Source organism: Protofrankia sp. BMG5.30 (genome assembly GCF_001983005.1).
GTDB classification, from domain to species: domain Bacteria; phylum Actinomycetota; class Actinomycetes; order Frankiales; family Frankiaceae; genus Protofrankia; species Protofrankia coriariae.
Genome location: NZ_MOME01000003.1, coordinates 1 through 57,671 on the forward strand (window position 1 = coordinate 1; position 57,671 = coordinate 57,671).

48 protein-coding genes are annotated in these 57,671 nt (G+C 71.6%); 19 read left to right on the top strand and 29 right to left on the bottom strand.

Annotated elements, in window-relative coordinates; genetic code table 11:
* On the bottom strand, positions 1-1,964 hold a 1,964-nt coding region (fxsT, locus tag BL254_RS00395), incomplete at its 3' end, for an FxSxx-COOH system tetratricopeptide repeat protein (protein ID WP_139342103.1).
* A 443-nt stretch (positions 1,965-2,407) separates the two neighbouring features.
* A complete protein-coding gene (locus BL254_RS00400) occupies positions 2,408-2,683 on the bottom strand; it encodes an SCO4848 family membrane protein (RefSeq protein WP_076842198.1) in 276 nt (91 codons plus the stop codon).
* A 348-nt stretch (positions 2,684-3,031) separates the two neighbouring features.
* On the opposite strand from BL254_RS00400, the gene BL254_RS00405 reads away from it, so the two are divergent.
* A complete protein-coding gene (locus tag BL254_RS00405) occupies positions 3,032-3,505 on the top strand; it encodes a hypothetical protein (RefSeq protein WP_047221121.1) in 474 nt (157 codons plus the stop codon).
* A 398-nt stretch (positions 3,506-3,903) separates the two neighbouring features.
* Positions 3,904-4,182 carry a hypothetical protein gene (locus BL254_RS00415; protein ID WP_076842199.1) on the top strand — a complete coding sequence of 93 codons (279 nt, stop codon included), beginning with the start codon at positions 3,904-3,906 and terminating at the stop codon, positions 4,180-4,182.
* 291 nt (positions 4,183-4,473) lie between these two features.
* Here BL254_RS00415 and BL254_RS00420 read toward each other — a convergent pair whose 3' ends face one another.
* The gene (locus BL254_RS00420) at positions 4,474-5,043 is read right to left on the bottom strand and encodes a hypothetical protein (protein WP_047221123.1); all 570 of its coding nucleotides are present in this window, start codon (positions 5,041-5,043) and stop codon (positions 4,474-4,476) included.
* Positions 5,036-5,599: a type II toxin-antitoxin system HicA family toxin gene (locus tag BL254_RS29175; RefSeq protein WP_371389693.1), complete on the bottom strand. Its 564-nt coding sequence runs from the start codon at positions 5,597-5,599 to the stop codon at positions 5,036-5,038. The genes BL254_RS00420 and BL254_RS29175 overlap by 8 nt, the downstream gene beginning before the upstream one ends.
* Here BL254_RS29175 and BL254_RS00430 point away from each other — a divergent pair.
* Positions 5,515-6,228, top strand: coding sequence for a hypothetical protein (locus BL254_RS00430; RefSeq protein ID WP_076842200.1), 714 nt, complete (start codon positions 5,515-5,517; stop codon positions 6,226-6,228). The genes BL254_RS29175 and BL254_RS00430 overlap by 85 nt on opposite strands.
* Before the next feature lie 30 nt (positions 6,229-6,258).
* Here BL254_RS00430 and BL254_RS00435 read toward each other — a convergent pair whose 3' ends face one another.
* The 5 genes from BL254_RS00435 to BL254_RS00455 all read right to left on the bottom strand — a co-directional run bounded on the left by BL254_RS00435 (position 6,259) and on the right by BL254_RS00455 (position 11,978).
* Positions 6,259-8,142 carry an alkaline phosphatase family protein gene (locus BL254_RS00435; protein WP_076842201.1) on the bottom strand — a complete coding sequence of 628 codons (1,884 nt, stop codon included), beginning with the start codon at positions 8,140-8,142 and terminating at the stop codon, positions 6,259-6,261.
* 125 nt (positions 8,143-8,267) lie between these two features.
* Positions 8,268-8,531: a type II toxin-antitoxin system prevent-host-death family antitoxin gene (locus BL254_RS29180; protein ID WP_076842202.1), complete on the bottom strand. Its 264-nt coding sequence runs from the start codon at positions 8,529-8,531 to the stop codon at positions 8,268-8,270.
* A 163-nt stretch (positions 8,532-8,694) separates the two neighbouring features.
* Positions 8,695-8,970, bottom strand: a complete 276-nt coding sequence (locus BL254_RS00445) for a WhiB family transcriptional regulator (RefSeq protein ID WP_200902287.1) — start codon at positions 8,968-8,970, stop codon at positions 8,695-8,697.
* 254 nt (positions 8,971-9,224) lie between these two features.
* The gene (locus tag BL254_RS00450) at positions 9,225-9,494 is read right to left on the bottom strand and encodes a hypothetical protein (RefSeq protein WP_139342104.1); all 270 of its coding nucleotides are present in this window, start codon (positions 9,492-9,494) and stop codon (positions 9,225-9,227) included.
* 231 nt (positions 9,495-9,725) lie between these two features.
* Positions 9,726-11,978, bottom strand: a complete 2,253-nt coding sequence (locus BL254_RS00455; protein ID WP_076842204.1) for an ATP-dependent DNA helicase UvrD2 — start codon at positions 11,976-11,978, stop codon at positions 9,726-9,728.
* Between the two features lie 94 nt (positions 11,979-12,072).
* On the opposite strand from BL254_RS00455, the gene BL254_RS00460 reads away from it, so the two are divergent.
* Positions 12,073-12,312: a mycoredoxin gene (locus BL254_RS00460; RefSeq protein ID WP_047221128.1), complete on the top strand. Its 240-nt coding sequence runs from the start codon at positions 12,073-12,075 to the stop codon at positions 12,310-12,312.
* 198 nt (positions 12,313-12,510) lie between these two features.
* Positions 12,511-13,515 (top strand): GAF and ANTAR domain-containing protein, encoded by a 1,005-nt coding sequence (locus BL254_RS00465; RefSeq protein WP_371389697.1) that lies wholly within the window; start codon positions 12,511-12,513, stop codon positions 13,513-13,515.
* Positions 13,516-13,751: 236 nt separating this feature from the next.
* On the opposite strand, the gene BL254_RS00470 is transcribed toward BL254_RS00465, so the two are convergent.
* Genes BL254_RS00470 through BL254_RS00480 form a run of 3 tightly spaced genes read right to left on the bottom strand, consistent with a single transcriptional unit; the run spans position 13,752 to position 16,752 of the window.
* On the bottom strand, positions 13,752-15,188 hold the full coding sequence (locus tag BL254_RS00470) for a pitrilysin family protein (RefSeq protein WP_047221129.1): 1,437 nt from the start codon (positions 15,186-15,188) through the stop codon (positions 13,752-13,754).
* Positions 15,185-15,394 (bottom strand): hypothetical protein, encoded by a 210-nt coding sequence (locus BL254_RS00475; RefSeq protein WP_047221130.1) that lies wholly within the window; start codon positions 15,392-15,394, stop codon positions 15,185-15,187. The genes BL254_RS00470 and BL254_RS00475 overlap by 4 nt, the downstream gene beginning before the upstream one ends.
* On the bottom strand, positions 15,391-16,752 hold the full coding sequence (locus tag BL254_RS00480) for a pitrilysin family protein (protein ID WP_254857654.1): 1,362 nt from the start codon (positions 16,750-16,752) through the stop codon (positions 15,391-15,393). The genes BL254_RS00475 and BL254_RS00480 overlap by 4 nt, the downstream gene beginning before the upstream one ends.
* Positions 16,753-17,026: 274 nt before the next feature.
* On the opposite strand from BL254_RS00480, the gene BL254_RS00485 reads away from it, so the two are divergent.
* The gene (locus BL254_RS00485; protein ID WP_076842207.1) at positions 17,027-18,532 is read left to right on the top strand and encodes a helix-turn-helix domain-containing protein; all 1,506 of its coding nucleotides are present in this window, start codon (positions 17,027-17,029) and stop codon (positions 18,530-18,532) included.
* A gap of 242 nt (positions 18,533-18,774) precedes the next feature.
* On the opposite strand, the gene BL254_RS00490 is transcribed toward BL254_RS00485, so the two are convergent.
* Positions 18,775-19,983 (bottom strand): hypothetical protein, encoded by a 1,209-nt coding sequence (locus tag BL254_RS00490; RefSeq protein ID WP_076842208.1) that lies wholly within the window; start codon positions 19,981-19,983, stop codon positions 18,775-18,777.
* 440 nt (positions 19,984-20,423) lie between these two features.
* On the opposite strand from BL254_RS00490, the gene BL254_RS00495 reads away from it, so the two are divergent.
* Entirely contained in the window at positions 20,424-21,443 is a 1,020-nt protein-coding gene (locus BL254_RS00495) for a tryptophan--tRNA ligase (protein ID WP_047221132.1), read from the top strand.
* Between the two features lie 256 nt (positions 21,444-21,699).
* Here BL254_RS00495 and BL254_RS26690 read toward each other — a convergent pair whose 3' ends face one another.
* Positions 21,700-22,206, bottom strand: coding sequence for a toll/interleukin-1 receptor domain-containing protein (locus BL254_RS26690; RefSeq protein ID WP_047221255.1), 507 nt, complete (start codon positions 22,204-22,206; stop codon positions 21,700-21,702).
* A 343-nt stretch (positions 22,207-22,549) separates the two neighbouring features.
* On the opposite strand from BL254_RS26690, the gene BL254_RS26695 reads away from it, so the two are divergent.
* A complete protein-coding gene (locus tag BL254_RS26695; protein ID WP_157180331.1) occupies positions 22,550-22,747 on the top strand; it encodes a hypothetical protein in 198 nt (65 codons plus the stop codon).
* Between the two features lie 210 nt (positions 22,748-22,957).
* Here BL254_RS26695 and BL254_RS00505 read toward each other — a convergent pair whose 3' ends face one another.
* The 6 genes from BL254_RS00505 to BL254_RS00530 all read right to left on the bottom strand — a co-directional run bounded on the left by BL254_RS00505 (position 22,958) and on the right by BL254_RS00530 (position 35,934).
* Positions 22,958-24,721, bottom strand: a complete 1,764-nt coding sequence (locus BL254_RS00505; protein ID WP_162233146.1) for a substrate-binding and VWA domain-containing protein — start codon at positions 24,719-24,721, stop codon at positions 22,958-22,960.
* Positions 24,722-25,247: 526 nt separating this feature from the next.
* Positions 25,248-28,955 carry an ATP-dependent DNA helicase gene (locus BL254_RS00510; RefSeq protein WP_076842209.1) on the bottom strand — a complete coding sequence of 1,236 codons (3,708 nt, stop codon included), beginning with the start codon at positions 28,953-28,955 and terminating at the stop codon, positions 25,248-25,250.
* Positions 28,952-32,416, bottom strand: coding sequence for an ATP-dependent DNA helicase (locus BL254_RS00515; protein WP_076842226.1), 3,465 nt, complete (start codon positions 32,414-32,416; stop codon positions 28,952-28,954). Before BL254_RS00515 ends, BL254_RS00510 begins: the two co-directional genes overlap by 4 nt.
* Before the next feature lie 364 nt (positions 32,417-32,780).
* Entirely contained in the window at positions 32,781-33,182 is a 402-nt protein-coding gene (locus tag BL254_RS00520; RefSeq protein ID WP_076842210.1) for an MGMT family protein, read from the bottom strand.
* Between the two features lie 238 nt (positions 33,183-33,420).
* On the bottom strand, positions 33,421-34,593 hold the full coding sequence (moeZ, locus tag BL254_RS00525) for an adenylyltransferase/sulfurtransferase MoeZ (RefSeq protein WP_076842211.1): 1,173 nt from the start codon (positions 34,591-34,593) through the stop codon (positions 33,421-33,423).
* 351 nt (positions 34,594-34,944) lie between these two features.
* On the bottom strand, positions 34,945-35,934 hold the full coding sequence (locus tag BL254_RS00530; protein ID WP_047221136.1) for a Ku protein: 990 nt from the start codon (positions 35,932-35,934) through the stop codon (positions 34,945-34,947).
* Positions 35,935-36,656: 722 nt separating this feature from the next.
* On the opposite strand from BL254_RS00530, the gene BL254_RS00535 reads away from it, so the two are divergent.
* The 3 genes from BL254_RS00535 to BL254_RS00545 all read left to right on the top strand — a co-directional run bounded on the left by BL254_RS00535 (position 36,657) and on the right by BL254_RS00545 (position 38,513).
* On the top strand, positions 36,657-36,869 hold the full coding sequence (locus BL254_RS00535) for a hypothetical protein (protein ID WP_047221137.1): 213 nt from the start codon (positions 36,657-36,659) through the stop codon (positions 36,867-36,869).
* A gap of 522 nt (positions 36,870-37,391) precedes the next feature.
* Entirely contained in the window at positions 37,392-38,087 is a 696-nt protein-coding gene (locus BL254_RS00540; RefSeq protein ID WP_047221138.1) for a TetR/AcrR family transcriptional regulator, read from the top strand.
* Between the two features lie 198 nt (positions 38,088-38,285).
* Entirely contained in the window at positions 38,286-38,513 is a 228-nt protein-coding gene (locus tag BL254_RS00545; RefSeq protein ID WP_013872385.1) for a DUF3107 domain-containing protein, read from the top strand.
* 140 nt (positions 38,514-38,653) lie between these two features.
* Here BL254_RS00545 and BL254_RS00550 read toward each other — a convergent pair whose 3' ends face one another.
* On the bottom strand, positions 38,654-39,385 hold the full coding sequence (locus BL254_RS00550) for a ferritin-like fold-containing protein (protein ID WP_371389715.1): 732 nt from the start codon (positions 39,383-39,385) through the stop codon (positions 38,654-38,656).
* 695 nt (positions 39,386-40,080) lie between these two features.
* Here BL254_RS00550 and BL254_RS00555 point away from each other — a divergent pair.
* Positions 40,081-42,033 carry a DEAD/DEAH box helicase gene (locus BL254_RS00555; RefSeq protein ID WP_254857666.1) on the top strand — a complete coding sequence of 651 codons (1,953 nt, stop codon included), beginning with the start codon at positions 40,081-40,083 and terminating at the stop codon, positions 42,031-42,033.
* A gap of 179 nt (positions 42,034-42,212) precedes the next feature.
* Here BL254_RS00555 and BL254_RS00560 read toward each other — a convergent pair whose 3' ends face one another.
* Both BL254_RS00560 and BL254_RS00565 read right to left on the bottom strand, forming a co-directional pair.
* Positions 42,213-42,599, bottom strand: coding sequence for a hypothetical protein (locus BL254_RS00560; protein ID WP_254857656.1), 387 nt, complete (start codon positions 42,597-42,599; stop codon positions 42,213-42,215).
* Positions 42,596-43,612, bottom strand: a complete 1,017-nt coding sequence (locus tag BL254_RS00565) for a ParA family protein (RefSeq protein ID WP_076842213.1) — start codon at positions 43,610-43,612, stop codon at positions 42,596-42,598. Before BL254_RS00565 ends, BL254_RS00560 begins: the two co-directional genes overlap by 4 nt.
* A gap of 348 nt (positions 43,613-43,960) precedes the next feature.
* Between BL254_RS00565 and BL254_RS00570 the strand changes: the two genes are divergently transcribed.
* On the top strand, positions 43,961-45,544 hold the full coding sequence (locus BL254_RS00570) for a hemolysin family protein (RefSeq protein ID WP_047221140.1): 1,584 nt from the start codon (positions 43,961-43,963) through the stop codon (positions 45,542-45,544).
* On the top strand, positions 45,541-46,659 hold the full coding sequence (locus BL254_RS00575; protein WP_047221141.1) for a hemolysin family protein: 1,119 nt from the start codon (positions 45,541-45,543) through the stop codon (positions 46,657-46,659). The genes BL254_RS00570 and BL254_RS00575 overlap by 4 nt, the downstream gene beginning before the upstream one ends.
* A 68-nt stretch (positions 46,660-46,727) precedes the next feature.
* Here the strand turns inward: BL254_RS00575 and BL254_RS00580 are convergent, their stop codons facing one another.
* Entirely contained in the window at positions 46,728-47,201 is a 474-nt protein-coding gene (locus BL254_RS00580) for an antibiotic biosynthesis monooxygenase (RefSeq protein ID WP_047221142.1), read from the bottom strand.
* A gap of 242 nt (positions 47,202-47,443) precedes the next feature.
* Here BL254_RS00580 and BL254_RS00585 point away from each other — a divergent pair, with 242 nt between their 5' ends.
* A complete protein-coding gene (locus tag BL254_RS00585; protein WP_254857658.1) occupies positions 47,444-48,550 on the top strand; it encodes an oxygenase MpaB family protein in 1,107 nt (368 codons plus the stop codon).
* Positions 48,551-48,650: 100 nt separating this feature from the next.
* Positions 48,651-49,496: a hypothetical protein gene (locus tag BL254_RS00590; RefSeq protein ID WP_139342105.1), complete on the top strand. Its 846-nt coding sequence runs from the start codon at positions 48,651-48,653 to the stop codon at positions 49,494-49,496.
* Positions 49,497-49,619: 123 nt separating this feature from the next.
* Here the strand turns inward: BL254_RS00590 and BL254_RS00595 are convergent, their stop codons facing one another.
* Entirely contained in the window at positions 49,620-50,837 is a 1,218-nt protein-coding gene (locus BL254_RS00595) for a pyridoxal phosphate-dependent aminotransferase (protein WP_076842227.1), read from the bottom strand.
* Between the two features lie 412 nt (positions 50,838-51,249).
* Positions 51,250-52,095, bottom strand: coding sequence for a PD-(D/E)XK nuclease family protein (locus tag BL254_RS00600; RefSeq protein WP_047221144.1), 846 nt, complete (start codon positions 52,093-52,095; stop codon positions 51,250-51,252).
* A 426-nt stretch (positions 52,096-52,521) separates the two neighbouring features.
* On the opposite strand from BL254_RS00600, the gene BL254_RS00605 reads away from it, so the two are divergent.
* Positions 52,522-52,806 carry a chorismate mutase gene (locus BL254_RS00605; protein ID WP_052914179.1) on the top strand — a complete coding sequence of 95 codons (285 nt, stop codon included), beginning with the start codon at positions 52,522-52,524 and terminating at the stop codon, positions 52,804-52,806.
* A gap of 132 nt (positions 52,807-52,938) precedes the next feature.
* Here BL254_RS00605 and BL254_RS00610 read toward each other — a convergent pair whose 3' ends face one another.
* The gene (locus BL254_RS00610; RefSeq protein WP_076842215.1) at positions 52,939-53,604 is read right to left on the bottom strand and encodes a DUF1003 domain-containing protein; all 666 of its coding nucleotides are present in this window, start codon (positions 53,602-53,604) and stop codon (positions 52,939-52,941) included.
* Positions 53,601-54,989, bottom strand: coding sequence for a magnesium transporter MgtE N-terminal domain-containing protein (locus BL254_RS00615; protein ID WP_076842228.1), 1,389 nt, complete (start codon positions 54,987-54,989; stop codon positions 53,601-53,603). Before BL254_RS00615 ends, BL254_RS00610 begins: the two co-directional genes overlap by 4 nt.
* A gap of 552 nt (positions 54,990-55,541) precedes the next feature.
* On the opposite strand from BL254_RS00615, the gene BL254_RS00620 reads away from it, so the two are divergent.
* Positions 55,542-55,733, top strand: a complete 192-nt coding sequence (locus tag BL254_RS00620) for a hypothetical protein (protein WP_047221147.1) — start codon at positions 55,542-55,544, stop codon at positions 55,731-55,733.
* Positions 55,734-55,896: 163 nt separating this feature from the next.
* On the top strand, positions 55,897-56,085 hold the full coding sequence (locus BL254_RS00625) for a hypothetical protein (protein WP_047221148.1): 189 nt from the start codon (positions 55,897-55,899) through the stop codon (positions 56,083-56,085).
* 132 nt (positions 56,086-56,217) lie between these two features.
* On the opposite strand, the gene BL254_RS00630 is transcribed toward BL254_RS00625, so the two are convergent.
* The gene (locus BL254_RS00630; protein ID WP_083730737.1) at positions 56,218-57,327 is read right to left on the bottom strand and encodes a glycoside hydrolase family 6 protein; all 1,110 of its coding nucleotides are present in this window, start codon (positions 57,325-57,327) and stop codon (positions 56,218-56,220) included.
* Positions 57,328-57,671 lie beyond the last annotated feature (344 nt).

Genomic DNA, 57,671 nt, shown 5'->3' on the forward strand with positions numbered 1-57,671 from the left:
CGCAGCCGGTCGGTGAGGGTCTGCTCGAACAGGCCGATGGCGGGGTCGAGTTGTCCGATTTCGGCCAGGTAAGTCGCCGCTCTGTCGGCCAGCCATGATGTGGTGTCGGCTTCTGTCGTTGTGCCGGTCGCCACGGTGAGGGATCCGCGGTGGGGGTCGAGGACGGCCAGGACGTGCGGGAGGAGCTGGTGCCACCGCGGCCATCCGTCCGGGTTCCCCTGGATGTCCCCGGGCAGGGCGGCGGTGAGCATCTGACAGGCGGTGGTGTGGACGGTGGGTCGCTGCTCGGGTGGGGTGTGGTCGCGCAGGACGGCCTGCACGAGCCGGTGCAGTGTGATCGTGCTGGGGCCGGTCCCGCTACCGGGGTCGATGGTGGCGAGTCCCAGGCCACGGATCCGGCGGATCACATCCCCGAACGCGACAGGTGCCGCGGCGATCGCGGTGAGCGCGGCCAGCGGCCGCGGGTCGGCCGGGCCGTCCGCCTCGTCCGGTGGGAGCGGGTCGGCCAGGCCGGCCAGGCTGGGAAAGACATCGACCGGGATCGGTTCCGGGCCGAGGAATCCACACAGGTGGAGCAGGTCGACAACGGCGAGTTCGTCCGGGCCGATCGCGTCCAGCGCCAGGTTCCAGGCCGCGGCGACCAYCGTCGGGTAGCGGTCCGGAACCCCACGGCTGAGGATGTCGCGGACCTGGGTCCCTAACACGGTGAGGTAGTCGTCGACGCCCGTGCCGGTCGAGGCCAGCCAGGTTCCGGCCTGCTCCAGGGCAAGAGGAAGATCTCCGAGGGCGTGGGCGAGCCGGTCGGCGTCGGTGTCGCCCAGGCCAGGGATGTGGCTGCGCAGGAGGGTGATCGCGTCGGGGCGGGGCAGCACGTCCACCGCGACGGTTCCGGTCCGCCCCGCCCAGTCGGGGTGTCGGGAAGTGATCAGGAGGTGGCCGTCGGTGGCCTGTTCGGCCGCGCCGATCAGCCCGTGCAGGTCCGAGGGCGCGGTGGCGTTGTCGACCACGACCAGCCAGCGGGCGTGYGGCCGGCCGGTCCGCAACGCCTCCACGACCGCTCGTATCGAGCCTTCGCTGTCCCCGGCCGACCCGACACCGAGGCGGGCGGCGAGATCGGCCAGGGCCGTGGCGGCCAGCGCGGGCTGCTCCCCGTCGACCCACCACACCAGGTCGTAGGACGAGCGGAACCGCCAGGCGTATTCCACCGCGAGTTCGGTTTTCCCGACCCCGCCAAGGCCGTGCAACGCCTGCGCCCGCCCCGCCGCCGGCTCGGCCGGCGGGGTCCTGCCGGCCGGGAGGTGGGGGACGACCGCGGCCTGCCCGGAACGGGTCAGCCGCTCCCGGAGCTCCGCCAGCTCATCCTCCCGGCCGGTGAACCGCGGGTTACGCGGCAGATGCGCGGGCAGCCCCCAGACCGCCGGTGGCCGGCCCGGATACCGTGCCCCTCGCCCGGCCGTACCGTTCTCTCCCGCGCTCTCCCTGTCCCTGTCACCGTCACCGTCACCGTCCCGGGCCGGGAAGGGCAATGGGCCGGTGGGGCGGGCTCGCCCCTTCCACGCCGCCCGGACCCCGTCGAGCAGCCGGGTACGCGCCGTGGCCTCGCCCTCCGGCCCGGACAGGTCGGTCAGATCGATCCAGCCACGGGTCCCCACCAGCCCCAGCCGCTTCGGATCACACGGCGCGATCCGGACCGGGATCAGCCGCCGGTCGTCTCCGGCCGGGTCCGCCGCCCACATCGCCTGCCATTCCGCGCTGCCCCAGACCGAGTCCAGATAAGCCGGGCTGAGTACCGCGAGCAGACGACCACCTCGTGTCACACCCGCCTGTACCAGCGCCGGCCAGTCCGACCCCGGGACGAAATCCCACGCCTGCACCAGCACCCGGTGCCCGTCGGATTCCAGCGCCTCGGCGATCCACTCCGCCCACGGCTGATCCGTCCGCGCGACAACACGAAGAAATCCCACACCGTGGCGGTACTGTCACGGCCCCCGTCGCCCACCGCGCGAGTATCCCACCGGACATCCGGCATGCGGCATTCTGTCACCGCTCGGACAAACCACCCCGGCCCGCCCCGGTGGGGATGGAGCCCGCCCGAACCGGCCAAGAACGAGTACGGGTCCGACACCACCAGCGGACGCCGATCAGTCCCTGTCGGCCACGKGACTCGGCGGAACCCTCAGCCGAGCAGGCCCTCCAGCATCGCGGCAGGCCRCCAGCCGATCATGCGGCTCGCCGAACATTCTGATCCAGTGTCCCGCGATTCCGGATGACTAAAGTCACGCTGAGCCATCTTCACTGGTCACAGGCATGATCATGACCTCGACCGCGTAAACGGGACAGCATCACGAGACACTGGAAGAGTCTCGGACGACGCGAGCGTTTCAGGACAGCGGCCGTCTTCGGTGTGTCAACGACCCGAATTGATCAGCTGTTTGGACGGGGCGGCGTCACCGTTGCCGCRCTGGCGGGCCGCGCGAACGCCGCGGATGCCGAGCCAGCCGACCACCGAGCCGATCGCGAGGGAGACGACGGTCAGGACCAGGTGGACGGTGAAGAAGCCGGTCGGGCCGTCGTCCCAGGAACGATCATCCTTCCATATGTTCCGAAGGAAGTTCGGCCAGATCGCCCACGTCCACACACCCACCGCGATCAGGAACCAGGATGCCCGCTTCGAGAGAGTCACCCCACCAGCCTGGCATCCGCGGAGAGCTGTGGTCTCTCCGCGAGGGCACGAGTTCGGACACGCTGATCGTCATAGGCTTTGACAACAGACATAACCCCGGCGGCTTGCCACCTGAACGGTAGAGGCCATCCGGGGTCTCCGTCAGCCAGTTCAGAAGGCAGCGCACCGATGCCCGGCCCTCCGCCCCTGTCCCGCACCGCTTGGCTCCGCCGCAGGTTGAGTTCCGGGCGGCTCAGCCCCTACGAGCGTTGGCCGGCACTCCCCCGCCGGTCAGCGGCCGAGGGGCCGAGGGCGCTGCGGTCCGCCTCGGCGCAGCCAGATCTGAAGTAGTTCAGATATGATCGAGCCATGGTCGCCTCCAGCGCGCGAGTCTCCTTTCCGTACAGCGACCTCCTTCGCGAGCCCAAGCGCGTCCTCGCCTTCATCGATCAAGGAGAGGTCGTCGAACTCGCCCGGCGCGACGGCCCGAACCTGCGCATCGAACTGGCGGACAGAGCCGCCGACGTCGAAGAGGCCCTGGCAATCACCGCCCGTATCCTGCGCGCCACACTGCATGAACCCGCCGCCAGGGAGGTGCTCGAAGGCATCCTCACCGAGGTCTTCCCCTGGATCGACCTGCTTCCCGACGACGAGCAGACCGAATGCGTCACCACCCTGCTGCGCAGACTCCAGGCCAGCGCGGAAGCGGGAGTACTCGGGCCTTTTACTCAACTTGTCCACGAGTGGCGCCAGACCGCCGCGATCCACGCCGACCCCCATCTGGTGGCCGAACTGTCCAGGCCGCTCCCGGGGGATGGCCCGGAGTTGATGCCACCACTATGACCCGCCGCGGAGACCGTGTCCCTCGTCCCGCCGATCCCGACAAGTGGGACCTGTACGCCGCCGACAACAACGCGGGCCGCGGGTGGGATGGGCTGTGTCGCAGTCATCCGGCCGCTGCTCGTGCCGCCTTCGATGCCATCCAACGCGATCCTCATCATCACAGCCAACGACAACATCCGCTCAAAGGCTCACTTGGCACCCGCGTGATCGGAGGCCGGCCGCTGCCACAGTGGCAGTATGAGGCCACCGGCGGTGGCCGGATCTGGTATTGCATCGACGACGAGCGGCGCCGTGTGTGGATTACCTATGCTGGAGCCGCGCATCCCAAGGCCACCGAGTAGATCAACAGATCTAATACGCACCCTCGGCCATAGGTGCTCCATAGTTATGATGTTGTTATGGCGGAGATGCCACCCCCCGGTGACCAGCCTGCCGCGRCTGCCCGGGAGGCCGCCGCGTCCGGCCAGGTCATCTACCTGACGGATCGAGGCCGACGGTTGGCCGCGATCGTGCCGGCGGGCCTTGCCGAACTGCTCGAACACGGCAAGGCACTACTCGAACGCGGCGAGGCAGCCCRCAGCCGACGTGTACTCGGTGCTCGCGGCGCCGGCCACAGCGGTCGGCAGGACATCTCCGAACGCATGGAGGAGATCCTCGCCAGCGAGGTGACGTCATAGCCCCTTGTTGTCGACGCAGGTCCGCTCTATGTCTATGTCGCCGTCTATGTCGCCGCCGATGACCGACATCATGAAACCCGTGCGGATCTTCTGGAGCGCCGCTCAAGTAGCGCGGATCCCATCCACGAATCACCCACGCAGGCCATGATCTAGGTTATTTTGTCGCTGTGTACACTTTTGCGGCCAAAAAGCGTACACAACGACAAAATAGCGCCGATCTTCTCCGGTAGCCGGCGCCCATCGAAGCGGGCTGCCGTTCGGGGGAATACGTATGGTTACCTGATCGGCGTTCTAGGCGCTGAGCCTCAGCCAAGGTCCAGTGAAAGTCGTCACGAGCTCGCCGAATGTCGTCTCCGGCCGGTAGACGACGCCGACCGGCTCCTCACCGCGGCGGTTCCCAGCGCCGAACCGCAGTGTCCACAACATCGACTCGGCCGCTGGCAACGCCACCGCGACCGGGTCGGCCGCTTCGTCCAGTTGAGCCGTCAGCCAGGAGACCGGATCCGTCGGCAGGGCACAGACATAGACGATCTCACCCGCGGAGTTCGGCTCCGCCGTACGCAGTTGCTCCGCCTGGCTCTCGACGCCGAGCGCGGCCCCCACCCGCTCCGCGACCATCTGTCGTTCCCAGCCGAACCTGTCCTGAGCGGTCCGGACGACGACTCCCCGCAGCTCCTGCTCAAGATGGATCAGAGTGTCGAAGTCGGAGTCCCCGTCGAAGTACCAGGTAAGCGCCTCGGGCAGAGCCTTGCGCAGTTCCGCCTCGGTCGGCTCCGCGACCGCCAGGCCAGGGCACTGCGGGGACCACGCCGACCAGGACTCCCCATCCCGCCGGACGATCGCTGCGATCGTCCTAGTCATTGGAGATCACCTCCAGCGCCTCCTCCACCGTAAGGCCAACCTGCTTGACCAGTATCTGACGAACGAGCCCTGGGCCGACAGTAGTCCGATCATGAAAGGCCAGTCGGAGCCGCGGACGTCCCTCCGCCTCCAGCCACCGGTGGGATGAACCGTCCTGCCTCGTCACCTGATATCCCAGACGCCCGAGCACACGCAGAAGCTGACGAGCCTTCAGCGACGGAAACTCCCCGCTCACGACAGCCACGTCCACGGGCAGCCGTGGTCTCTCAGTAAGGGGCGCAAGTTCGGACACGCTGACCGCCATAGGGTGTGACCGACAGATATCACTATCCACAGCCACCTGCGAGCGTGTGCCGCGCTGTTCACCAGAACAGACAGAACACCAGAACAGACAGAACCCCGGTGGCGTGCCGCCTGTGCGGTAGAGGTCATCCGGGGTCTCTGCTAGGAGCATAGAAGATCGGTACGTCGATGTCCAATCCCTTGTCCCCGTCCCAGGCCTCCCGGCTTCGCCGCGGGCTGAGCCCCGAACGTCTCGGCCCATACGAGCGGGCATGCGGCGATGACATCGTCAGCGCAATCGCCCTCTACGAGTGGAACGGCGCCGTCAGCGCCGGCTTCCACGAGGACCTGGGAGTGCTCGAGGTCGTGCTGCGCAACGCGCTTCACGACCAGCTCATGGCATGGCACCTGCACCGGCACGGTGCCAGCGAGTGGTGGGACGATCCGGCCGGGATCCTCGAAGCTCGGGGACATCAGGACGTCGTGGACGCCGGGTTCAGGATCCGACGTGACGGCAGGATCATCACCCCTGGTCGGGTCGTCGCCGAGCTGACCTTCGGCTTCTGGCGCTACCTCCTGTCCCGGCGTTACGAGACCTCCCTCTGGACACCCACGCTCCGCCATGCCTTCCCGGGCCTTCGTCCTGCCCGACGCGCGACCGTCTACGACCCGGTCAACAGACTTGTCCGGCTCCGCAACCRCATCGCGCACCACGAACCGATCCACAACCGGCCGCTGGAACGGATGCACGCCGACCTGCTGCGCGTGGCCGGCTACCTGGATTCCGACGTCCGGGCATGGATTCAGGAGCGCAGCCGCGTACCCCGCCTCCTGCTCAGCCGGCCGGTCACGGGAGTACCCGTGCCACGGGAGCCGCCCGAGTCATCCGCCCGGCCTCGCTGACCAGCGCGTGTGAGCGCGAACCCGTTCGGGTCAGGTGTCCGTGGCGGCGGAGGGGGTGAGGTAGAGGAAGCCGTAGGCCTCGTCGCGGAAGGGAATGCCGGCGGCGCGCAGGGCGGCGTCCCAGTCGCCGGTGCGGGACGGGTCGGCGCCCTCGCTGCCGTGGTCCGCGGTCAGCAGGATGACGGTGTCGTCGGCGAGGCCACGGGCTTCCAACAGGTCGAGGAAGACGCCGAGGCGCCGGTCGGCGTCGGCCATCGACGCCCGGGCCTGCGGCGAATAGGGCCCGCCGCCGTGATGCCCGGTGTCGGTCACCGTGGTGTTCCACCAGGTGAACGCGGGTGGCTCGGCGGCCTGTTCGCCCCACAGCTGGCGGATCTGCGCCAGGCCGAGCGCGTCCACCTGCGTCGACCAGGCGTAGTCGGGGTTGGCTGCGACCCACTCCTGGGTCGCGTGCGGGTCGTCCGCGGCGGACGGCAGGTGCTCGCCCAGCCCGCCGGCGCCGGCAGTGCTGTTCATCGCCCGGACCAGCCCGAACGTCGAATACGTCGCGCCCCGGTCGATCGGCTCGTTGACGCAGGCCGTCGACACCCCGGGCCGGGCCGCGGCGATCGCCTCGAACACGGTGCGCACCCCCGGCCGCAGCTGCTCGCAGGCCCGATGCCAGGTGGACGCGTCGTTGGCGACGATCCGCCGCCCGGTCTCCCGGTCGAAGTAGGCGTTGTTGAGGATGCCGTGCCGCCCCGGGCCGACGCCGGTGAGCGCGCTGGTGTGGTTCGCCAGGGTCACGCTGGGGAACTCCGCGACCGCGCCGCCGGTGAGGGCGATGCCGCGGGCCAGCAGGCGGGCGACCGCCGGCAGCTCGCCGGCGCCGGCCATGGCCAGCAGGTCGTTGCAGTTCACGCCGTCCCAGAGCAGGCCGACGACATGCCGGGCGCCGGGCACGCACAGTTCCGTCAGGGCCCGGCCGTCGATGCCGAGGTCAGCCGAACCGGGCCGGCCAGCCGAACCGTTCCGGCCAGCCGGCCCGCCCGAGCCGGCCAGATCGTTCGCGCCGGCCAGATCGTTCGCGCCGGCCAGGCGGGCCAGATCGTTCAAGCCGGTCAGATCGTTCAAGCTGGCGGGGCGGGCCGGGTCTGTCATGGACGCCCCGGCCAGGTAGGCCAGGGTCGGCGCGACGTCGACGACGCGGGCATGCCGGTCGAGCGGCCCTCGTCCGTGGACGCCGGCGCCGGACAGCAGCAGCGGCGCCCGGGACTGGCCGGCGTCCAGCGAACCGTGCTCGCCGAGATGCCCGCCGCGTTCCGGCCAGTGATGTGCCGCGCTGTGCACGACGACGACGTCCGGCGAGCGGGCCGGATCGGCGAAGACGGACGCGAGCCGCACCCCGGCGAGCGGGTAGGAGTTGCGGGCGTTCGGCGGCGAGGGGTCCCTGAGCGCCTGCTCCAACGGAACGCCGTGCATCGGGTCCCGCACGGCCACCGGGTCGCGCCCGCGCAGCACCTCCCAGGGGCCGTCGAGGCCGATGGTCAGCGACAGCCGCGAAGCGCCGTCCGCGTTCGCGACGTGGAGCCATCCGTCGTCGACCCAGGCGACGAGGTCCACGATCCCGGCGAGCTCCGGCGCGGTGAGGACCGCGACCGCCGCGGCCACCTCACCACCGCCGGCCCGGCGAAAGGGCACGCCACCGGGACGCCCGGCTGCCTGCCCGGCAGGCGCGTCGCCAGAAAGGTCGACAGCCGCGGTATCGGGACGGTCGACAGCCGCGTCGCCGGGACGGCGTGGGCGGACACCGTCATACCGGGTGTGGCCGTCGTCGACGGACTGACCCTCCGGTGRCTCGACGGCGGTGTCCGCGGCGCCGGGAACCCCCGGCGCGCCGATCTGGGCCGGCTGGACGGGCTTGCTGCTGGGCACGACCGAACCCTACCGGCCCCATCCGCCCCAGCCGGGAACACACGTCAACATCCTGCGATCACGTAAGGAAATGAGTCTCCTCAGCGAGGAGTCCGATGACAGCCGAAGCCTTCACGTAGTAAAGGTCACCACATTTCCTCGTCGCGCAGCACCGCCAGCGCCTTGCTGAGCCGATCGCCGCCGYCACCTGGCCGCGTCCTCGGCCGGTATCCGGGCCGTACCGCCAACCGGGCTTTGCCGGACTCGACCAGCCGCGCCATGACCGGAGTCGGCGTCCGGCCCGCAACGGGCACGATTCGGGCAGTCGGCCGGCCGTCCTCGGTCACGTCGACGATCTTACCGCTCCGGACCCGGGCAAGTACCTCGCGGGTCTTTGGCGAAGTTTCCACAGACCCGCCAGAATATTACCAGTAGTCACTATATGCCGTGCATATCACAAATGCGCGGCTGTTTCTTCGGCGACGCCGCTACCAGCGAGGGGTTCCGCCGGATGAGTGGAGCCGGTCCGGCGGAACCCCTCGGGACGTTCATCATGGGATTGCGGGGTGGCCGTCAGGCGGCGACGTTCTTGCGGGGGCGGCCGCGGGGACGCTTGCGCGGGACGACGGTGCCCGTGGCAACGAGTTCGCCACCCCACACGCCCCAGGGCTCGCACCGGTCGAGAGCGGCGGCCAGGCAGGCGTGCCGCAGCGGACAGTCGACGCAGACCGCCTTCGCGGATTCGATGTCCTCGGGGGACTCCGCGAAGAACAGGTCCGGGTCGACGTCCCAGCAGGGCAGCGCCAACTGGTCCCGCTCGATCCGGGCGACGATCGAGGGGTCGAACACCGGTGTCACCTCCGGCACTGAAGGAGAAGGAAAGGAATCGATCAGGAAATCGGTCGAGGATGGTTCGACCGGGACAGCCGATTCGGTCAATGTCGCTCCGGGCGTTCGGTTGGTTCGGTGATTCGGCTGGTTCGGTGATTCGGCTGGTTCGGCCGGTTGGTCGGTCCGGCCGTCCGGCGAATCGGGTCGAAAAACAATCAGGGCCGCGGTTCCCGTCGGGGATCCGCGGCCCTGGTCGGCGCTCGGGTGGCCGGTCAGGCCAGGAGCAGACCTCGGGACGGACCCGGGACATACAGCGCCTTGCGCATCGTCGGTGCCTGGGCGCGGGCGTCCGTGGCCAGGGAGTGATGCGCGGCGGCTGCGCGAATCCGACGCGGATCGTCGGCGAACCCACGGGCGGCCTCGGAAGCGRCGGACGCGGGGGCGCTCCCGAGGGGGACGGCCGCGACCGGACGGAGCACACCACGCAGGCCGGGCGGGTATACCCGCCACACGAACGCGGCGACGATCCCCAGCATCCTCATGGGGACCACCTCCTTCGCGTTCGGGCCGGGCCTGACGTGCAGGTCGGGCGCAGGTCAGGCACGCTCAGCGCACATCAGCACCGTAGAAGTCGGCCGCGGCGATCGCAACCTATTTTTTCGCGCTTCCAAGCCAGTACTCTTTGTAACCGATACAGTCAGTATCGTAGCTGAAAGTATCATGGTCAACGCGGTTCCGGGGAGCCGGGGATCCTGACGGCGGACGACGAGACGTCAACCGGATGGTTCCCGCCCGTCCACCAGGGCAAGCACGTCCTCGCCGTAGCGGTCGAGCTTGGTCTGGCCGATCCCTGGGATGCCCACCAGTTCGGCGACGGACGTGGGCCGGTGCTCGGCGATCGCCATCAGCGTCGCGTCGGTGAACACCACGAAGGCCGGCGCGCTCTGCTCCCTGGCCCGGGCGGAGCGCCAGGCCCGCAGCCGTTCGAAGAGCGCCTGATCGATGTTGGCCGGGCAGCCGTCGCACCTGCCCGCCCGGGCCGCCTGGCCCACCAGCGGACGCTCGCACACCCGGCAGCGCACCGCGGCGCGGCCGCGGGAACGCTGGGCGCCGACGCCRTCCACACCCGGGTGCGCCGGCCCACCCGCCGGCCTGCCCGCCGACGACGCCGAACGGGGCGCCAGACCGTCGAGGAAACGCGACGGCCGGCGGGACCTGCGGCCGCCCTCGTGGCGGGCGAGCGCCCACGACAGTGCCAGCCGCTCCCGCGCCCGGGTGACGCCGACGTAGAGCAGGCGCCGCTCCTCCTCGACCTGTGCCGGGGTCTGCGCGTGGATGATCGGCAGCGTCCCCTCGGCCAGGCCGACCAGGAAGACCGCGTCCCACTCCAGGCCCTTGGCCGCGTGCAGGGAGACGAGCATGACCCCCTCGACGGTGGGGATGTGCTGGTGGACGGCCCGGTCGGCGAGATCGGCGACGAAGTGGTCGAGGGTGGCGCCGGGGTCGGCGGCCACCAGGGCCTCGGCGAGGCGCACGAGGGCGGCCAGGTTCTCCCAGCGCTCCCGCTGCGCACCCGAACCGTTCGGCGGGTCACCGCCACGCCAGCCCAGCGCGGCGAAGACCTCCGTGACCTCGGCCACCAGCCCCACCGGCCGGTCGGTGTCCGCCGACCGCGCGGCCGCCCGCAACAGCTGGACGGCCTCGGCGACCTCCGGCCGCTCGAAGAACCGCTCGCCACCACGGACCAGGTACGGGATGCCGGCGGCGGCGATCGCGGTCTCGTACGCCTCGGACTGGGCGTTGACCCGGTACAGCACGGCGATCTCGCTGGCGGGCACGCCGCTGCCCAGCAGCGCGTGGATGCGGCGGGCGGTCGCGGCCGCCTCCTCGGGCTCGCTGTCGAACTCGGTGAACGTCGGGGCCGGGCCGTCCGGGCGTTGCGCGACCAGCCGCGGCGGCTCGTGCCGGGACACCGCGAGCGCAGCCCCCACCACACCATGCGTCCCCTGCGCTCCCGGCTCCGAGGAGCCTCCCGGCGTACCCCGCGCGCCGGCGGTGCCGACCCGCGCGACCAGTCGGTTGGCCAGCCCGACCACCTGCGGAGTGGAGCGGTAGTCCCGCACGAGACGGACCACGTGGGCCTCGGGGAAACGCCGGGGGAAGTCCAACAGGTAGCGGGGGGACGCCCCGGTGAACGAGTAGATGGTCTGGTTGGCGTCACCGACCACGCAGATGCTGTCCCGCTCGCCGAGCCAGGCGTCGAGCAGGCGCTGCTGCAACGGGTTGACGTCCTGGTACTCGTCCACCACGAAGTGGCGGTAGCGGGAGCGCAGCTCCTCGGCGACCCAGCCGTGCTCCTCGATCACGGCGGCGGTCAGCAGCAGCAGGTCGTCGAAGTCGAGCACGCCCGCCTCCCGCTTGGCCTGCTCGTAGGCGGTGTACAGCCGGGCGATCACCTCGGGCGGGTGCGTCGTCTCGCGCCCCGCCGCGGCGGCGGCCGCCGGGTACTGCTCGGGGGTGAGCAGGGTGGCCTTGGCCCACTCGATCTCGGCGGTGAGGTCCCGAAGTTCGGTCCGGCTCGGTGCCAGCCGGGCCCGGCTCGCAGCCCGGCCCACCAGCGCGATCTTGCTCTCGACGAGCCGGGGCAGCGCGGCCCCGGCGATCCTGGGCCAGAAGTAGCCGAGCTGCCGCAGCGCGGCCGCGTGGAAGGTGCGCGCCTGGACGCCGTCCGCGCCGAGCGTCCGCAGCCGGCCGCGCAGTTCCCCGGCAGCACGTGTGGTAAAGGTCACAGCAAGCACCTGGCCGGACGGGACGACGCCCGACTCCACCAGATGGCCGATCCRATGCGTGATCGCCCGCGTCTTGCCCGTGCCCGCACCGGCCAGCACGCAGACCGGGCCGACCGGGGCGAGCACCACCTGACGTTGCTCCGGATCGAGCGTCTCGACCAGCCACTGCCCGGACGCGCCCGCACCGCCCTGAAACGGCGCGTCCGGCACCGGGTCGTCGACGGTCGCACGCACCATGGGGGAACGGTAGCCGCCGCCACCGACGGGAAGCGACCGGGCCGCGCCGCGGTTATGAAGATTTGTTCTGTCACAGCCACCGAAGGGACCGTTCGTGCCGACGATCTACACCACGTCGTGGTGCGGTTACTGCACCCGCCTCAAGCGTCAGCTCGACCAGGCGGGCATTCCGTACGAAACGATCGACATCGAGCAGAACCCGGAGGCCGAGCAGATCGTCCGGGCCGTCAACAACGGCAACGCAACCGTACCCACCGTCGTCTTCGAGGATGGCACCGCGCTGACGAACCCAAGCCTGCGCCAGGTCACCGAGAAGACCTCTTCTGCCGCATAACGGATACTCAGAGCGACAGAGAGCAGTAACAGAGCAGCGGTTGCATGCCGACTTGAGCCCGTGAAGCTTGATCGAGGGACGGTCTCCGTCACTGCCCGTGAAGTTTGTGGGAGAGTTCGGGCTGTGTCGTCAGTACCTTCAGCACGTACGTGGAGCGCAGTCGATGYCGCACTGCAGGCCGCGGGCGCCATCCATGGGATGGAAGCGACAGGTTTCGTGGTCCTGTCGGGCTCGACCGCGACCTATCAGCGGACGGCGGGGACCCTGCCCGGCCTCGACGCGGGTCTGACGCTGCCCCGGAGCGAAACCGTCAGCACAAGGGTGCTCGACGGCGCGCCCGTCACCCTGGCGGGCGCCGGCAACGACCCCGTGTTCGCGGGGACGGACGAACCGTCGCGCCTGGGAGTCCGCAGCTACGTCGCCATGCCGGTGGTGGGCGGCGACGGGCGGTTACACGGTCTGCTCGTCGGGCTCGACCGGCAGCGCGTCACCGTCCCCACCTCCGCGGTCACGCTGCTGCGAGGCATCGCTGACGCCCTGGGTGTCGTCATCGGCACGGCCGAACGCGACGAGACGGCCGAACGCGACGAGACCGAACGCCGTGAGCCGCCGTCGACTCCAACGCCGGCTGCGCCGTCAGGCGGTGCCCCGGCCCGGCCCGCGCGTCCGGGGGCGGCCACGGGCGGGACGGCCGTCCGGGGCCCCACGGCCGCGGCCGCGCCCACCGGGCCGTCGCCCATCAGCCGTCCCGAGCTGCGCCTGCGCAGGGCCACGGTCGGATGGATCGTGGAAGGCCCGGCGGGCGAGGTCCGGCCGGTCGGCGACCTGCTCTCCGCGATGGTGCTCGCCGACCTGCTCGCCGAGGACCTTGCCCCGCCCGGCCGGCCCCGGCGTCCCGATCACGAGCTCACCGAGATCGAGCAGTTGCGGCTGTCGGTGGTGCAGCTGGAGCACGCGCTCGCCTCCCGGGTCATCGTCGAGCAGGCGATAGGCGTACTGGCCGAACGCCACCGGCTGCGGCCCAGGGATGCGTTCGAGCGGCTGCGGCGGACCGCCCGCGGCATGGGACGGCGCGTGCACGACCTCGCCCGGCAGGTGGTCGAGTCGGTCTCCGACCCGCGCACGGTTCTGCCCGGAGAGCTGGCTGGCCGCGGTGGCGCTCCCCGGCCGGCGCCGCCACGGGCCAACCCGTCCCGCCGCTGATCCCACCGGTCGCGGGCCGGTCGCGGCGGCCGGCCGGCCGGGGGCCGTCATCAGCCGCTGTCGTGAACGGCTCCCCGGAACGCCACGGACCCGGTTCCGGGGCCAGCCGGGCCAGGCTGGACGGGGCCCCGCCAGGTCAGCGGCGCCACCCGGCCCGGCCATGAGCCGACCGGGTGACCCCCATCAGCCCGGTTCGGACCGGGACCGACGGGGATCCCCGGTTCAGACCGGCCGTTTCAGGTGGCGGCAGCCTCGCTGGCGGCCCCGCTGGCGGCCCCCGTGGCGGCATCGGGGGCGCCGATGACCTCGGGGGCGATCTCGGCGATGGCTCCCACCTCAGCGGCGATCTTCTCCGCGTCCCCGACCAGGACGGTGACCAGCCGTCTCGGCGCGAGCACCTGCGCCGAGATCTCCAGCACGTCCTGTGGTGTCACCTTCGCCAGCGCCGCGGGATGGTCGTGCAGGTACTCGACGCCGATCCCCGCGCCGGCCAACGCCGACAGGGTGGAGGCGAGCCCGACACCGGTCGCCGTGGACAGCGCCAGCGTCCCGACCGAGTACTGGCGGGCCGCGTCGAGCTCCTCGTCCGACACCGGCAGCAGTGCCATCCGGCCGAGCTCATAGAAGATCTCGAGCAGTGCGGGGCCGGTCACGTCGGTCGCCACGTCCGCGGTCACCGTGAACCGGGAGCCCGCGACCGGGTAGTCGAGCGAACTGCGCGGCGAATAGGTGTAGCCCTTGTCCTCCCGGATGTTCGACACCAGCCGCGAGCTGAAGTAGCCGCCGAAGACGGTGCTGGCCAGCCGCTGCGCGGCATAGGCGGGATGGTGGCGGTCCACCGCCGGGCCGCCGATGCGGATGTTCGTCTGCACCGCGCCGGGCCGGTCGATGATCACGACAGGGCCGGTGCGCAGGGCCGGCAGCGGCGGTACCGCGTCGGCGGCCGTCCCCCGCCAGTCGCCGAGCACCGCCTCCACCCGCTCGAGCGCGGCCTGCGGCTCCACGTCGCCGACGAGCGTCAGCACCGCGCCCACCGGTGACACGCGCGCGGCGTGCAGCGTCCGCACGTCGGCCTCGGTCACCTGGGACACCACGTCCGGTGCCGGTGTCTCACTGCCGTAGGGATGATCGCCGTACAGCCGGCGCAGCAGGCCCTCCCGGGCGATCAACGCTGGCTGGCTGTGGGCGATCGTGGCTTCCTCGACCAGTCGGTCGCGTTCGCCGGTGAACTCGCCGCTGGGGTACGTCGCGCCGGTCAGCACCTCCGCGATCAGGTCCAGCAGCGGGACGAGGTTGGTCGCGAGCGCGGAACCCACGATCGCGAGCCGGTCGGCGTCCACCCAGGTCGACAGCGCGCCGCCGAGGGACTGCACGACGGTGGCGAGCTCCACCCGGTCGCGCAGCTGCGTTCCGGTGAACAGGGTCTCGGCGAGCAGTTCACCGCGTGCCTGATGGGCCGCGCCCAGGCCGGTGAACGGGATGCGCAGCCGCACCTCCACCAGGGGCACGGTCGTCCGCCGGACCACCAGCACCCGCAGGCCACCGGGCAGGATCCGCTCGGCCACTGTGGGGAGCTCGGCCGCCACGGTGGCGGCCACCGGCGGGATGACGGACGGCGACGTCCCGGCCGCCGGGGTGCCGCCGGATGCTTTCCCAATGGTTGCGGCGCTCACCGCGACCTCCTGTTCTGCGATGACAGCCTGCCCGGCAGGTGCACGGTGCCCGCGGGAGCGGCGGTAGCCGTGGGTGCGGCGGTGCCCGCGGCGGTGACGGTGCCCGCGACGGTGACGGTACCCGCCCGGCCGACGGCATCCGCGGAGAGCACAGCACCCGCGGGAGCCGCCGCGCCAGCGGAGATCATGATGCCCGTGGGGGTCATGAGGCGGCACCGGCGCGCAGTTCCAGGACCGCCCGGCCCTGGGCGCGCAGGCCGGCGGCGGCCGCCTGCACGCTTTCCGCGGTCACCGCCCCCACCAGCGCGGGCAGTTCGTTGATCAGTTCGGGCCGGCCGCGGTGCAGCTCGAAGGTGGCCAGGGCCAGCGCGCGCCCGAGCGCGTCGTCGGCTTCGCGCAGCAGGCCGGAGGCGATCCGGGCCTGTATCCGGGTGAGCTCACCGGGCTGAAGACCGTCGGTGACGACGCGGTCGAGCTCCTCGTCCACCGCGGCGAGGACCGCCTCGGGCGTCGACTCAGCGGGATGCCGGGCCTCCAGGGTGAGCAGCAGCGGATCCCGCTGGTCGAACGGGTCCCCGAACGTGCCGAGATAGGTGCTCACACCGATCACCAACCGGTCCTTCTGGACGAGCCTGCGCTCCAGCCGGCTGGCGTCACCGGCGGACAGGACGTGGGTGAGCACGTCGTATGCCAGGAAGGTCTGTAGATCGGCCAAGGGATCGGGGACGCGGTAGCCGACGGCGAGCGCCGGGCGGGGCGCGAGCGGGTCGGTGAGGACCGACCGCCGCTCCTCGGTGCGCACCGGCTCGGCGAAACTCGGGCGGACGGGCACCGGCCGGGCCGGGATGTCGTCGAAGTAGCGGTGGACCAGCCGCAGGGCGGCGTCGACATCGAAGTCACCGACCACCGTCAGGACGGCATTGCCCGGCGCGTAGTACTTGTCGAAGAAGTCCTCGGCGTCGTCGAGGCTCGCCGCCTCAAGCTCGTGGAAGTCGCCGTAGCCGTTGTGGGCGTTGGGGAACGTGTCGAAGGCAACCGGCGGGAGCGTGATCCAGGGAAACCCGCCGTAGGGCCGGTTCAGCACGTTCACCCGAATCTCCTCCTGGACCACCGCGATCTGGTTGTCCAGGTTCTCCCGGGTGATCCGGGGCGCGCGCATCCGGTCGGCCTCGAGGAACAGCGCGCGTTCCAGCCCGCCGGAGGGCAGCAGCTCGTAGTAGTCGGTGTGGTCCGGATGCGTGGATCCGTTGAATATGCCCCCGGCGGCCTGCACGTACTTCGCGTGTTCGGCCTTTCCGACATTTTCACTGCCCTGAAACATAAGATGTTCAAACAGGTGCGCGAAGCCGGTCCGTCCCTCCGGCTCGGAGCGGAATCCCACGTCATAGTGGACAGCCACGGCGACGACGGGCGCCGTGCGATCCGGAGCCAGCACGACGCGCAACCCGTTCGCCAGGGAGGTCTTCTCCACCGGGTAGGAGGGCGCCGGCAACAGGACGGCGGTCRTATTCGTCTCGGTACGAGGGGGCACGGTTGGCAACGCTACTGCGGCCGGGCCTGTCATGGTCCGGGTACTCGATGATCCGCGCCACAGGATCGCCGGTTACGGTGCCCGCGGCCACGGCGATCCCGGATTGATCCCGCCTTTCCGGCGAATCCGACCAGAGCCTCGGCGCGGGCCCTCACCGGGGTTCCCGACGGCTTCCCGACGGGCCTCTCTCCAACGGGAGGCCGACGGGACTCCACAGCCATCGTCAGGCTGTTCCCGCATCGTCACCGATGAGTCCGGGTTATGCTCACCGGAGCACTTCGACGACCCGGGGTCCGTCCGAAGCGGGGTGCAAGCCGTGAAAACTGTTCCAGACGGACAGTTGCCTTCCGATCTGCCTTCCGATCTTGCCGACATCCTGCGGCTTGAGCTGGCGACCCTCGGCGATGATCTGATCGCGGCCATCGCGCGTGAGGTGCCGTCGTACGCGCGCCCGCTGGAGGGCTCGTTCGGCCGCGGCGTCCGGCAGGGAGTCGAAGAGGCGCTGCTGCGTTTCCTCACCGTGGTCGGCGCCGACTCCAGCGGACCGCCCGATCTCGCGGCCAGCCGTGAGATCTACGTCCGGCTGGGACGCGGCGAGTTCCGCTCCGGACGCTCGCTGGACACCCTTCTCGGCGCCTACCGGGTCGGCGCCCGGGTCGCCTGGCGGCGGCTCGCCGAGGCCGCGCAGCGCGGCGGGCTGGACGCCGACGGGCTGGTGTCGCTGGCCGAAACCATGTTCGCCTACATCGACCGGATCTCCGCCGCCAGCGCAGAGGGCTACGCCCAGGAGCAGTCCGAGGCAGCCAGCGAACGCGGCCGCCTGCGGGACCGGCTCGGCGAGCTGATGCTGTCCGGGGGAAACCCGGCAACGATCGAGCAGCTCGCCCGGGCAGCCCGTTACCGGCTGCCCGACGTCGTGGCCGCCGTTCTCCTCACCGGCTCCGCGGGCAGCCGCCGGAACGCCGACGGAGCCGACGGTGCCGGTGCCGTCGCCCCGGCACGCACCGACGCAGGCGACGGCGACGGCGACGGCGACGGGGCCATCGTTGGCGAAGTTCGCGGGGCTGTTGACGCAGTTCGCGGCGGCGACGGGGCCCGTGGGACCGGCACGGCTGGTGCCGTCGACACCGCTCGCGGCGTTGACAGGGCCGGTGCGGCCGGACACGTGGATGCCCCGGCCCACGACCGTGTCGACCGGCATGCCGACCGGCATGCCGACCACCGCCTCCCCCACCTGGTGCTGCCGCCGGACACACCTCGCACCATTCAGGGTGAGGACACCTGGGTGTTCGTCACGGACCCGGCCGGTCCCGGGCGGCGGGGCTGGCTTGAGCGGGCGCTGGCCGGTCTCGACGCGATCGTCGGCCCGGCCGTCCCGTGGCGGGACGCGTCCGCCAGCGCGGCGCGGGCGGCGTTCGCGCGCAAGGCCCGGGACAGCGGGACGCTGCCGGGCGTGCCCGCCGGCCCCGGCGGGGTGCTGTTCACCGACGACCACCTCCCCGGGCTGTTGTTCGCCCGGGATCCGCAACTGCTCGCCGATCTCGCCCGCCGCCGGCTCGCCCCGCTGGACGGGCTGCCCGCCCGGGCCCGTACCCGGCTGGCGCAGACGCTGCTGCTGTGGCTGCGGCTGCGGGGGCAACGTGCCCGGATCGCCGCCGAACTCCAGGTACACCCGCAGACGGTCCGCTACCGGCTCAGCCAGTTGCGCACCCTGTTCGGAGACGCTCTGGACGACCCGGACGTCCGTTTCGAGCTCGAGCTCGTCCTACGCGCCGGCCTGACCCACCCTCCGTACTCACCGACAGCCGACTGACGGGTCGTGCCCGCTGGGTTGTGCCCGCAAGCCATATCCCCCGATGCCCGCTTATCCCTCGGGGTGCCCGTTTTCCCCTGCTGCGACGGCCAACCGGGCCGGCCCCGGCCCGCTCGTCACCGGCATCGCCGGGCGGCAACGCCCTCAGATGACAGCGCCACCGGGCAGCGGCGTCACGTGATGGCCCGTCATAGTGGAGGCCACCGGCTCTTGCGGCAACGTCACCGCTGGCGGCGCGGCGGTCAGGCGATGGGGACGGGCTTCGGCCCCGTACTACGCATGTTGACCAGCCGTCCGAGCAGGTCGAACCAGAACGGCGCGCCGAGGGAGAGCGCGAGCGTGGTGAACAACCAGCCGAGAATTTTCAGCGCCCAGCCGCCGACGTCATCGGGAACCGCCCGCGGGTCCGCGCTGTCGGAGYCGGCATCGGTCCAGCCCAGCGGCAGATGCAGCGCACCGGCGTCCCGGATGGCCTGTACCGCCTGGTTCGCCGCGTCCTCAGAGTTGTTCGTCGTGGGGGTGTCCGCGCTGGTCGCGGTGGTGCCCGTGCTGACGGGGGCGGAGTTCACCTGGGTGGCTGCGGCCTCGACCACGGCCGCGCGCAACGACCGGTTCTCCCACAGCGCGTTGGTGAGCGCGATCGCGTCCAGGTTCAGCGCCAGGGTGACCAGCAGTGCGTAGACGATGAGAAAACGCTGGACGCGCCGCTTGTACCAACCGGAAAGCCGATCCATCGTGTCGTCGTACCAGGCGGCGATCTCGGCGACGATCCGGTCCCGGTCATGGCCCGCACGGGTCACTATGCCGGTCAGCGCCAGTCGCAGGGGCGCGTTCTCCGGCAGCTTGTCCAGCTCCTCCAATAACGGCCGGACGGATTCCGGGCCGGCGAGCCCGGCTATCGAGATGGCGAGTTTGCGGTTTTCCTCGGACGCCGACGGAGCCGCGGTAATGGCCTCGGCCAGAGCCGCGGCCGTCGTGTCGGTGAGCGAATGATGCGCGTCGCGGTAGGCGTCGCGGGCGCTGTCGGGAAGCGCCGCCGTGTCCATCCGGCCGAGCAGGACACGCACCGGCGGTTCCAGCATGTCGAGTACACCGCGGGCAAAGGCGATGGACGGGATGTAGGACGGCAGGCGTAACTGCCGGGCCCGGCGCCACGCGCCGGTCTGCCCCAAGGCGTCTCTCAGATCGGGCACGGCATTCCTCCGGCCGCCCGTACGCAGGCCACGCAGCGAGCCGTCGAGAAGCTGCGCGGTCAGACCGGTGTCGGGAGTTGTTCCCGTCCGGTCCACCGGGCCGTCACCGAAGAGGCGCCGCAGTTCGGTCTCGAGCTGCCGGCCGCGATAGGCCATGACCCCGAAAACGACCTCGTTGATACGGGAGACCGCCACGCTCCCGATGGCGAACACCAGAATGAGACCGATCGGCACGTCCAGAATGGCCGAATCCGGCATGTCCCTTCACCCCCGACACGTCCGGGACGATCTCACCGGGGCCGTCGGGGCGACGGCGGCTCGACCGATGGCCCGACCTGCGATCCGACTTGTGACCCGACTTGCGCGCTATACACATTTTGCTTACGAAATTCTACTATGTCCCGTCGCGCAGGGCGCGCGTGTCGGCCAGGATGTCGGACCCACCGCCTATGACGGCCAGGCATGACGAACGAAGATCGAGCCGGCGCCCGCCTGGCGCCGGCGGCCTGCGGCCGTGTGCCCGCCCCGTGGCCAACGGGCCGCCAAGAGATGCCGGGAGCCGCCGGGGGTCGGCCTCAGCTCGTCGGAAGCTCGTCGGATCGCCCGCCGGCCACCTCACACGACCCGGCGACGGGCGTCACGGCCGACGCTCACCACGAGCTGTATTCTGAGGGCAGCCCGGAGAAGATGTGAGGTTGATGTCCGCATCCCCAGTCAAAATTTCCCTGACGGGAATCAAGCCGACCGGTGAACCGCACCTCGGCAACTATGTCGGCGCCATCAAACCGGCGTTGCGGCTCGCCGAGGAGTACGAGGCGATGTACTTCATCGCGGACTACCACGCGCTGACCACTGTTCGCGATCCCGCATTGCTGCGGCACTACACCCGCTCGGTGGCCGCGACGTGGATCGCCGCCGGCCTCGACCCGGACCAGGTGGTCTTCTATCGGCAGTCGGACATCCCCGAGATCCCGGAACTGGCCTGGATCCTCAGCTGCCTGACCGGTAAGGGGCTGATGAACCGGGCGCACGCCTACAAGGCGGCGCGGGACCGCAACCAGGAAGCAGGTAAGGCGGACCTCGATGCCGGGATCAACATGGGACTGTACAACTACCCGGTTCTCATGGCGGTCGACATCCTGATCATGGGTACCGATGTGGTACCGGTCGGGCGTGACCAGATGCAGCACGTGGAGATCGCCGCCGACATCGCGGGCTCGTTCAACCATGTCTACGGAGACAGCTTCAAGCTCAAGGTCCCACAGGCGATCGTTCCCGAAGCCGAGACCGGTCGCACGCTGCCGGGCCTGGACGGTCGAAAGATGAGCAAATCGTACGACAACACGATCCCTTTGTTCTGCAGCGAGTCGCAACTGAAGAAACTCGTGCGCCGCATTCCGACCGATTCCACTCCGGTGGAGGACCCCAAGGACCCGGACAGCTCCAACGTCTTCCAGATCCTGGAGCAGTTTGCATCCCCGGAGATCACCGCTGACACACGGCGACGCCTGCAGGCCGGTGGCATGGGTTGGGGCGAGCTGAAAAACCAGCTGTTCGACATCCTCAACACGCAGCTCGGCCCGCTACGCGAACGTTACGACGCCCTGATGGCACCGGGCAGCGAACTGGACGCGCTCCTGGCCGCGGGAGCGGAAAAGGCCCGCAAGCGAGCGGTACCCACCCTGGACCAGGTACGCAGGGCAATCGGTATCAACTGACCCTGCCCCGCGTGGGAGCGATGCGCGGGACAACCGGGTGACCGTGCGGGCCACCGTCACGTAGCGGCAGCCACACGTCAGATCACGGTCGAATCACGAAAGCGCGGGGACAAACGGCCGCCGCAGCGGCCGTTTGTCCCCGCGCTTTTCCGGTTGGACAGGTCACGGCGGCCCCGCCGGCCGGTGTCGGCGGCCACGCGGCGGGTCCCATAAAATTCGTCGCGAGCATGACGGATCCGCCATTTTCTTACCGCTTTCAGCATTCATGGCCGTCGTTCATCAGGGTCAGGGCAACGCGGAACAGCACGTCCTCCCGCTCGTGCTCCGACATGGTGCTCAGCGGCCGGTCAGGCGGGTTGATCGCCTGGAAGCGGGCAAGCGCCGGCGTATGCGCGAAGAGGCTCGGCTTGATGATGACGGGAATTATGCGGCAGCCACGGTTCGCGGCGGCGTCCAGCAGGGGAGGCAGTTCCTCGTTCGCAATGAAGTCAGAAGCGAGAAAATCGGCCGTTACCAGCAGAATCGCCACCTTCGCCCGGTCCAGAACAGCGTTTATCTCCTTTCTCCAGTCGTCCCCGGCATGCAGTCTGGTGTCCGCCCATAAATCTATCTTTCTGGTGCGTTCGAGGGGGCGGAGATGAACCTGCAGACGTTCGAGCCAGGCCCGGTCCTGATGGCTGTAGCTGACAAAAACCCGGTCACGGACGGGATGCTGCCCGCCCGCGGGTACCTGGCCCTCGTCCGGCGGCACGACAGCCGTCATCGTTTCCCCACCGGTTTCCGGCGGCGGTGTCGGCGGGAGGGATGACGGTGCGGGAGACGGTTGCGTTTCGGGGGACAGCACACTGGTAATCCCGGCTGCCGCCCCGGCAGGTACCGTCGCGGCAGCCTCAGCGGACGGTCCGGCGGACACCGTGACCGTGGCCCCGGCGGATGACCCGGCGGATGGCGAGCCGGCGGCCCCGGCGGACGACCCGGCAGGCACCGGCGCCGCCAGGCCGGTGGATGATCCGGCAGGTGACGGGACGGAGGACACGGCGGCGATCTCGGTGCCGGCGGTTGGGGCCGGCACGCGCGGCTGAGTCTCCGGCAACGGTGATGCCCCGATGATCGGCGGTGTCCGGGCAGCCGGACCGCCCCGCGACGGTGAGGACGCCGACGAGCCTCCCGCGCGCCCGCGGCGGGCGAAAAGCACGCGGGCCGCCAGCGTCACCGCGGCCGCCGAGACCACGGTGATCCCGCCGCCCCACAGCGCGGTGGCCGCGGGAAGAACCCGGCCCGCCCATAACAGCAGCCAGAAATAGCCGGCGCCCAGCGCAGGAAGGACCACCCGCCACGGGACGCGCGCGCCCCCGCCGCCGGCCTTCGCACCCATGCCCTGCATCTCGTACCTTTCAGCGGTCCGGCAGGCCCGGGACGTCGGAATCCCCGGGCCTGCCGGACCGGTTTCCAGACCCCGGCTGCGGCGGGAACCCCGGGCACGGAAGAAAAATAATCGCATTATCCTTCGCCGGCTAGAAGTTCGACACGACGCCGCGGAGTACTTTTTCTATCGTGGCCGGGTCGCTGGCGGGATAGTAACTTCCCTGGCTGTCGTCGGAGATGCTTTTCAGAGCCGCCTCGTCGGCTTCGGCGTAGCCGATGGAGAACACCCGCACCGGAGCCTGCCGCGCGGCGTCCGCCGTGAGGGTGCCGCGCAGGCGGAGCAGCGCGGCGTCGTCCGGGGGATCCTGCCTGCCGTCGGTCACCAGTACGACGGCGTTGATCCGGTCCGGATCGTAGGTGTCCCGTACCTGCCTGACCGCGTCGTCCGTGACCTGGTACAGCGGGGTGTCGTTACCGGTCGCCAGATGGTCGATCCGGTTCTTCAGGCCGGCGAGCCGCGGGCCGATCGCCGCGATCGGCGCGACCTCCTCGTGGACGGGACGCCCGTCGGAGGCCGTGGTGAAGGTCCACAGGCCGACGTCGTCGTCGGGGGCGAACAGCTCGAGGGCCTGCCGGGTGGCCTGCTTAGCGAGCTGCAGCCTGGTCTGTCCGGTACCCGGCACGATGTTGTTCATCGAACCGGAGACGTCCAGCAGGACGAGTACGCGGGCACGCTTCCGCAACGCCGACAGCCAGGCGTTCGTGACGCGGTCCAGCACCGCCGCCGGCGGCACCGGAAGAGCCTTCGGCGAGCCGACGGTGAGGAGCGGGTCGTCTTTTATCACCGGACCGGCCGCACCGCGCGCGTCCCGGAAAGCCACGTCCCGGAACCGCTCCTGCACCGGCTCCGACAGAAGATAGCGCAGGAAATGCGAGGCGACCGCCTGCTTCGCCTCGTCCGTCCGGTTCCCGGCGAGCACGACGTACGGCTGGTCCGCGTAAAGCGTGCCTTCCCGGGGATGGATGGCCGCGAGCTTCACCCGCGGCGGGAGATGAGCGGGAGGCGCGGTCGACGACGTCGACCTCAGATCACCCCGGTTGTACCCCCAGACGGATTTCTCCGGGACCGCGGCCGCGGAGACGTAGCCCAGGGCGTCGCCCGCGTCGTCGGCTTTCTGAAGATTATCCAGGAACGTCTGCACAATGGTCCCGTAGTGGACCGCGGAATACTCGAGGTCGCGGACGTACTCCTGGGCCCGCGGGTCGTCGACGTCCGCCGCCGTCAACGCCGCGGTGTGGCCGCCGGCGGCGGCGAACGCGGCCACGGTGGCGTGCAGGCCGGAGGTGGACACCGTGGGATTGGTCTTCCCCATCCGGAACGGCCCCCATTCCGCGTGGCCGTATCGGCCCCAGCCCCGCGGGTCGCGGGCGAGCGCACGCAGCTCGGACCAGCCGACCGGATGTTTCGGCCATCCCAGCGCCTGGGCCATCGGCACGGGCATGGCGATGACCAGCGGCGTCTTGGCGATACTCGGCACGGACGCGGGCGGCGGGACGAGCGCCGGCGTATGCTCGTGAGCAAGCTCCACCCAGCTCGAGGCGGCCGGCAGCCACACGTCCGGGAAAACCCCGTCGACCCGCTCGTCCCATCCCCGGGCGAGCGCCTGTTCGACGTCGCCGGAATCCTCCGGCAGGACGCTGACCCTGGCGCAGTTGGTCTGTCTCGTGTATTCCCCGGCCAGATCGGTGAGCAGGGCAAAGGAATCCGCGCTGGCAGCGACCACGATGGTCGCGCAGGTTCCGGAGTACGCGGGTAGCGGCGACGGCCTCTGAACGTCGGGTGCGGATACCGAGGGACGGGTGAGAACGCGTAACCCGACGATGACGAGCGCGGCGACCAGCACCACAGGCACCGCGATCCTGGGGTTACGGCTCCTGGGGCCACGGCTCACTTCGAGCCGCGCGTCCCGTCGGCGGCTGCCGTAGCCACGCCTTCACTGCCCCGCGGGTCGGCACCCGACGGACGACCAGAGTCCGACAGGCCGGAACACGCCGAGGCGCAGCGACATGACAGGCCGGGACGGGCGGCCCACCGGGCCGACATCCCGCCCACTGGTCTCGACGCCCACACCATGCTCCGCTCCCCCCGCGGTGGACACGACGCTCATCCCGTTGCCATCCCGTTGCCGGTCAGCGACAGGACGCGACACACCTGCACGTACTGTAACGCCACAATCGGGCAGCTCCCGCCGCCGAGTGCCGACATGACCGGCCATCGCCACCGACGGCGACCCGGGCCGGGTCAGCGGCCCGGCCACGGACGACGAACCGACCCGCACGACGCCCACCCTCGGCCGGCATGACTACCAGCCCCCGTCAGCAGGCGAGCCAAGGCGGACGGAAGCTGGCCGGCACCGAGGCCGGGAGGTCGGAACCCGGTCATGAGGTGGCGAGGAGGGCTTCGAGTTCGGGCTCGGAGAGCAGTTTCGGGCGGACGACCTCGCCGGAGCGGACGTACAGGAACGCCGCGTCCACCGCGTCCAGCGCGACGCCGCGCAGCCGCGCCCACGCCAGCCGGTAGACCGCGAGCTGCGTCGCGTCCGCCTGGCGGCGCCCGGTCTTCCAGTCGACCACCTCCCACCGGCCGTCGCCGAGGTCGTACACCGCGTCGATGCGGCCCCGGACCGCCCGGCCGCCGATCAGCAGCTCGAACGGTGCCTCCACCGCGAACGGGCTGCGCTGGCCGTACGGGCTGGCCAGGAACGCCTCCCGCAGCGCCGCGGCATCCGCGGTATCGGCGTCGTCGACGCCCTCGTCCGCCGCCCCCGGCAGGTCGTCAAGGTCGATCAGCGGGGTCTGCTCGAACATCCCCTCCACCCAGGAGTGGAACGCCGTGCCCCGGCGGGCCTGCGGCACCGGCGGTCGCGGCATCGGACGGGCGAGATCACGGGCCAGCCCCGCCGGGTCGGCCCGCAGCCGCACCACCTGGGAGGCGGTGAGCGCGCGGGGCAGCTCCACCTCGCGGACGACCCGCCGGGCCCGGCGGGCCTCGGCCAGCAGCAGCTCGACGTCGGCGTCCAGTTCGGTGAGCATCTGCCGTTCCGCCGGGGTCATCCGCTCGTGGTCGTCGTCGGGAAGCGGACGGCCGGCGGTGAGCGCGGCCAGATACCCGCCGACATCCCGCGCGACGGCCTGCCGGCGGGCAAAGGCGACCGGTTCGTAGGGCAGCGGCCAGTCCAGGTCGTCCATGCCCGCAAGCTGCGGATTCGTCTCACCCTCGGACGGCGGGGGCGCCCACAGCGCGACCCGGCCGCCACCGGCATGGGCATGATCGTGGAGTTCGTCGAGGAACGCCGACGGCCCGCGGGGCCGGCGCTGCGACGGCCCCCACCAGTGGCCGCTGCCGAGCAGCAGCGACTTCGCCCGGGTGAACGCGACATAGCCGAGCCGGCGCTCCTCCCGCTCCAGGTAGGCGTCGCACTCCGCGGTGAAGTCGGCGAGCGCGGCCTTGTCATGACCGCGCAGCGCCGGCAGGTCGTCGGCGTCCCCGCGCAGCGGTGTCGGGAGCACCGAGGCCACCGTGGTCCACTTCGACCGGACCGTCGTGACGGGGAAGACCTTGCGGCTGAGATTCGGCACGGCCACGACCTCCCACTCCAGCCCCTTGGACTTGTGGACGGTCATGAGCTGGACGGCGTCCGCACCGGACGGGCTGGTCGCGTCCAGACCGCGCTCGTGCTCCCGCGCGGCCCGCAGGAAGGCCAGGAAGGAGCGCACCGAGCCGTCGTTGTCCAGGCCCTCGAAGTTCGCCGCGACGTCGACGAAGGCGGCGAGGTTGTCCCGGCGGCGGGCCGTGACCGCCTCGGGGCTCGCTGCCAGCTCCACATCCAGCCCGGTGACCTCGACAACCCGGTGGATGACGTCCAGCAGCGGCTCGTCGACGTGGGCGCGCAGGTGGCGCAGCTCCCCGGCGAGCATCCGCAGCCGCGCCCGGCCGGCGGGCGAGACCTCGTCGCCGGGATCGTCGAGCACGTCCGCGAGCGCGACCACGTCACAGGGGTCGATCCCGGTCACGGCTTCGTCGAGCGGGTCGAGTGAGCTGAGCGGGCCGGCCGGGCCGGCCGGGCCGGCGCCGTCGTGGCCGCCGTGACCGGCACCGTCGCCATAGCCGGCACCGCCATCGTGACCGGCGTGACCGGCGGAGCTTTGCGGCTGTCGGGACGCCTGCTGGCCGGGCGCCGGCTGGTCGAGGACGGCGGCACGGTCCGTCCCCACCCGGACGGCCGCCCGCGCCGCGCGCCCGAGCGCCGCGAGATCCCGCCGGTCCAGACGTACCCGTGGCCCGGTCAGCAGCCGGACCAGCGCGGCGTTGGCGGTGGGGTCGTCCAGCACCTCCAGGGTCGCGACGACGTCGGCGACCTCCGGCAGGCTCAGCAGGCCGCCGAGCCCGACGACCTCCACCGGCAGCCCCGCCGCCAGCAGGGCCGCGTACAGCGCGGGCACGTCGGAGCGCGCCCGTACCAGCACCGCGCACTCCCCCGGTCTGGCCCGCCCGGCGTCGACGATCTCCCGCAGCGTCGCCGCGACCCAGCGGACCTCGCCCGCCCAGGTCGGATGCAGCGCCACCACCGTCGTGCCGTGCTCGGCGACATCCGGCCGAGGACGCAGTCGCGCGACGTGATGGCGGGCCCGCAGGGTCGCCGCGACCGTGTTCGCCAGGCTCAGCAGCCGGCCGCCGCTGCGCTGGTTGACCGTCAGCTCGTACACCCGCGCCGGCTCGCCGTCACGGCGGCGGAAGTGCGCCGGGAACCCGTCGAGGTTCGCCACCGACGCCCCCCGCCAGCCGTAGATCGCCTGGCAGGGGTCACCGACGGCGGTCACCGGATGGCCGCCGCCGAACAGGCCGGCGAGCATCCGCCGCTGCGCCACGGAGGTGTCCTGATATTCGTCCAGGAGCACGACTCTGGCCCGGGCGCGTTCCAGCGCGCCGACCTCGGGCACGCTGTCCGCCAGCCGGACGGCGAGGGTCACCAGGTCGCCGAAGTCGATGACCTCCAGCTCCTGTTTGGCCTGCCGGTACTCGGCCACCATGGCGGCGAGTTCCCGGCGGGCGCGGGCGGCCATGACCATCCGGCCGAGGATGTCGACATGGCCTCTGTTGCGCGCGACACGGCGGCCGGCGGCGATCGCGGCTTCGAGCTCCGCGAGCCGGTCCAGCTCGAAGGCGGCGAGGGCGTCCGGGTCGACGAGATGCTCGCTGAGCTCCGCCTCGAGCGAGACGAGATCACCGGTGAGCATCGACATCGGCCGGGTCAACGCCTCGACCGGCCCGCGGTGCTGGCGCAGCACCCGGCTGGCGAGCTGGAAGCGGGTGGCGTCAGCGAGCAGCCGGAATCCCGGTTCGACGCCCAGCCGCAGCGCATGGTCCGTGATCAGCCGTTTCGCGAACGAGTGGTAGGTGGACACGGCCGGTTCACCGTCGACGTCGCTGTCCCCGCCCGGGGACGGCTGGGGCGCGCCGTCTTCCTGGTGGCCGGCCGGTTCCCGGTGGCCGGCCGGATCGTCTTCCCGCGGGCCGGAGATCAGGCCGGCTCCTCGCTGACCGGGCAGCGTGCCCCACGCCCCGTGGCCCGCGCCCGGTGTGGCCGGCACGCCGGCCTCACGCTGGCCGGGAGGAACGCCCCGGGGGCCGTCGGCGGTGCCGACCGGGCCCGCCTTCGCCAGGCCCCGGCGGATCCGGTCGGTCAGCTCGCCCGCGGCCTTGGTGGTGAAGGTGAGGCCGAGCACGTCCCCGGGCGCGACCTGGCCGGTCGCGACCAGCCAGACGACCCGCGCGGCCATCACCGACGTCTTGCCCGAACCGGCACCGGCAACGATCACACCGGGCTCCAGCGGAGCCGTCGCCGCGGCGATCTGCTCGCCGGTGAACGGCACCCCGAGCAGGTCACGCAGGTCCTCCGGGACCAGCGGGACCAGCGGCGCTGGGGGCGCCGGCGGGCCGCCCCCAGCGTGGGGGCCGCCCTCGGGACGCGGAGCACCTCCGGCGCCCAGGCCGCCACCGGGCGGTGGCCCCTCGCCGGGGCGGGGGCTGCCGCCAGCCGGCCGGGGCGCCGCACCCACGGTCAGACGATCACCACTCGCTGTCAAGTGATCACCTGTCGTCCGTCGTCCTGGGCCGGGCAGCAGCGGCGGAACGCGCACATCGAGCAGTCCGGGCCGGGACGAGGCGGGAAGCGTTCCGCGGCGATGAGCTCGACGGCGTCCACGAGAAGATCGTCCATCCAGGTGGGGCCGTCCGGCGGCAGGGCAGGCTGCCGCTGCACCTTCGGCGCCCGAGCCGGCCGCCGCCCATCCGCAGCACCCGCCCCAGCGGCACCCGCCTTCGTAGCATTCGGTCCGGTGGCATTCGGTCCGGTGACGTCCGGTCCGGTGGCATCCGATGGCGGGTCGTCCGGTGCCGGGTCCGGCCCGGCGTCCAGGCGCAGGTGCACCAGTTCCGCCCCGCCGGGCTCAGCGCCGGATCCCGGCCCGGCGGACGCCACCGCCCCGCCGCGGACGGCCAGCTGGTAGGTGCCCAGCTGCGGATGCCGGGCCACGTCCGTGCCGGACGGCGCCGTGCGGCCGGTCTTGAAGTCCACGACGTGCACCCGGCCGGCGTCGTCGAGCTCGATACGGTCGACGAAGCCGCGCAGCCGGACCGTCCGCCCGCCCACCGCCAGGTCACAGGAGAACGGGACCTCGCTGGCCACCAGCCGCCGCCCGCGGGCCGCGGCATGCCACACCAGGAACCGGGCCAGGGCCTGGCGCGCCGCCGCGCGCTGCTGCTCGGAGCGCCACTGCGCCTCGTAGCCGAGGTGACGCCACACCCGGTCCAGCCGGGTGTCGAGAGCGCCCAGGTCGGGCGGGGTCCGCCCGGTGGCCACCTCGTCGGCCAGCGCGTGCACGACCTTGCCGAAACCCATCTCGGCGTTGCTGGTGCCCTGCGCATGCGCCTCATGTTCGAGGAACCAGCGCGTCGGGCACGTCACGAGCCCCGACAGCGACGACCCCGACAGCCGGACGGGGGCCTCCGGCGCGACCACCGGCACCTCGCCGGAGGTCACCTCGACCAGCCCCCACCAGCGGCCGGGACGGGCCGCGGGGACGAGCGGCCGGCCGGCGTCGTCGACGGCGGCGGCCAGCCGCGCAAGCCGGGCCGCGGCCGCCTGCCGCATGGCCGGTGTCGACTCCGGGTCGACCGCGGCCCGGCGCAGCGCCGCGACCGCCGACGGCAGCGTGAGCGGACGCGCCGGCCGGGAACGCCCCCGCGTCACCACGACGCCGAGCCGCTCGGCCTCGGCCAGCTCGTGGAAGAACCGGCTCGGGCTCGTCCCCTGGTCCTCGGCGGAGTCGACCGCGGTGACGACGAGACGTCGGCGCGCCCTGGTCAGCGCCACGTAGAACAGCCGGCGTTCGTCGGCGAGCAGTTCGGCCCGGGTCACCGGCTCCCGCACGCCGCCGAGCTCGGGGCGCTCCAGCCGTTCGGCCTCCAGCAGCGAACAGCGGGTCCGCAGGTCCGGCCACTCCCCGTCCTGGACGCCGCAGACGACCACCACGTCCCATTCCAGGCCCTTGCTGCGGTGGGCGGTCAGCAGCCGGACCACATCCGGCCGCGCCGGGCGCTCGGTGAGCACGTCACCGGCGATCTGCTGCTGTTCCAGCTCGTCGAGCACCGGGCCGATGCCGGTGCCCGGCCCATGCCGGTCACTGGCCCGGCCGACAGCGGCGAACAGCGCGACCACGGCGTCGAGGTCGCGGTCGGCCGCCCGGCCGGCAGCTCCCCCGGCGGCCGAGGCGCGTTCCAGCCGCCGCGGCCAGCCGCTGCCGGACCACAGCACCCACAGGACGTCCTCGGACGTGCCGCCGGCGGCCCGCACCGCACGCGCCGAGCGCAGCAGCTCACCCAGCCGCCGGGCCGGGCCGGCGAGGCGTTCCTCCACCATCAGCAGGGCCCGGTCGGGATCCACGACCGCCTGCCGGAGCAGTTCCGCCGACGACGCCGGCACCGCAGGCCCGCCCGCCCGGTCAGCCGGCGCCGCGGCCTCGGCCGGCAGACCGGACAGGCGGCCGGCCCCGTCCGTGCGCGCGATGGCAGCGGCGCCGGCGGCGATCGCCACCCGTTCGGCCGCGCGCAGCGCCCTGCCCAGCGCCCGCAGCGCGCCCGGGTCGGCCCCGCCCAGCGGGCTCGTCAGCAGAGTGTGGGCCGCCTGCGCGGTCAGCTCGTCCGGTGGGCCGTCGACGCAGCGCAGGGCGAGCAGCAGCGGGGCGACCGTGCCGTCGCGGGCCGGTGGCAGCTCGTCGCCGGCCACCTCGACCGGCACCCCACCGGCGACGAGCATCCGGCGCAGCAGCAGCATCGACCGGGTCGCGCTGCGGACCAGGACCGCCATCCGCTCCCACGGGGTGCCGTTGCCCAGATGCTCCCGGCGCAGCAGGTCCGCGATGCCCTCGGCCTGGGCGCCGGTGGTCGTGTACGTGCGTGCCTCCACCCGTTCGGCGACGGGCGGGCCGGCGGCGACCAGCTCCCGGTGGGCGCGCAGATGCCCGGCGGGCAGGCCGGTGGCGGGGATGCGCCGGGCGACCTCCCGGCTGACCGCGAGCGCGACCGGGCCCAGCCGACGGCAGCGCCGCAGGGTGACGACGTCGGCCGCGCGCCCGTCGGCGCGGGGGAAACGGGCCGGGAACTCCAGCAGGCCACGGACCTCCGCCCCCCGGAAACCGTAGATCGACTGGTCCGGGTCGCCGACGACGACGAGGTCGGCGCCACCGCCGGCGACAGCGCGCAGCAGCCGTTCCTGCGCCGGATCGGTGTCCTGGTACTCGTCGACGAACACAGCCTGGTAGCGGCGACGCAGCTGTGCCCCGACATCATCGCTTTCGGCGACGAGGGCCGCCCGCTGCACCAGTTCGGGATAGTCGATGGCACCCACGTGGTCGAGAGCGTCGAGATAGTCGGCGTAGAAGGTCGCCATCGCCGCCCAGTCCGCCCGGCCGGTGTCACGGGCCAGCCGGGCCAGCGCGTCCGGGTCGAGACCGACATCCCGGGCGCGGGCGAGCATCGCGCGCGCCTCCTCGGCGAACCCGCGGGTGGTCAGGCAGCCCGCCAGGGCCGCCGGCCACCGGGGGCGGCCGACCTCCCGCGTGCCGGCGAGCAGGTCGCGCAGCTGGGCGTCCTGCTCGGGCCCGGACAGCAGTCGCGGCGGGACGCCGAGCGGGTCGGGCCGGTACAGCCGCAGCAGCGCGTAGCACCAGGCGTGGAACGTCCAGGCAAGCGGGACACCGACCGCGGCCCCCAGCCGCCAGGTGATGCGCTCCCGCAGCTCCCGCGCGGCACGCCGGCTGAAGGTGAGCACGAGGATCGCCGCCGGGTCGAGCCCGTCGCGCACCCGCCGGGCCACCGCCTCGACGATCGTGGTCGTCTTGCCCGTGCCGGGCCCGGCGAGGACGAGCAGCGGGCCCCCGGCGTGGTCGACCACCCGGCGCTGGTCGGTGTCGAGGACGGGCGGCCGCACCGGCTGCGTCGGAGTCCGCACAAGCCGGTAGGCGGCCGGGCCACCGCCCCCGGCCACGGCCCCGCCGGTCCCGGCGACAGTTCCACTGGCCCCACCAACTTCGGCGGCCCCGCCGGCTTCGGCGCCGTCCCGCTGAGCTGTCACGGCGTAGAGCACACCACGCCCCACCGACAAACCCGGATAGGCCGTCACCAAAACGCCGGTCCCGTCGACAGAACCGGACGAACCCGCCGGTACGGCTATCGGGCTGGGCAGGCTGCTCGGGTCGCGCCGTCAACCGGCCGGCCGGCGTCCCGCGCCGTCCCGACAACGGGCCGGGACGGTGGAAACGGGCGGCTGGAAACAGGCGGCTGGAAGCAGACGGAAAGAAGCAGGTCAGGTAGCGCCGCCGACGGCGGTATGCGGTCGGCGGGGGCCGTCGTCAGCCGGTTGGCCGGCCATCCCAGCGGGCCACGGCCAGGTCCACCCGCTCGCCGCCGGGACGCAGCGCGGTGCCGTCGGCGGCGAGCCGCCGCAGTGCCTCGACCGGGGCGGTGGGATTCGGCTCGCCGGTGGAGCGGATCACCCGGTGCCAGGGCACGTCGTCGTCATACCCGTGCCGGCTGAGCACGGCGCCGACCGTCCGGCCGGTGCCCGCGCCCACGTATTCGGCGACATCACCGTAGGTCATCACCTTGCCGCGGGGAATTCGCGTGATCGCCTCGAGGACGGTCATCGCGTACGGGCTCGGCCGGCCGCCGACGCTGATCCGGGTGGCCAGCCCCGCGGACACGCTCAGCGGCGGCTCATGCCGCCGCCCGGCCCGGCGGGCATCCGCTGGCATCCAACCTCCCCGACACGACCAGGAGCACCAGTCGTACAACCATACGTAGCCGTATAGCCGTGTAGCCGATGGCCCACGTCGACGACGTACCGACCAGCAAAGAAGATCGCCGCGAGTTTGTCGTCAGCCACGCGTCCAGGGTCGAAAAACGTACACGATGACAAATTCGCACGAATCACACCGTGTGTCCGAATGGTCGCGGAACGGGTCCGCGGCCACCCGGACACGGTCCAACGGTTCAGTAGACGGGCAGGGACTTGTCGACCTGGTTCGCCCAGGCGGTCACCCCGCCCTGGACGTGCACCGCCGAGGAGAACCCCGCCCCCTTCAACGTCGCCAGCGCCTCGGCCGAGCGCACCCCGCTCTTGCAKTAGACGACGACCCGGCGGTCCTGCGGCAGTTCGGACAGGTGCGCCGGCAGTTCGCCCTTGGGGATCAGGCGCGCCCCCGGGATGCGCACGATCTCCCACTCCGCCGGTTCCCGCACGTCGACCAGCTCGATCGGCTCGCCCCGGTCCAGCCAGTCCTTGAGCTCGGTGGCCAGGATCGTCGAGCCGACGGCGGCCCGCTCGGYCTCGTCCGAGACGACCCCGCAGAACGCGTCGTAGTCGATCAGCTCGGTGATGGTCGGGTTCTTGCCGCACAGCCGGCACTCCGGGTCCTTGCGGACCCTGATGGTGCGGTAGCTCAGCTCCAGGGCGTCGTAGACCGTCAGCCGCCCGACCAGCGGCTCGCCGATCCCGGTCAGGATCTTGATCGCCTCGGTGGCCTGGATCGCCCCGATCGACGCGCACAGCACGCCGAGCACGCCGCCCTCGGCRCAGGAGGGCACCATGCCGGGCGGGGGCGGCTCCGGGTAGAGGCAGCGGTAGCACGGGCCGTGCTCGGCCYAGAACACGCTCGCCTGCCCGTCGAACCGGTAGATCGACCYCCACACGTACGGCTTGCCGAGCAGCACGCTGGCGTCGTTGACCAGGTAGCGGGTGGCGAAGTTGTCCGTCCCGTCCACGATCAGGTCGTACTGGCTGAAGATCTCCGTGACGTTGGAGGTGTCCAGCCGGGTCTCGTGCAGGATGACGTTGACGTGCGGGTTGGTCTCGCGGATGGCGTCCCGGGCCGACTCCGCCTTGGACCGCCCCACGTCGGACTGCCCGTGGATGATCTGACGCTGCAGGTTGGACTCGTCCACGGTGTCGAACTCGACGATGCCGAGCGTGCCCACCCCGGCGGCGGCCAGGTACAGCAGGGTCGGCGAGCCGAGCCCGCCGGCGCCGACGGCGAGCACCTTCGCGTTCTTCAGCCGCTTCTGGCCGTCCATGGCGACATCCGGAATGATCAGATGTCGGGAGTACCGGCGGACCTCGTCGATGGTCAGGTCGGCCGCTGGCTCGACCAGAGGCGGCAGTGACACGATCTCTCCTCGCGGTTACAGCGCTGGCATCCGTACGTCCGGCTACCCTGTCGTCCCATCCTCGCAGGGACGCCATGCCATCATCGGCGATCCACCGACAGAGGCCACCATCGGCGGACCGCCGACGAAGATCCCTGCAGGCGATCCACTGACGAAGATTTCTGCCGGCGGCCGGACGCCGGCGACGTGAGCACGACACACCTGGATCGTGGGCTGATGTCGACAACGCCGCCAGCGCGCGGAAGCTTCCGCGACCCGCGCCCACCATGCTCCGGGCTCGCCACGCCGGCCGTCCGGCTCGCCCGCGGCCCGTCAGCCACCGGCCTGGCCCGGCTCCGACCCGCGGTGGCGCTACCGGCGGCCCGCGGCCCCGGCTCTGGGCCCGCCGGCCCTCTTCCCGTTGCGTGCACCCTGTCGGCCGTTGCCGTTGCCGTTGCCGGCGGCGCCGTCCACCCCCGCGCCGTCCGTGCCGACCCCGTCCGCAGCGCCTCCGTCCGTACCGGACACGGCTGGGCGAGCGGCGGGCGCGGCGGGGCCGGTGCCCCGGCCGGCGCCGGTGGGCTGCCGGCCGCGGTGGGCCTGGGCCACGCTGGCGGCGAGGACGGCCACCAGATCGTCCGCGGAGGTGGCCGTCTCGCCCTCGACCGGCGGGGTCACCACGTCGCTACCCGACACCTTCGCGTCGATGACGGCCTGCAGGGCCTGCCGGTAGCCGTCGGTGTAGGGGGTCGGGTCGAAGTCGTCGGACAACGACTCGATCAGCGTCTGCGCCATGACCAGTTCCTGCGGGCCGACGTTCACCTCCTCGTCCAGGAACGGGAAGTCCGGCCGGCGCACCTCGTCCGGCCAGACCATCGTCGACAGGACGAGCACGTCGCCGCGTATCCGCAGGGTCGCGAGCTGCTCCCGCTGCCGCAGGGCGATCTTGACGAGCGCGACCCGGCCGGAGCGGCCGAGCGCGTCGCGCAGGAGCACGTACGACCTGACCCCGCCCCGGTCGGGCTCGATGTAGTAGCTCCTGGCGTAGTAGATCGGGTCGACCTGCGCCAGCGGGACGAACTCCAGCACGTCGATCGTGTGGGAGGTGGGCAGCGGCAGGTTCGCGAAGTCGTCGTCGGTGAGCACGACGGTCTCCCCGGACGGCAGTTCGTAGCCTTTGGCGACCTCCGAGTAGGGCACTTCGGCCCCGTCCGCCGCCGCGACCCGCTTGTAGCGGATGCGGGACCCGTCCCACCGCCTGACCTGGTGGAAGGAGACGTCCCGGTCCTCGGTGGCCGGGTAGAGCCGGACCGGAATCCGGACGAGACCGAAGGAGATCGCGCCTTTCCAGATCGACCGCATGMCCGCCCCTTACTGTGAGTTTGAGCATGTTCATGGGTTGTCCCGACCGGCATACCGCGGCGGTGGCAGCACCGGATCACGACAGCGCCGGATCAGATGTCCGCGCTGACGGGTACGGCCCGGCGGGCCGCGCTCCGCAGTCAGCGGACACACTCCTTACCCAATGGTCTCCCAACGATGGAGGGTGCGGAAGCCGTGTGAGCACAAAAGACGAACGAATCGTGGACGAACGAATCGCGGACGGACGCACACCCGGGGCAGAGCGCCCGGGCACCGGGCGCCACGATGCGGAGCACTCGGGCGTCGGTCCGCCCCGGGGACCTCCCGGAACGACTTCCACCCGCCGGACCGCCGGCCAGCCAGCGCCGCCGCGGCACCCGGCGAAGCCGGCCGTCGCGTCCAGCATCTGACGCGGTGACGCCGACCCCGGAACCACCGCACGACGATCGCGACGCAATTCCACACTCTGCGCACTCTCCGTACGCACTAACACACCGACAGTTTCTAGCCTGGTCGCCGCACGACCGGGCCGTTGCCTGCCCACGGCCGGATGAGCTGGTATTCATGGTGGGCGACGTGCCGGACCGAGTCGAAGAACACGKCGATCTTTTTGCCACTTCGGCAGGTACACCCGGCGCACAGGTGGAAGGTTCCAAAACGGCGGTAGGGCCAACGCAAGAGTACAGAGGATCACAGTCCGTAGGCGCTGACAGGAGAAAGCCATGACCTCACCGACGGATCTTCCGCTCGACGTGCATGACGTTCTCGACCGTCCCGACGTGCCCGACGCGGACGCCGCGGAGCAGGCGCGCGAGGTCCTGACGCGCGATTCGCTGCCGCTCACGGCATCGTGGCCGTCGTCGCTGGAGGTCGACGAGTACGACGCCGCGGAGCAGCAGATCGTCGTCGACGTCGACGAGGACGAGTACCGGTGAAGCGGGCCTGACCCGGGCGAGCCCGCGTGAGCCCCGCGTGAGCCCCGGTTCACGCGGACCCCTGATATCCCCCTGATCCAACGGTGACGTGCCGGCGCCGACGGRCCCGCTCGGTGCGGCCCGCCGGCGCGGGCACGCCCGCACGGGAGAAGGATGATCACCCTGCCCGCGGTTCCTCAGGCGGGCCCGGGAATCAGCCAGGCCGGGATCAGTCAGGACGGGGCCGGGCAGGAAAGGTACGGTGAGCCACCAGCGGGTTCACCCCCGCCTGGTACCCACATCCACAGACGCTCAGATCCCCTGTTCCAGATCCCGTATCCCAGATCCTGTACCCCGGATCCCGTACTCAGGTCCCGCCCAGATCCGAGTGCTCATCTTATGTTCACATAACATGACAAAGCACCACAGGTCGGGTCCCGGCCGGGCGCGACGCCCAGCCCGGGCATCCGGACGGGCACCACGCCCGGCACAGGCAGCCGCCGAGCCGGCACCGAGGCTCGACCGATCAAAGGAGGTGCGCCGGTGAGCGCCGAGCCGGCCGCGCCGCAACCGCGTTCAGGCAAGACCGCCCGGCTGCCGCGCACCGCTCGCCGCTTCCAGCTGCTGGGAGCGGCCCGTGAAGTTTTCGTTGCCCAGGGCTATCACGCCGCGGCGATGGACGAGATCGCCGAACGCGCGGGCGTCAGCAAGCCCGTCCTCTACCAGCACTTTCCCGGAAAGCTCGAGCTCTATCTGGCGCTGCTGGACGAGCAGGCCCACGCCCTCGTCTCCAGCGTGCAGCGGGCGCTTGCGTCCACCACCGACAACCATACCCGGATCGCTCGGTCGATCGCGGCCTACTTCGACTTCGTCGACGACCCCAGCGGCGCCTACCAGCTCGTTCTCGAGTCCGACCTGCGCAGCGAACCCGCCGTCCGCAAGCGGGTGGAGAACAGTTTCACCGAGTGCGCCAACGCCATCGCGGACGTCATCGCCGCGGACACCGGCGTCGGCCCGGCCGAGGCCGAACTGCTCTCGATCGGGCTGGTGGGCCTCGCCGAGACCGGCGCCCGCTGGTGGCTGGTCACCGGCGGGGCGGTCTCGAAGGAGCAGGCCGTCGCGACCATGGTCGAGCTGGCCTGGCGGGGGCTTGCCGGATACCCGCGCCGCACCACCGGCACCGACCCGGCACCGGCCCGGGAAATCACCGGTGACGGTGACGCCTCCAGCGGACCCTGACGTCTCCAACGGACCCTGAGGTCTTCAGCGGACCCTGACGCCTCCAGCGAACATGACCCGGCCGCGTCCCACGCCCCGCGCCGTAGGCCCTATGGTGACCTAGCCGGCCGAAGACGGCGAGACCCTCGCTCTTCTCCCACCGCCGGACGTCACCAGGAACCTGGACGGCACACCTGACGAACACGGAGGTCATCACTGGTGGAGGTCAAGATCGGGATCCAGAACGTCGGGCGCGAACTGATCATTGAGAGCGGCCAGTCGCCGGACGACGTGGCCCAGGCGGTCACCGACGCGATCAGGTCGGATCTGGGGCTGCTCACACTCGTGGACGAGAAGGGCCGGCGGGTCGTCATCCCGATCGGGAAGCTGGCCTACGTCGAGATCGCCGAATCCGAGACACGCCGGGTCGGTTTCGGCGCGCTCTGACGGCGACAGCACCCTCCGGTAACCCGGAACGCCCGACACAACACAAAAGGTAGTCGGAACAAAAGGTAGTCGGATGCCGGCTACCCGGGTCGGGTCGGGTCGGTTTCGGCCGCCCGGCCCCGACCCGGGCCCGGGCTGTCTCAGGTCGACAGGCCGAGTGCGTCCATCCGTGCCGTGTGCGCGAGGGTGATCCGGTTGAACAGCTCCGCCAGCGCTGTCAGGTCGCCTATCCCGTTCAGCAGGGCGGCGAGCGCGCTGCGCTCCACCGCGACCCGCTGTGCCTCGGTCAGCGCCTCCCCCACCAGCCGCCGGGCCCACAGCGCGAGCCGGCCGGCCACGGTCGGATCGGCCTCGATCGCAGCCCGGACCCGCCCCACCGCGAACGCGGCATGGCCGGTGTCGGCGAGGACGTCGAGGACCAGCGCACGCACGTCGGGATCGAGCACGGTGGCGATCTCGCGGTAGAAGTCCGCGGCGATGCTGTCCCCGACATACACCTTGACCAGGCTTTCCAGCCAGTCGGCAGGCGCGGTGAGGTTGTGGAAGTTCGTCAGCGGCGACACGAACGGCTCCATGGCCCGCACCGGGTCGACCCCCACCCCCAGCAGATGGGCACGAACCTCCTCGAAGTGCGCGAACTCGGCGGCTGCAATGCCGGCCAGYGCGATCTTGTCGGTCAGGGTGGGAGCCATCCGCGCGTCCGTGGCCAGCCGCTCGAACGCGGTCAGTTCGCCGAAGGCGAGCAGTCCCAACAGATCCACGACAGCGATGTCCGGTATGCCCGCGCGGACGGCGTCACGAGCCTGAACGTCACGAGCCTGCGCGTCACGAGCCTGCGCGTCACGGTGCGGCTCGGGCGCGTCGGTGGCCACCCCGTGGGCCCGGGCCCCTGGTACGGCCGAATCATGATCGGACCATTTTCGGCCCTCCGGATCGGGGCCGCGTGCCGTGCCGGCCCCGCCGGCCTCACCGCCTGCGTCGTCCCCGCCGATCGACGGCGCCGGAAAGCCGACCCGRCCGGTACCCGTACTGTCCGTCATATCGGATCACCTCAGCCTCGTCCTCATGGCGAACCGCCCCGATATACACCGACCGGAAGCAGGACCGGGACACCTTACGGCACAGGCACTTGCGGCATCTGACGGAATGGGCCGCAGCACCCTGCCGAAGGTCATCGTGTCGGAACATGTCTCGGAGAGCAGCCCACAGGTTATCCTTATCATTAGCCGGGAGCTGCCAAGACCACTTCCGGCCCGCGCGGGCGTCGCCCCACTCCGGGTCAGCGGACCCCGCCGGTAGATGTCGTGAGCGGGTGCAGCGTCGGATCCCGCTCATAGCGACTCGGGGACCTGGGCCTCGATGGCGTGAACGAAGGACGATCGCGCCGTCTCCGGCCCTCTAGCAGACCAGGAGTATCCCGCTGTCCGTTTCAGCCGAAACCACAACACACCGACACGATGACCCCACAGATCCCACGGGGCACCCGGACACCGGCGAGACGGGGGCCCCGACGGCGCCGGCCACGACACCGGCGCCCGGCTTCGCCGACCTCGGCGTCCGTGAAGAGATCGTCGAGGCCCTGCGCGCCAAGGGCATCCTCTCCCCCTTCCCCATCCAGGAACTGACGCTTCCGCTGGCGCTGGCCGGGTCCGACATCATCGGGCAGGCCCGCACCGGCACCGGCAAGACGCTCGCCTTCGGCATCCCGCTCGCGCAGCAGGCGACCAGCCGTGACGAGGGCGCCAGCGGGCAGCCGCAGGCGCTCGTGGTCGTTCCCACCCGCGAGCTGTGCCTGCAGGTCACCGCCGACATCGACCGTGCCGGCTCGGGCCGCGGTCTGCGGGTGCTGCCGGTCTACGGCGGCCGTGCCTACGAGCCGCAGCTGGCAAGCCTGCGCGCCGGCGTGGACATCGTCGTCGGCACCCCCGGCAGGCTGCTCGACCTGGCCCGCCAGAACGCCCTCGTGCTGACGGCGGTGCGCATGCTCGTCCTCGACGAGGCCGACGAAATGCTCGACCTGGGCTTCCTGCCGGACGTCGAGCGCATCCTCGCCCAGCTTCCGGACATCCGCCAGACGCTGCTGTTCTCCGCAACGATGCCGCCGCCGGTGATCTCGCTGGCCCGCCGGTTCATGCGGCGGCCGGTGCACGTCACCGCGGAGCACCCCGACGAGGGCCGCACGGTGCCGGACATCAGCCAGCACGTCTTCCGCGCGCACGCGCTGGACAAGATCGAGGTGCTGGCCCGGGTTCTGCAGGCCGAGGGCCGAGGGCTGGCCATCGTCTTCGTCCGGACCCGTCGTACCGCCGACCGGGTCGCCGACGACCTGACCGGGCGTGGTTTCGCAGCCGCGGCCGTCCACGGGGACATCGGCCAGGGCCAGCGGGAGCAGGCGCTGCGGGCGTTCCGGTCCGGCAAGATCGATGTGCTGGTCGCCACCGACGTCGCCGCCCGTGGTATCGACATCGGCGGGGTGACCCACGTGGTCAACTACCAGTGCCCCGAGGACGAGAACGTCTACCTGCACCGCGTCGGCCGCACCGGCCGAGCCGGCGGCAGCGGGGTGGCGGTGACCTTCGTCGACTGGGACGACATACCGCGGTGGTCCCTGGTCAACCAGGCGCTGGGCCTGCCCTTCGACACCCCGGTCGAGACCTACTCGACATCCCCGCACCTGTTCGAGGCCCTGTCCATCCCCGCGGACGTCCGCGGGGTGCTGCCGCAGGCGTCCCGTACCCGGGCCGGGCTCGCCGCCGAGGAGGTCGAGGACCTCGGGGAGACCGGGCGTCCGAAGCGCCGGCGGTCAGGCCGGGCCGGTGACCGGCCGGACGCCATCCGCGCCGAGCCGTCGGCCGGTCGGCCCCCCGCCGCCCGCACGACCCGGACCAGGCGCCGTACCCGTGGGGGCGGCGCCGCGGTGGCGGCGGTGACCGTGGTCCCCGCCGACGAGCCCACCGACGCGCAGCCGGCGGCTCACGCGGACGCGCCCGCGCAACAGCCGGCATCCACTCGGCCGGCACTCACTCGGCCGGCTCGTCCAGCCCCGGCCGACGCGGTCCCAGCCCTGTCCCCGGCAGCGTCCGTGGAACTTCCCGGCGCACCGGCTGGCGGGCCGTCCGTGGCCGAACCGCGGCCGGCCGGGACCAGCGGGCGGATACGGCCGGCGGCCAGCAGGGCCGCCCTGTTCCTGGAGCCCGCTCCGCTGCATCCGACGGCGCCGGACACCGGCTCGGATTCCATCGTGGCTGCCGACATCGTGGAACCCGACATCGTTGAACCCGACATCGTTGAACCCGGCATCGTGGAGCCCAACATCGTGGACCACGGCATCGTGGACCACGATTCTGCCGCTCCGGGCTCCGGTGCGGACGGCACCGCGGTGACCGGGCCGGCTCCCCGGCGGCGCCGACGCCGCCGGCGGCGCGACGATCGCGGCCGTCCCGTCGGCTCACCGGCCGTGGAGGCGAACCTCACCGGCAGGCAGGACGACCGGATCGAGCAGCGAGCCGAGTCGGCCTGACGACCCCGGCCCGGACCAGCCCGGTCCGGGCCAGCCCGGCGTTCCGGGATGCCGAACAGCCGGCATGATCGCTGGTTCGTCGGGTCGGTCAGCCCGTCGCACCTGTCAGTCCCGTCAGAACCCGGCGGACGCGCGGAGCCCGGACGTGAAGCGCGCCGCCGGCCACCCGGCCGGACCCGTCAGGGCTCGACGGAGGTGTGGACCCGCAGCCGGATGCGCACCCAGGCGATCCGCCGGCATGCCGGGCAGCGCACCAGGGACCGATGCCGCAATCGTGGCACCGGCACATGCACGCTGGGGAGCAACAGGGCGACCGCCTCACGCGGCCGGAGCGTGGTCGTCTGCCCGCAGCGGGAACACATCACATCCAGCCCACTGTCCACCGGCGTGACCGGTGTGCCCGGCCTGCCCCCGCTGTAGAGCGCCCGCTTGCCGTGGACGTCCCGGCCTACCGTCACCGGGGTGGCAAAGCGCTCGTGGGCCGCGGGTGGGGGCTGCGCGGCGCTGCGCGGCCGTAGCCGGTCGAAACCGGCGGACGCGGCAGCCGCTTCCCGGCGGGCACTCACCGGCTCGTGGTCCGGGACACCGTGCCGGCTACGGACGCCGTGCCGGTTGCCGCCGCCGCTGCCGCCGCGCCGACTACCGCGCCGGCCGTCATGCCCGCCACCACGCCGGCCGCCACCGGCGGGCGAGCCGGTGATCCGCCCGGTGGCGTCGGTACCGGCGGCACCGCGGACGCCGTCCGGGGCGTGCTCCCAGCCGTCCCTCGGGCCGCGGCCCCGCCGCCGCCCTCTCCTCGAGGGTCGGACGCGGCCCCGGTGGCGGAGCCCGCCAGCAGCGCCCGGGCATGCGCCCGGTATGCCGCCGCCCCCCTGGAACGTCTCGCCGTCGTGAGGATCGAACGTCCGGAACCCGGCGCCTCGGCGAACCGGACCGACCGCGCGATGGGCGGCTGGAGCACCGCGACCGCGTACCGGGCGGAAACGTCCGCCAGGACGGCGCGGCCGTGCGCGGTCCGGGCGTCGAACAGGGTCGGCAGCACCCCGCGGACCCGCAGCTCGGCGTTGGTCAGACGTTGCACGTCGTGGACGGTGTCGAGCAGTTGCCCGACACCGCGATGCGACAGGGTCTCGCACTGCAACGGGATGATCACCTCGTCCGCCGCCGTCAGCCCGTTGATCGTCAGGATTCCGAGCGAGGGCGGACAGTCGATCAGGATGAAGTCGTAGCGCTCGTCGATCTCGGCGAGCRCGAGCCGTAGCGCGTGCTCACGGCCGGTGCGGRACAACAGCACGGCCTCGCAGCCGGCCAGCTCGATGGTCGCCGGCAGCAGATCCGGGCCGTCCTCGGTCCGCCGCACCACGAGRCCAGGGCTGAGCCGGCCCAGCAGCACATCGTGCACGGACAGCTCGATGACGTCTGGATCCAGGCCCAGGGAGAACGTCAGGCATGCCTGCGGGTCGAGGTCAACGAGCAGAACCCGGCATCCCAACTCGCTCAGCGCGGCGCCGAGGCTCGCCACGGACGTCGTCTTGGCGACGCCACCCTTCTGGTTTGTGACGGCGAAGACGCGAGCCATACAGATCAGTCTCCAAGCGTCGGCGCAAAACCACAACACCCCACGCCACAACAACATCACCGATACCTGAAAAACTCGATCTCTATTTCGGACAAATCATAAAAGAACACGCATTCATCCGTCCATGATCAGCCGTGGGCCTTCCTGTCGGCGTACCTGGTTGGGCATCGGGCCCCGGCCCGGGAAACCTCTGGGCGGCACGGCGGAGGTCTGTGAGGATGAGGAGATGGCACGCGGCGCGCCGGTACCGCCCGGGCGGGATCTCCGGGCGGCCTCGACAGCGGCGTCCGCGGCAGGCTCCCGATCGTCCGAGCACCGCGGTGGCTTTCGCCGGCCCCCGCCACCGCAATGATCGGTGACATTCTCGGCCTGCTGCTGGTCGTCGCCCTCATCGCCGCCAACGGGCTGTTCGTGACCGCCGAATTCGCCTTTGTGGCGGTCGACCGCAGCCGGCTCGAGCAGGCGGCGCGGGACGGTTCCCACCGCGCGGCCCGGGTGCTGCGGGCCGTCCGGTCGCTGTCGTTCCAGCTTTCCGGCGCGCAGCTGGGAATCACCCTGACGTCGCTGGTACTCGGTTACATCGCCGAGCCCGCGATCGCCTCCCTGCTGCTACCGGCGATCAACGCGACCGGCCTGCCAGCCGGCGTCGGCCATGCCGTCGCGGTGACCGCCGCCCTGCTGATCGCGACAGTCACCCAGATGGTCTTCGGCGAGCTCTTCCCGAAGAACATCGCGGTCGCGACACCGGTGGCCACGGCCCAGTGGGTCGCCGGGCCGCAGATGCTCTTCTCCAGCGTCTGCCGACCGATCATCACGCTTCTCGACGGCTCCGCCAACCGGCTGCTGCGCGCGCTGGGGATCGAGCCGCGGACCCAACTGCGATCGGCCAGATCACCGTCCGAGCTCGGCTGGCTGGTGCGCTCGTCGGCCGAGCACGGCACGCTGCCCGGCAACACCGCAAGTCTGCTGGGCAGATCCCTGCGGCTGCGCGAGCGCGCCGCCCAGGACGTCATGACGCCGCGGGTGCGGGTGGTCGCGCTGCACGCCGACGACAGCGTCACGGAACTGCTCCGGGTCACCGGGGAATCAGGCCACTCCCGTTTCCCCGTCCTGCGCTCCTCCGGTGCCGCCGCGCCCGATACCGGCGCCCACAGGGATTCGAGTGCCGGTAGGGATACGGGCGCCGATCGCGGCACCACCGTCCGCGGCACCACCGTCCGCGGCGGCGGCGGAGGCCAGGCCGCCGAGCCGCCGGGCCCGGGGAGCGTCACGGCTGTTCCCGGGGACGTCGACGACGTCGTCGGGGTCGTCCACGTCAAGGACGCCTTCGGTGTGCCGCCGGCCGAGCGCGGCAGCACACCGGTCAGCCTGCTCATGGTCGCTCCGGTGGTGGTGCCGGCATCGCTGAGCTGCGACGATCTGCTCACCACCCTGCGCGGGCACAGCCTCCAGATCGCCGTGGTCATCGACGAGTACGGCGGCACCGCCGGCCTGGTCACCCTGGAGGACCTCGTCGAGGAACTCGTCGGCCATGTCCTGGACGAGTACGACGCGCCGGAAAGACCCGACGCCACCGCCGGGCCGGACGGGAGCTGGTCGCTTTCCGGCCTGCTCCGCCCGGACGAGGTCGCCGACCTGACCGGTATCCGGCTGCCCGACGGCCCGTACGAGACCGTCGCCGGCGTCGTCCTGCACCGGCTCGGGCGCATTCCCGAGCCGGGTGACCAGGTCTACGTCGAAGGCCGGCTGCTCACCGTCGAGGAGATGGACCATCATCGCGTCAGCCGTGTCCGGCTGGCGGGCCGCCCACCCGACCAGCCAGCCCGGACCCGCCGGAGCGGGCACGCCGGTCACTCGTCCGGCCCGCGTGGCCCGCACGCTCCGCGCAGCGCCGTCGGCGCCGACGGCCCGGCCGGACGGGCACGGCGATGACCCTGCTCTATCTTGTCGGCGCGATCTTCCTGCTGGCCGGCAACGCGTTCTTCGTCGGCGCCGAGTTCGCCGTCATCTCGGTCCGTCGCGACCAGATGGAACCGTATGCGGCCGAGGGCGACCACCAGGCCCGCAGCGTCCTCACCGCGATCGAGAACCTGTCGCTGATGCTCGCGGCTTCCCAGCTCGGCATCACGATCTGCTCGCTCGGGCTCGGCGCGGTGGCCGAGCCCGCGATCGCCCACCTGATCGAGGGGGGTCTGGACGGGCTCGGCGTCCCCAGCGGTTTCCATCACCCGATCGGGTTCGCGCTCGCGCTCCTGATCGTCGTCTGCCTGCACATCGTGCTCGGCGAAATGGTGCCGAAGAACATCGCGCTGGCCGGCCCCGAGAAGACCGCCCGCTGGCTCGCACCGCCGTTGCTCCGGTTCGCCGGCCTGACCCGCCCGCTGATCGTCTTTCTCAACGCCGTCGCCAACCGGTGTGTCCGGCTCGTCCGCGTCCATCCGGTGGACGAGCTGAGCACCGCCTACACCCCGGACCAGCTCGCGGTGATGATCGCGGAATCCCGGCAGCAGGGCCTGTTGGAGGACACCGAGCACGAGTTGCTGACCGGCGCACTGGAACTGTCCGAGCGGACCGCCGGCACCATCATGATCCCGGTTGTCGAGATCGTGACCGTCCCGTGGTCGGTGACCGCGTCCGAGCTGGAGAGGCTGGTCGCCGGGACCGGCTTCTCCCGCTTCCCGGTACGCGCCGCCGACGGCGACGTCCCAGCCGGACCGGGACCGGTAATCGTCGGTTTCGTGCACGCCAAGGACGTCATCGGTATCCACGGCGACGCCCGGGACGAACCGCTGCCGCCACGCCGGCTGCGGCCGATGGTCGAGATCCGCGCCGACCTGCCGCTGGACGAGGTCCTGCGCCTGATGCAGCGCAGCGGCTGCCACCTCGGCCGGATACCCGGGCCGAACGGCACGACCCGCGGCGTCATCGCTCTCGAGGACGTGGTCGAGGAGTTCGTGGGCGAGATCGAGGACGCCAGCCACCGGCCGGGCGTAGGTGAAAACCTCCCCTATGACAGCGGTTTCCACCTACAGGCGCGGAAGCCGTAGGTGGAAACCGCTGTCCTGGTGACGGCTTCCACCTACGGACGGAGAGGCTTCGGGTGGCGAGGCGTGGCCTAGGCCTTCTCGTTCCTGGGCGCGGCCGACTGGACGACCTCGAAGGACCACAGCGTGGCCGCGGTCGCGGCCGGCGCACCGGCCCCGGGGTGACCGCCGGGTCCGCCGTGACCGGCCGGCGCACCAGATCCGGGATGACCAGCCGGCGCGCCATGGCCGGCTGGCGCACCGGCGCCGGGGTGACCGCCGGCTCCGGGATGACCGGCCGGCGCCGGACCACCCGCGGCGTCCGCCGCCGCCTGCGCGTGCCCGGCCTGGAAGGCGTTGGACGCCTGCCATTTCTGGAAGTCCTCCTCGCTACGCCAACGCGTGTAGACGAGGTAGGTGTCGGTGCCCTCCACCGGCCGTAGCAGCTCGAACCACTCGAAACCGTCCGCGGCCTCCACGATGCCGGCCCGACCAGCGAACCGCTGCTCCAGCGTGGCCCGCAGCTCGGCCGGGACGGTCAGTGCATTGATCTTCACAACGCTCATGAGGCCACGTTAGTTCGTGGCACCGRCCACGCGACACCGCAACGACTCACTCAGAGCGGCGCATGCACGCATCGCCCGGCATTGCATCACCATCTGATCGCAATCTGGACACGTAACGCACCCTGCATGCATCCATCATGGTCGATGTGGAACTATTAGTTGCTATTTGATTTCTGAGAGTAAGAAACGGGGATGTTCAGGTGATTGATCAGCGGCATCGAGTCAACGAGGTCACTGATGCCGTGACACGATCCGGGTCCTGCCGGCCGATGGCCGACGCGGGCGGTGCCACCAGCGTCAACAGCACCACCGATACCGATACCGACAGCACCAGCAGCAGCGACAACAGCACCGACAGCGGCAGTGTGGCGGCGAGCCCCGGCCCGGATGTCGGGCTGTTCGGGCCGTCCAGCATGACCTGGCGGGTACACAGCGATCCGAGCATGATCATCGCTGGTATCCGCGCGCTGCTCCTGCAGGGCGTGCATCCGCTGGCCATGGCCGGCGTCGCCCAGCATTCCGCCTACCGGGCCGACCCGTGGGGACGTCTGCTACGCACCGCCACCTACGTCGAAACGATCACCTACGGAACCACGGAACAGGCGCGGCACGCGGCCGAACGGGTACGTCGCGTGCACGCATGTATCCGTGGCATCGAGCCCACCAGCGGCCGGCCCTACCGGGCCGCCGATCCCGAACTGCTGCTGTGGGTGCACGCGAGCGAGGTCGAGTCCTTCCTCACGACAGCCCGTCGATGCGGGCTGCGCCTTACCGACAGCCAGGCCGACGCCTATTTCGCCGAGCAGGTGCGTGCCGCCGAGCTGATCGGCATCCCGGCGGAGGATGTCCCGGACAGTCGGGCCGCGGTTGCCCGCTATTTTGCCCGGATTCGCCCTCACCTGCGGGTGACCTCGCAATCCCACGAGATGATCTCGTTCATCCTGCGGCCGCCCATGCCCCGCTGGGTGTCGCGGACCACGCCCGCGCGCCCGGCGTGGTCCGCCCTGAGCGCGATCGCGGTCGGGATGCTGCCTGGTTGGGCCCGGCGGCTCTACGGCCTGCCCGACACGCCGCTGCTGGACGCCGCCGCCTGCCTGGGCGCACGGGCGACACGTACCGCGCTGCTCGCGCTGCCACGCCGGCTACGGCAGGTCCCCGGGTCGGGGGACGCTACGGCACGCCGCGCCAGGACGCGCCCTGCCAGGCCGGTGCCCGACGCCCGGATGATCCCCCGGGACGCTCCGCGGCGCCTCGTGATGACACCGCCACGCCAGCGGACGGAGGAGGACCCGCTGCCGCATCAGACCCGCCGCCTCCCAGCCCACCTGACGGTGGCACCAGGCCGGTGACCCCAGCCCGACAACACCGACAGTCCAGTCCCGACGACACCGTGAGCCAGCCTGGCGACACGGCGGGGAGGTGTCACGGGCAGCCGGATGTGGCCTACTCTTGCCGATCGTGGCTCAACTTCCCCGGGTAGCGGTGTTCGGTGCGGGTCCGGCCGCCGGTACGGCGCTGCGCGTGCTCATCGACTCCGGGCTGGACGCGCACCTGTTCGTGACACACGATCGCGCGACGCACGACGCGGACGGCCCGGCGGCGGTGCCCCCCTCGCCCACCGGAGGACCCGCCGGGGCCGACGGGGAGTCTCCCAGAACCGGTGGGGAGTTCCCGGACGAGCGGGGCTTCGCCGGGCGGTTCACAAGGCTCGACAGCGGCGGCTACGGGATTCACCCGCAGGACGACGGCCGCCGGCCGTTCGATGTCCGCGGCGGTGACCAGCCGGTGACTCGATGGGACGCCGTGGTCCTCCTCGGCGGAGTCGTCGGGCCTGTCGTCGGAAAGGCCGCCGCGTATCGGCTGAGCAGCCCGCCCGCCGTCCCATCGGCGTTGTTCGGCGGCGTTTTCAACCCGGACGCGGAAGGGGTGTACGGATGTGGCGTCCTGCCAGGCGGCGTGTCGCCGGGGTCGGGGCCGGGGCCGGCCGGCGGCACCGGGGCGATCAGTGTCACCGACGCCGTCCGGCTCGCTGAGGCGCAGGCCCGCTGGCTGGGCGAGTACCTGCGCGGCCGCTATCTGCTGCCGCCACGATCGGTGATGCTGGCCGCTACCGGCGCCGCCGGAGCATCGCGGTCACCAGTCGGCGACCTGCGCGGTCGGTGGTCGCGGCCACACCACCGTGGCGGCGTCGACGCCTACCTGCGGTGGCTGGCCGCCGAGGTGCGCCGGGGACGCGCCCGGGCCGCCGCCGGCCGGTATCCGCTGCCCGTCCCCTCCCTGCTCACGACGTGCTGATCCCGGGGCCCTCGGTCCCGCAAAAGCCCGCGGCGGAGCGCGGCGGCCGGGCATAGCCGCGTCCCCGCGGCCACCCGTGGGGCGGCACGGGGTGCGCGGGGCGCGGGCGCGCGGCGGGGCGTGTCAGGCGAGGGTGGCCAGCCGCTGGGCCGCCGCCCGCAGGGTGTCCAGCCGTTTCGGGAAGGCGAAACGTATGATGTGACGCCCGTACGCGGGTTCGTTGAAGAACGACGATCCGGGGACCGATGCCACCCCGACCGTCTTCAGTAGCCGGCGGGCGAAGGCCACGTCGTCCCCATCGGGGTCGAACGATCGCGTATCGCACATGACGTAGTACRCACCGTCAGGTGGCCGGAAGTGGAAGCCGGCCGCGGCGAGCGCGCCGCACAGCAGGTCACGGCGCTCGAGGTAGTCGGTGACGATGTTGTCGTAGTAGCTCGGCGACAGCGCCATGGCGGCGGCCCCGCCCGCCTGCAACGGCGCGGCGGCCCCGACGGTCAGGAAGTCGTGGACCTTGCGAATGGCGGCGGTGTAGGCCGGTGGGGCGATGGTCCAGCCGACCCGCCAGCCCGTCACCGCATAGGTCTTCGACAGGGCGTTGATGGTGACCGTGCGATCGGCGAGCCCCGGGACGGTGGCGGGCGGGATATGCCCGCCCGGGCCGAGATACTGGATGTGCTCGTAGATCTCGTCGGTGAGGACGAGCGCGTCGTGCCGCTGGCAGAGCTCGGCGATCAGCTCCAGCTCGGCGCGGGTGAACACCTTGCCGGTCGGGTTGTGCGGCGTGTTGATGACAACGGCCCGAACCCGGTCGGAGAAGGCGGCGCGCAGCTGCGCCTCGTCGATGCTCCAGTCGGGCCCGTGCAGCGGGACGAACCTGGGCCGCGCGCCGGAGAGGATCGCGTCCGGGCCGTAGTTCTCGTAGAAGGGCTCGAAGAGCAGCACCTCCTCGCCGGGGTCGACCAGCGCGAGCATGGTCGCGATCATCGCTTCGGTGGAACCGCAGGTCACGCAGATCTCGGTCTCCGGGTCCACCGTCCACCCCGGGTAGGTACGGGCGACCTTGGCGGCGATGGCGTGCCGGAAGGCCTTCGCGCCCCAGGTGATGGCGTACTGGTTGTCGTCCGCGTCGATGGCGGCCTTCGCCGCCTCCTTCAGTTCGGCCGGGCAGGGGAAGTCCGGGAAGCCCTGCGCGAGGTTGATGCCGTCGTGCGCCAGGCAGAGCCGGGTCATCTCCCGGATCACCGACTCGGTGAACGTCCCGGCCTTCGCCGACACTCGCAACGGGCCGCCCGCGGGCCGGGCCTGGCCGCCACCGGGCAGCCGGGCGTCCTGCAACATGATCGGCGACACGGCCTGCGACACGGCCGAGGGCGCGGTGTTCGGCTGGCCGGCACTCGCTCGCTCTGTCACGAAGCCATCATGGCCCAGCTCCCGCCGGCCTACCGGACAACGAGCAGGTCCCGGACGCTCCTCGGCTGAAACCGCCGGCGGAGCCGCGACCGGAAACAGAGGCCATTCACATGATCCATACGACAGCCCATGGGCAAGGATGTGAATCCGGTGCCGCTCTGACAGCACTGCATTCGCATCCTTCGGACACTTCGGAGGGGCCGCCCGAACAGAGGCGTGGCGGACGGCGGCGTTCAGGCGTTTCCACGGGTCACAGCCCTACCCGGACAAACACCAACCAAGATCCTCTGACGCTCCCCAGCCGGGCGCGGGGATACGGGCTGGCGCGGGGATACGGGGTTCAGCCGGGCGGCTCGGCGGCGGCGACGGCGTCCCAGGGGGCGCGGTCGGGGGCGGCGGCGCGGCCCTCGGGGCAGTGCCGCCGGTAGTCGCACCAGGAACACAACCGGCCCGGCTGCGGCGGGAACGCCGCGTCCGGCCCGGCGCCGCCGCGCAGCGCCTCGGCCGCCCGCTCGGCGTCGTCGGCCAGCGCCTCGGCCCGCCGCAGCTGACGTCCCAGCGACGCCTCGTCGTGCTCGGCGCTGGCCACGGTGCCGGTGGGCAGATGGTGCAGCTCCACCCGCCAGCAGGGACGGCGCAGGGTGCGGGAGACCGCCAGCGCATACAGCGCCAGCGCCGGGGAGACCCGGGCGTCGTCGTCGGTGGGCGGTCGGCGTCCCGTCTTGTAGTCGACGACGACGAGCTCGCCGTCCCGGTCGTCGAGCCGGTCGACCCGCCCGGACAGGGCCAGCCGGTCGGTGCGCGCGGCGACCTGGCGTTCCACCGCTCTGGGCTCGCGGGCCGGGTCGAGGGTGGCCACGTAGCGCCCGACCATCTCCGCGGCCCGTTCCCGCCAGGTCGTGGACTGCTCGGCGTCCCGCCAGCCGTCCACGATCCACAGCAGTCGGACGAGGTGGGCGGCGCGGGTCGGCGTGCGGCGGGCCAGCGGTTCGTCCCACCAGGCCCGCAGGGCGTTGTGCACGCTGGAACCAAGGGAGTTGTGCGCCCACGGCGGCCCCTTCACCGGCGCCGGCCGGTCGAGATACGCCATCCGGTAGCGGCGGGGACACTCCGCGAACGCGGACAGTTTCGACGGGGTGCACACGAACAGCCGCCGCGGCATGCCGTCCAACTGCAACTGGTCCACGAGGACGATCCTCCCATCCCTCCTGACACCGTCCCGGTGGCGTCCCGGCGCGGTTTCGGGGGTGYCCTTCCGGCATCCGCCGGACGTCCTGCTCGGCATCCGCCGGACGTCCCGTGYGGCATCCGTGTGGCGCCCGTATGACAGCGGCGTGACGTCCCGACCGCTTCTGGGCCGTGGGAGGTCACGGTGCGAGCCGGACGGACCGCTGGACGGTGGCAATCTCGGCTGGCATGCTGGTAGCCATGCCCGGTGGATCTCCTCTTTGCGCGCGCCGCGCGAGCAGATCGCCAGATCATTTTTACCAGGGACCGGGCACGGTCCCTGCACTGCCGCGTATCTGACGCGACACGCCGAGACTCAAGGCCCGGACTTTCCCCGGGCCTGTCCGGCTCCGGGACGGCCGGGTCCCGAATGAAAAGAGCCCAGATGACAAGCCACGCGCTTCCCGCCGCCACGCCGGCACCGGCGGTCTCCTCGATCGCGGACGGCCGGCAGGCCATAGACGAGATCGACACACAGCTTCGCGCGCTCGTCGGCGCCCGTCTGGAGATATCCCAGCAGATTCAGGCGCTGCGTTCCGCGGACGGCGGTCCGCGCATCCAGCACGAACGGGAAAACGAGATCATCACAGCCTGGTCGCGGGAGCTCGGRCCGCGCGGGGTCGAAATCGCCCTGTCCATTCTCACGCTGTGTCGAGGATCTCTCACCTAGCTCCTCGGCCCGCGGACGCTTCGGTCCGAGGACGCCAGCCGGATTCCCACCGTGAGGAACGATCCCGATTCTCCCGGTGATGTCTTCTTCCTCTGGTGACGTCTGGTGACGCCGTCCGGTCGGGTGTGCGGTTCACGGGCTCTGGAGCCGCCGGTCGGTGGAGCTGCCGCGTTCGGGCCGCCGATCCCATGATCCGGGGCCGCGGCGACGCCTGTCGCCGACGTCCTCACCTGTTCCCGCGTCCGTCCCCACCGACGATGTCCCCGCAGACGTCCCCACGGACGTCCCCACGGACGTCCCCACGGACGTCCCCAGGGATTCGGCCAGCAGCGCCCGCAGCTCCGCCCGCAACTCGGAGCGCAGATAGTCACGGGTGGCCAGTTCCCCGACCCGGATGCGGATCGCCGCTATCTCGCGGGCGAGGTACTCGGTGTCGTCGAGCTGGCGTGAGGTCTGCTCCCGGTCCTGCGCGAGGTTGGCCCGGTCCCGGTCGTCCTGCCGGTTCTGCGCCAGCAGGATCAACGGCGCGGCATACGCCGCCTGCAGGGACAGCGCCAGCGTCAGAAAGATGAACGGGTAGTTGTCGAACCGCAGGTCACGGGGCACGATGATGTTGTAGCCGATCCACAGCACCACCACGATGCTCTGCGCCACCAGAAAGCGCGCGGTCCCGATGAACCGGGCGATCCGCTCGGCGACCCGGCCGAAGGCGTCCGGTTCGTAGGGACGGCGGACCAGCGCCGACCGGCGGGACGGACTAGGTTGATCGAGCCTGCCCGTACGACGACGAAGCCTCATCGGATCCCCGCGCCCGAGCCGTCCGCGCCCGGGCCGTCCAGGCCTGAGGCGCCCGCGTCCCGGGCATCCACATCCGGAGTGTCCGCACCCGAAACGCCTGCCTTGCGGGTTCCCGTGCCCGGGATGTCCAGGGCTGGGGCGTCCGAGTTCGGGGCGTCCGAGTTCGGGGCGTCCGGGCCGAGGTCGTGCTCCCGCCAGCCGGCCGGCAACAGATGATCCAGTACGTCGTCGACGGTGACCACCCCCACCAACCGGGCGCCGTCGTCCAGCACCGGAACCGCAACCAGGTTGTACGACGCGAGGTGACGGGTCACCTCCTGCAGCGACGCCTCCGGCCGCAGCGGGGTGATGCCGACGTCGACGACACCGCTGACAAGCGCCCCGGGCGGTTCCCGCAGCAGCCGCTGGAAGTGGGCGAGCCCGAGGTAACGCCCGGTGGGCGTCTCGAACGGGGGGCGCACCACGTACACCTGCGCGGCCAGCGCCGGGGAGAGCTCCGGCGCCCGGATCCGCGCGATCGCCTCGGCCACGCTCGTGTTCGGGCCGACGATCACCGGCTCGCTGGTCATCATGCCTCCGGCGGTCCGGTCGGGGTAGACGAGCAGACGCCGGACCGGCGCGGCCTCCCACGGCGCCATCAGTCGTAGCAGCCGTTCGGCCTCCCCGGCGGGCAGGTCCCCCAGCAGGTCGGCGGCGTCGTCGGGGCCCATCGCCTCCAGGACGTCGGCGGCCCGCTCGTCGGCGAGCCCGCCGAGCAACTCGACCTGTTCGTCCTCGGGCAGTTCCTCCAGGACGTCGGCGAGCCGTTCGTCGTCGAGGGCCGCGGTCACCTCGACGCGGCGTTTGTCGGAGAGGTCCCGCAGCAGCGCGGCAAGGTCCGCCGGCCGCAGTTTCTCGAACACCGCGAGCATGTTGGCCGCACCCTGATCCTCCTCCGGCAGGGCGAGCCCGGTGACCTCGGCCCAGGAGACCGTGCGGACCTCGCCACGGCGCCGCCGACCGATGCGTACCGCGACCTGGTCGACGACCCAGTCGCCGCCGCGGACCTGTTCGATCGCGGCGTCGACCACGGTGGCCGGGGCGCCGGTGGCGACCAGCGTCACCCGCCGGTCCAGCAGCTCACCGAGCACCAGCGTCTCACCGGGACGCTGGGAAAACCGGCGCCAGCTCAACCTGGCCGAGGACAGCACCACGGCACCCGACTCCACCCCCGTCACCCGACCGATCGGGACGAAGATCGGATGACGTTGCACCTCGACCGCGAACCCGAGGACGCGGGGCGGCTGGCTGCCGGGCCGCACCGTCACCACCACGTCTCGCAGCCGTCCGACCACGTCACCGTTGGGGTCGAGGACGAGCAGCCCCGCCAGCCGCCGGCAGAACATCCGCCCCGACGCCGCCGTCACGGCCGGCCACCCGTCATGACACCCGCCCCACCGAACACCTGGCGCGACGCCCGCCACAGCCAAATACCCGCCGTCACGGCCGACCACCGCAACGGTTGATGGTTCGGCCTCACGGCGCGAGGCTACCCTCATGCTCCGCTCCAGGCGCCGGAGCCTGCGAACGGAGCCGTGACATACGGAAGACGGGGCCGGGAACGCCGCTGACCACGTCACCGTTGCGTTCGCGCACTCGTCCGCTCCGCGCGGGGGCGACTGGCGCATGTCTGGGCGAGTACGCCACGGAGTCGAATGGTTCACGGGGCGCGCTGACGCGGGATGCGCCGACAGGCGCCGAGGACGTTGCCAGGCGGGTACTTCCCGCTCTGGGACGAGYCGGCGGGGCTGGTGGCGCATCACCCAGGAGCGAGACCCGGAGCTGCGACAACCCTGATCCGCAATACTCTCTGAAAGACTTTCTGAAAGTACTTTCTGCTACTCGAGGTTAAGATACGTTACTGACGAGACGAAGACGGTACTGGAGGCGGAGCGAGCATGAGCGAGCCCGAGCTACCGCGCGTTCTCCGTGACGTCGAGGAGATCGACGCAGATTCCGAGACCGAGAATATGATCCAGGAAGCGCTCGCGGACCTCGCGGCCGACCGGTCGGTGATCTGTGAAGGCGACGCCGCGTTCGACGCCCTCCTTGACTCTCTGTCCGCGAAGCCCTACCCACAGGCAAGCTGACTCGCTGCTTATCCACAGCGCCACAGCCTCACTCGTTGCATCGGAAGCGTCCCCTATCGTGGGATCTGTGCCCATATACGAGCCAATTGGCCGCTTCCTGTCCGAATACCGTCATCTCACTGCCGAGCAGTAGGCCGCTTTCCGCCGTGCCAGGGATCTGTTCATGCAGGGGCTCGCGGCCGACCGTGACTTCGACAAGCGTCTGCGGGTCAAACGCTTCAAAAAGATCCCTGGCGTCTGGGAGCTGACGTGGGCGCCGAACGGCCGGGCGTTGTGGCAGTACGGGGAGCCGATCCCCGGCAGGCCGGGTCCACACGTCATCTGGCTACGAATCATCTTCAAGGATCGATAGCGCTCACGGCGAGCTGCCCACCAGGGCCGTCACCCTGATCCCGAACCCTGGAGACGGATGCGGACGCGGTGGGCGGCGGTGCCGCTGACCGCGTTTGTGCCGGTGGCGGCCTGTGGGACGAGCTAAGACGAGCTAATAGGGCGCTCGGCGGGCCAGGTCGAGGGCGTAGTCCGGCCAGAACCTGCCGGCCGGCGGGCCGCCGTTGCAGGTGCCGTCGGACTCGCCGGGGCCCTTCACCCACAGGAACGCGTCCGCGTGCTCGTCACCGGTCTGTGTGGTCGGACGGGCTCCCAGCGCCCGGCCCGGCGGATTGCACCACTGCTTGTCCGGGGCCGGGCCGTAGCCGTTGCGGCTGGTGTCGACGACGAAGTGGCCGCTGCCGCCGAGCTCGGCGACGATCCGGTTGCCGTAGGCCAGCAGGTCGGTGGTGGCGACGAAGTTCGCCGTGTTCAGGGCGAAGCCGCGCACGGCGGTGACGCCGGCAAGCCGTAGGCGTCCCGCCATCTCGGTGGCGTTGCGCCAGTCCGGCTGCCCCGCGTCGAGGTAGACGGTGGCCCCGTGCTGGGTCAGCAGCGTGCCCGCCTCACGGATGAGCGTGTAGCGCGTCTGCTGGTCGGCGGCGGGCAGGCAGTCCGCGCCGGCGATCGCGTCCGGCTCGAGTATCACCACGGCAGGGCCCGTGCCGACGCCGGCGGCGACCTCCGAGATCCACGCGCGGTACTCGTCCGGCGAGCCCGCCCCGCCGGCGGAGTAGCCGCCGCAGTCGCGGGCCGGTATGTGGTAGACGGCGAACACCGCGATCGCCTGGGCGGCCCGCGCACTGCCGACCCGCGCGGCGACCGTGGCGCGGACCTGCGCGGTGGGGAACCAGTCGCCGAGCCACAGCGCCTGCGGGGTATTCGCGATCTTGTCGAGCAGGGCCGCGTTCGCGGGGTCGCCGCCGCGCAGTCGGGCCGCGGCGGCGTCCGCCTGACTGTCGGGATCATCGTAGAAGCGGACGCCGGCCAGCGGGTTGCCGGCCGCCTCGCTGCCCGGGATGCCCGTGGCGTCCGGGCTGTCCGCGGCGACCGGGGACACCGGTGCCCGCAGCGTCCCCACGCCCCCGGACCGGTAGCCGGCCGTCAGAACACCGGCCGCGGCCACCGCGATCGTCGCCACCGCGGCCAGGTGCCGCCAGGCGGGCGTCCCCTGACGGATCCCACCGAGCGGCTCCTGGCGGACCTTGCGAAGAAACGAGAACACCACACCTCCGGAGGCACAACGGGCATGCCAGCACCCACAACATCAAGCCCCCTGGATGACTACCCTATGGGCCATACACCCGATATCGGACGATACGAACAGTGATCGTTGATACTGCGCAGTGATCCCGACACCGCTCCGCGGGCTGGTACCGAACGCGCTCGACCGGGCCGCACGGCCCGCTGGCCCCGGCCTTGGCCTTGGCCTTGGCCTTGGCCTTGGCCTTGGCGCGGGAGGGCAGCAGGCCGGGATGGTGCCGGGCAAGGAGCGAGCCACTGGCGTCGCTGGCGTCCGCCCCCGAATGCCGTGATACTTCTCATAAGTATGCGACGACCCGAACGTGA

Excerpts from the sequence above, each read along its gene's own strand:
- BL254_RS26690 (WP_047221255.1), bottom strand. The coding sequence starts at position 22,206 with ATGACGGCTGTCGTGCCGCCGGACGAGGGCCAGGTACCCGCGGGCGGG.
- BL254_RS00405 (WP_047221121.1), top strand. The coding sequence starts at position 3,032 with ATGGTCGCCTCCAGCGCGCGAGTCTCCTTTCCGTACAGCGACCTCCTT.
- BL254_RS00475 (WP_047221130.1), bottom strand. The coding sequence starts at position 15,394 with ATGACCCCCACGGGCATCATGATCTCCGCTGGCGCGGCGGCTCCCGCG.
- BL254_RS00535 (WP_047221137.1), top strand. The coding sequence starts at position 36,657 with ATGACCTCACCGACGGATCTTCCGCTCGACGTGCATGACGTTCTCGAC.
- BL254_RS00615 (WP_076842228.1), bottom strand. The coding sequence starts at position 54,989 with ATGTTCTGCCGGCGGCTGGCGGGGCTGCTCGTCCTCGACCCCAACGGT.
- BL254_RS00620 (WP_047221147.1), top strand. The coding sequence starts at position 55,542 with ATGAGCGAGCCCGAGCTACCGCGCGTTCTCCGTGACGTCGAGGAGATC.
- BL254_RS00580 (WP_047221142.1), bottom strand. The coding sequence starts at position 47,201 with ATGAGCGTTGTGAAGATCAATGCACTGACCGTCCCGGCCGAGCTGCGG.
- BL254_RS00625 (WP_047221148.1), top strand. The coding sequence starts at position 55,897 with ATGCAGGGGCTCGCGGCCGACCGTGACTTCGACAAGCGTCTGCGGGTC.
- BL254_RS00420 (WP_047221123.1), bottom strand. The coding sequence starts at position 5,043 with ATGACTAGGACGATCGCAGCGATCGTCCGGCGGGATGGGGAGTCCTGG.
- BL254_RS00575 (WP_047221141.1), top strand. The coding sequence starts at position 45,541 with ATGACCCTGCTCTATCTTGTCGGCGCGATCTTCCTGCTGGCCGGCAAC.
- BL254_RS00530 (WP_047221136.1), bottom strand. The coding sequence starts at position 35,934 with ATGCGGTCGATCTGGAAAGGCGCGATCTCCTTCGGTCTCGTCCGGATT.
- BL254_RS26695 (WP_157180331.1), top strand. The coding sequence starts at position 22,550 with ATGATCGGCGGTGTCCGGGCAGCCGGACCGCCCCGCGACGGTGAGGAC.
- BL254_RS00495 (WP_047221132.1), top strand. The coding sequence starts at position 20,424 with ATGTCCGCATCCCCAGTCAAAATTTCCCTGACGGGAATCAAGCCGACC.
- BL254_RS00610 (WP_076842215.1), bottom strand. The coding sequence starts at position 53,604 with ATGAGGCTTCGTCGTCGTACGGGCAGGCTCGATCAACCTAGTCCGTCC.
- BL254_RS00520 (WP_076842210.1), bottom strand. The coding sequence starts at position 33,182 with ATGCCAGCGGATGCCCGCCGGGCCGGGCGGCGGCATGAGCCGCCGCTG.
- BL254_RS00570 (WP_047221140.1), top strand. The coding sequence starts at position 43,961 with ATGATCGGTGACATTCTCGGCCTGCTGCTGGTCGTCGCCCTCATCGCC.
- BL254_RS29175 (WP_371389693.1), bottom strand. The coding sequence starts at position 5,599 with ATGCCCGCTCGTATGGGCCGAGACGTTCGGGGCTCAGCCCGCGGCGAA.
- BL254_RS00465 (WP_371389697.1), top strand. The coding sequence starts at position 12,511 with ATGGAAGCGACAGGTTTCGTGGTCCTGTCGGGCTCGACCGCGACCTAT.